At 37.9% G+C, this 54,357-nt stretch carries 73 protein-coding genes and 2 pseudogenes (1 of these 75 only partly in view); 52 read left to right on the plus strand and 23 right to left on the minus strand.

The features are described 5' to 3' along the window. Positions 1–196: 196 nt before the first annotated feature. On the minus strand, positions 197–1,195 hold the full coding sequence (locus ACTWQB_RS13210) for an ABC transporter substrate-binding protein (protein ID WP_443139668.1): 999 nt from the start codon (positions 1,193–1,195) through the stop codon (positions 197–199). Positions 1,196–1,402: 207 nt separating this feature from the next. On the opposite strand from ACTWQB_RS13210, the gene ACTWQB_RS13215 reads away from it, so the two are divergent. The 3 genes from ACTWQB_RS13215 to ACTWQB_RS13225 are packed head-to-tail and all read left to right on the plus strand — an operon-like array spanning position 1,403 to position 4,244. Next, the gene (locus ACTWQB_RS13215) at positions 1,403–2,401 is read left to right on the plus strand and encodes a FecCD family ABC transporter permease (RefSeq protein WP_443139669.1); all 999 of its coding nucleotides are present in this window, start codon (positions 1,403–1,405) and stop codon (positions 2,399–2,401) included. Next, complete coding sequence (locus ACTWQB_RS13220) at positions 2,394–3,443, plus strand: FecCD family ABC transporter permease (protein WP_443139670.1); 1,050 nt, start codon at positions 2,394–2,396, stop codon at positions 3,441–3,443. The genes ACTWQB_RS13215 and ACTWQB_RS13220 overlap by 8 nt, the downstream gene beginning before the upstream one ends. A 21-nt stretch (positions 3,444–3,464) precedes the next feature. Further along, entirely contained in the window at positions 3,465–4,244 is a 780-nt protein-coding gene (locus ACTWQB_RS13225) for a hypothetical protein (protein WP_443139671.1), read from the plus strand. 243 nt (positions 4,245–4,487) lie between these two features. Here ACTWQB_RS13225 and ACTWQB_RS13230 read toward each other — a convergent pair whose 3' ends face one another. Then, positions 4,488–5,483: a nuclease-related domain-containing protein gene (locus tag ACTWQB_RS13230; protein ID WP_443139672.1), complete on the minus strand. Its 996-nt coding sequence runs from the start codon at positions 5,481–5,483 to the stop codon at positions 4,488–4,490. Between the two features lie 152 nt (positions 5,484–5,635). Here ACTWQB_RS13230 and ACTWQB_RS13235 point away from each other — a divergent pair, with 152 nt between their 5' ends. Together ACTWQB_RS13235 and ACTWQB_RS13240 are read left to right on the plus strand one after the other, a co-directional pair. Continuing rightward, positions 5,636–6,904, plus strand: a complete 1,269-nt coding sequence (locus ACTWQB_RS13235; protein WP_443139673.1) for a S41 family peptidase — start codon at positions 5,636–5,638, stop codon at positions 6,902–6,904. A gap of 13 nt (positions 6,905–6,917) precedes the next feature. Beyond that, on the plus strand, positions 6,918–7,472 hold the full coding sequence (locus tag ACTWQB_RS13240) for a hypothetical protein (protein ID WP_443139674.1): 555 nt from the start codon (positions 6,918–6,920) through the stop codon (positions 7,470–7,472). Positions 7,473–7,736: 264 nt separating this feature from the next. Here ACTWQB_RS13240 and ACTWQB_RS13245 read toward each other — a convergent pair whose 3' ends face one another. Continuing rightward, on the minus strand, positions 7,737–8,861 hold the full coding sequence (locus tag ACTWQB_RS13245) for a conserved virulence factor C family protein (protein ID WP_443139675.1): 1,125 nt from the start codon (positions 8,859–8,861) through the stop codon (positions 7,737–7,739). Positions 8,862–8,977: 116 nt separating this feature from the next. On the opposite strand from ACTWQB_RS13245, the gene ACTWQB_RS13250 reads away from it, so the two are divergent. The 6 genes from ACTWQB_RS13250 to ACTWQB_RS13275 all read left to right on the plus strand — a co-directional run bounded on the left by ACTWQB_RS13250 (position 8,978) and on the right by ACTWQB_RS13275 (position 12,609). After that, positions 8,978–9,334: a hypothetical protein gene (locus ACTWQB_RS13250; RefSeq protein WP_443139676.1), complete on the plus strand. Its 357-nt coding sequence runs from the start codon at positions 8,978–8,980 to the stop codon at positions 9,332–9,334. A gap of 84 nt (positions 9,335–9,418) precedes the next feature. After that, positions 9,419–9,895, plus strand: a complete 477-nt coding sequence (locus ACTWQB_RS13255; protein ID WP_443139677.1) for a hypothetical protein — start codon at positions 9,419–9,421, stop codon at positions 9,893–9,895. Then, positions 9,892–10,401, plus strand: a complete 510-nt coding sequence (locus ACTWQB_RS13260) for a hypothetical protein (RefSeq protein ID WP_443139678.1) — start codon at positions 9,892–9,894, stop codon at positions 10,399–10,401. Before ACTWQB_RS13255 ends, ACTWQB_RS13260 begins: the two co-directional genes overlap by 4 nt. A gap of 79 nt (positions 10,402–10,480) precedes the next feature. Next, positions 10,481–11,143, plus strand: coding sequence for a phosphatase PAP2 family protein (locus ACTWQB_RS13265; RefSeq protein ID WP_443139679.1), 663 nt, complete (start codon positions 10,481–10,483; stop codon positions 11,141–11,143). Between the two features lie 134 nt (positions 11,144–11,277). Next, the gene (locus ACTWQB_RS13270; RefSeq protein ID WP_443139680.1) at positions 11,278–12,102 is read left to right on the plus strand and encodes a GNAT family N-acetyltransferase; all 825 of its coding nucleotides are present in this window, start codon (positions 11,278–11,280) and stop codon (positions 12,100–12,102) included. Between the two features lie 51 nt (positions 12,103–12,153). Continuing rightward, the gene (locus ACTWQB_RS13275; RefSeq protein ID WP_443139742.1) at positions 12,154–12,609 is read left to right on the plus strand and encodes an NUDIX hydrolase; all 456 of its coding nucleotides are present in this window, start codon (positions 12,154–12,156) and stop codon (positions 12,607–12,609) included. A 30-nt stretch (positions 12,610–12,639) separates the two neighbouring features. On the opposite strand, the gene ACTWQB_RS13280 is transcribed toward ACTWQB_RS13275, so the two are convergent. Beyond that, entirely contained in the window at positions 12,640–12,912 is a 273-nt protein-coding gene (locus tag ACTWQB_RS13280; RefSeq protein ID WP_443139681.1) for a hypothetical protein, read from the minus strand. Between the two features lie 105 nt (positions 12,913–13,017). Between ACTWQB_RS13280 and ACTWQB_RS13285 the strand changes: the two genes are divergently transcribed. Together ACTWQB_RS13285 and ACTWQB_RS13290 are read left to right on the plus strand one after the other, a co-directional pair. Beyond that, positions 13,018–13,431: a VOC family protein gene (locus ACTWQB_RS13285; RefSeq protein ID WP_443139743.1), complete on the plus strand. Its 414-nt coding sequence runs from the start codon at positions 13,018–13,020 to the stop codon at positions 13,429–13,431. Positions 13,432–13,622: 191 nt separating this feature from the next. Further along, positions 13,623–14,564: a coiled-coil domain-containing protein gene (locus tag ACTWQB_RS13290; RefSeq protein ID WP_443139682.1), complete on the plus strand. Its 942-nt coding sequence runs from the start codon at positions 13,623–13,625 to the stop codon at positions 14,562–14,564. Between the two features lie 68 nt (positions 14,565–14,632). On the opposite strand, the gene ACTWQB_RS13295 is transcribed toward ACTWQB_RS13290, so the two are convergent. Beyond that, positions 14,633–15,649, minus strand: a complete 1,017-nt coding sequence (locus tag ACTWQB_RS13295; protein ID WP_443139683.1) for a DUF2804 domain-containing protein — start codon at positions 15,647–15,649, stop codon at positions 14,633–14,635. A 117-nt stretch (positions 15,650–15,766) separates the two neighbouring features. Here ACTWQB_RS13295 and ACTWQB_RS13300 point away from each other — a divergent pair, with 117 nt between their 5' ends. Genes ACTWQB_RS13300 through ACTWQB_RS13330 form a run of 7 tightly spaced genes read left to right on the plus strand, consistent with a single transcriptional unit; the run spans position 15,767 to position 21,733 of the window. After that, complete coding sequence (locus tag ACTWQB_RS13300) at positions 15,767–16,672, plus strand: DoxX-like family protein (protein ID WP_443139684.1); 906 nt, start codon at positions 15,767–15,769, stop codon at positions 16,670–16,672. A gap of 11 nt (positions 16,673–16,683) precedes the next feature. After that, positions 16,684–17,286, plus strand: coding sequence for a DUF4166 domain-containing protein (locus ACTWQB_RS13305; RefSeq protein WP_443139685.1), 603 nt, complete (start codon positions 16,684–16,686; stop codon positions 17,284–17,286). Then, on the plus strand, positions 17,270–18,805 hold the full coding sequence (locus tag ACTWQB_RS13310) for a YndJ family protein (RefSeq protein WP_443139686.1): 1,536 nt from the start codon (positions 17,270–17,272) through the stop codon (positions 18,803–18,805). Before ACTWQB_RS13305 ends, ACTWQB_RS13310 begins: the two co-directional genes overlap by 17 nt. Positions 18,806–18,812: 7 nt before the next feature. Further along, complete coding sequence (locus tag ACTWQB_RS13315) at positions 18,813–19,664, plus strand: aminoglycoside 6-adenylyltransferase (protein WP_443139687.1); 852 nt, start codon at positions 18,813–18,815, stop codon at positions 19,662–19,664. 11 nt (positions 19,665–19,675) lie between these two features. Further along, on the plus strand, positions 19,676–20,068 hold the full coding sequence (locus ACTWQB_RS13320) for a DUF4181 domain-containing protein (RefSeq protein ID WP_443139688.1): 393 nt from the start codon (positions 19,676–19,678) through the stop codon (positions 20,066–20,068). Positions 20,069–20,086: 18 nt separating this feature from the next. Continuing rightward, entirely contained in the window at positions 20,087–20,299 is a 213-nt protein-coding gene (locus ACTWQB_RS13325) for a hypothetical protein (RefSeq protein WP_443139689.1), read from the plus strand. 36 nt (positions 20,300–20,335) lie between these two features. Next, positions 20,336–21,733 carry a M20 family metallopeptidase gene (locus ACTWQB_RS13330; RefSeq protein ID WP_443139690.1) on the plus strand — a complete coding sequence of 466 codons (1,398 nt, stop codon included), beginning with the start codon at positions 20,336–20,338 and terminating at the stop codon, positions 21,731–21,733. A gap of 192 nt (positions 21,734–21,925) precedes the next feature. Here ACTWQB_RS13330 and ACTWQB_RS13335 read toward each other — a convergent pair whose 3' ends face one another. From ACTWQB_RS13335 to ACTWQB_RS13345, 3 genes are read right to left on the minus strand one after another with little or no spacing between them, the layout of a single operon-like run. Then, entirely contained in the window at positions 21,926–23,944 is a 2,019-nt protein-coding gene (locus tag ACTWQB_RS13335) for a TRAP transporter permease (RefSeq protein ID WP_443139691.1), read from the minus strand. Then, positions 23,941–24,405, minus strand: a complete 465-nt coding sequence (locus ACTWQB_RS13340; protein ID WP_443139692.1) for a DUF1850 domain-containing protein — start codon at positions 24,403–24,405, stop codon at positions 23,941–23,943. The genes ACTWQB_RS13335 and ACTWQB_RS13340 overlap by 4 nt, the downstream gene beginning before the upstream one ends. Next, positions 24,395–25,375 carry a TAXI family TRAP transporter solute-binding subunit gene (locus tag ACTWQB_RS13345; RefSeq protein ID WP_443139693.1) on the minus strand — a complete coding sequence of 327 codons (981 nt, stop codon included), beginning with the start codon at positions 25,373–25,375 and terminating at the stop codon, positions 24,395–24,397. The genes ACTWQB_RS13340 and ACTWQB_RS13345 overlap by 11 nt, the downstream gene beginning before the upstream one ends. A gap of 240 nt (positions 25,376–25,615) precedes the next feature. On the opposite strand from ACTWQB_RS13345, the gene ACTWQB_RS13350 reads away from it, so the two are divergent. After that, positions 25,616–26,518 (plus strand): DMT family transporter, encoded by a 903-nt coding sequence (locus tag ACTWQB_RS13350; RefSeq protein WP_443139694.1) that lies wholly within the window; start codon positions 25,616–25,618, stop codon positions 26,516–26,518. Positions 26,519–26,562: 44 nt separating this feature from the next. Here ACTWQB_RS13350 and ACTWQB_RS13355 read toward each other — a convergent pair whose 3' ends face one another. Then, positions 26,563–27,162, minus strand: coding sequence for a hypothetical protein (locus ACTWQB_RS13355; RefSeq protein WP_443139695.1), 600 nt, complete (start codon positions 27,160–27,162; stop codon positions 26,563–26,565). 19 nt (positions 27,163–27,181) lie between these two features. Beyond that, positions 27,182–27,253 carry a universal stress protein gene (locus ACTWQB_RS13360; protein ID WP_443139744.1) on the minus strand — a complete coding sequence of 24 codons (72 nt, stop codon included), beginning with the start codon at positions 27,251–27,253 and terminating at the stop codon, positions 27,182–27,184. 269 nt (positions 27,254–27,522) lie between these two features. On the opposite strand from ACTWQB_RS13360, the gene ACTWQB_RS13365 reads away from it, so the two are divergent. From ACTWQB_RS13365 to ACTWQB_RS13400, 8 genes and pseudogenes are all read left to right on the plus strand, one after another. Continuing rightward, entirely contained in the window at positions 27,523–28,356 is an 834-nt protein-coding gene (locus ACTWQB_RS13365; protein ID WP_443139696.1) for a hypothetical protein, read from the plus strand. 88 nt (positions 28,357–28,444) lie between these two features. Further along, positions 28,445–28,870: pseudogene (locus ACTWQB_RS13370) on the plus strand (GNAT family N-acetyltransferase); the annotation flags it as partial. Between the two features lie 119 nt (positions 28,871–28,989). Beyond that, positions 28,990–29,148: a hypothetical protein gene (locus ACTWQB_RS13375; protein ID WP_443139697.1), complete on the plus strand. Its 159-nt coding sequence runs from the start codon at positions 28,990–28,992 to the stop codon at positions 29,146–29,148. Further along, positions 29,135–29,413: a GNAT family N-acetyltransferase gene (locus ACTWQB_RS13380; protein ID WP_443139698.1), complete on the plus strand. Its 279-nt coding sequence runs from the start codon at positions 29,135–29,137 to the stop codon at positions 29,411–29,413. The genes ACTWQB_RS13375 and ACTWQB_RS13380 overlap by 14 nt, the downstream gene beginning before the upstream one ends. A gap of 30 nt (positions 29,414–29,443) precedes the next feature. Next, positions 29,444–29,896 (plus strand): nucleoside deaminase, encoded by a 453-nt coding sequence (locus ACTWQB_RS13385; RefSeq protein WP_443139699.1) that lies wholly within the window; start codon positions 29,444–29,446, stop codon positions 29,894–29,896. A gap of 254 nt (positions 29,897–30,150) precedes the next feature. After that, entirely contained in the window at positions 30,151–31,098 is a 948-nt protein-coding gene (locus ACTWQB_RS13390; protein ID WP_443139700.1) for a ring-cleaving dioxygenase, read from the plus strand. A gap of 112 nt (positions 31,099–31,210) precedes the next feature. Then, on the plus strand, positions 31,211–32,383 hold the full coding sequence (locus tag ACTWQB_RS13395; RefSeq protein ID WP_443139701.1) for a hypothetical protein: 1,173 nt from the start codon (positions 31,211–31,213) through the stop codon (positions 32,381–32,383). Positions 32,384–32,760: 377 nt separating this feature from the next. Then, on the plus strand, positions 32,761–34,185 hold the full coding sequence (locus ACTWQB_RS13400) for a DHA2 family efflux MFS transporter permease subunit (protein WP_443139702.1): 1,425 nt from the start codon (positions 32,761–32,763) through the stop codon (positions 34,183–34,185). 477 nt (positions 34,186–34,662) lie between these two features. Here the strand turns inward: ACTWQB_RS13400 and ACTWQB_RS13405 are convergent, their stop codons facing one another. Together ACTWQB_RS13405 and ACTWQB_RS13410 are read right to left on the minus strand one after the other, a co-directional pair. Beyond that, positions 34,663–35,985: a YjiH family protein gene (locus ACTWQB_RS13405; protein WP_443139703.1), complete on the minus strand. Its 1,323-nt coding sequence runs from the start codon at positions 35,983–35,985 to the stop codon at positions 34,663–34,665. A 125-nt stretch (positions 35,986–36,110) separates the two neighbouring features. Further along, on the minus strand, positions 36,111–36,575 hold the full coding sequence (locus ACTWQB_RS13410) for a DUF2269 family protein (RefSeq protein WP_443139704.1): 465 nt from the start codon (positions 36,573–36,575) through the stop codon (positions 36,111–36,113). 207 nt (positions 36,576–36,782) lie between these two features. Here ACTWQB_RS13410 and ACTWQB_RS13415 point away from each other — a divergent pair, with 207 nt between their 5' ends. Next, a complete protein-coding gene (locus tag ACTWQB_RS13415) occupies positions 36,783–37,259 on the plus strand; it encodes a GNAT family N-acetyltransferase (RefSeq protein ID WP_443139705.1) in 477 nt (158 codons plus the stop codon). Here the strand turns inward: ACTWQB_RS13415 and ACTWQB_RS13420 are convergent. The 4 genes from ACTWQB_RS13420 to ACTWQB_RS13435 form a co-directional block, all read right to left on the minus strand. Then, positions 37,256–37,564 (minus strand): hypothetical protein, encoded by a 309-nt coding sequence (locus tag ACTWQB_RS13420; protein ID WP_443139706.1) that lies wholly within the window; start codon positions 37,562–37,564, stop codon positions 37,256–37,258. The two genes, ACTWQB_RS13415 and ACTWQB_RS13420, sit on opposite strands and share 4 nt — an antisense overlap. A gap of 12 nt (positions 37,565–37,576) precedes the next feature. After that, positions 37,577–38,311, minus strand: a complete 735-nt coding sequence (locus tag ACTWQB_RS13425) for an alpha/beta hydrolase (protein ID WP_443139707.1) — start codon at positions 38,309–38,311, stop codon at positions 37,577–37,579. A gap of 6 nt (positions 38,312–38,317) precedes the next feature. Next, the gene (locus tag ACTWQB_RS13430; RefSeq protein WP_443139708.1) at positions 38,318–38,881 is read right to left on the minus strand and encodes a flavin reductase family protein; all 564 of its coding nucleotides are present in this window, start codon (positions 38,879–38,881) and stop codon (positions 38,318–38,320) included. Positions 38,882–39,020: 139 nt separating this feature from the next. Further along, positions 39,021–39,737: an EcsC family protein gene (locus tag ACTWQB_RS13435; protein ID WP_443139709.1), complete on the minus strand. Its 717-nt coding sequence runs from the start codon at positions 39,735–39,737 to the stop codon at positions 39,021–39,023. A 77-nt stretch (positions 39,738–39,814) separates the two neighbouring features. Here ACTWQB_RS13435 and ACTWQB_RS13440 point away from each other — a divergent pair, with 77 nt between their 5' ends. The 4 genes from ACTWQB_RS13440 to ACTWQB_RS13455 are packed head-to-tail and all read left to right on the plus strand — an operon-like array spanning position 39,815 to position 41,276. Continuing rightward, positions 39,815–40,204 (plus strand): VOC family protein, encoded by a 390-nt coding sequence (locus tag ACTWQB_RS13440; protein ID WP_443139710.1) that lies wholly within the window; start codon positions 39,815–39,817, stop codon positions 40,202–40,204. After that, a complete protein-coding gene (locus ACTWQB_RS13445; protein WP_443139711.1) occupies positions 40,204–40,521 on the plus strand; it encodes a hypothetical protein in 318 nt (105 codons plus the stop codon). Before ACTWQB_RS13440 ends, ACTWQB_RS13445 begins: the two co-directional genes overlap by 1 nt. A 13-nt stretch (positions 40,522–40,534) precedes the next feature. Then, positions 40,535–41,029, plus strand: a complete 495-nt coding sequence (locus ACTWQB_RS13450) for a hypothetical protein (RefSeq protein WP_443139712.1) — start codon at positions 40,535–40,537, stop codon at positions 41,027–41,029. A gap of 37 nt (positions 41,030–41,066) precedes the next feature. Then, positions 41,067–41,276 (plus strand): hypothetical protein, encoded by a 210-nt coding sequence (locus ACTWQB_RS13455; RefSeq protein WP_443139713.1) that lies wholly within the window; start codon positions 41,067–41,069, stop codon positions 41,274–41,276. On the opposite strand, the gene ACTWQB_RS13460 is transcribed toward ACTWQB_RS13455, so the two are convergent. Continuing rightward, positions 41,269–41,667, minus strand: a complete 399-nt coding sequence (locus tag ACTWQB_RS13460; protein ID WP_443139745.1) for a PH domain-containing protein — start codon at positions 41,665–41,667, stop codon at positions 41,269–41,271. The genes ACTWQB_RS13455 and ACTWQB_RS13460 overlap by 8 nt on opposite strands. Further along, the gene (locus ACTWQB_RS13465; protein ID WP_443139714.1) at positions 41,667–41,963 is read right to left on the minus strand and encodes a TIGR04104 family putative zinc finger protein; all 297 of its coding nucleotides are present in this window, start codon (positions 41,961–41,963) and stop codon (positions 41,667–41,669) included. Before ACTWQB_RS13465 ends, ACTWQB_RS13460 begins: the two co-directional genes overlap by 1 nt. Before the next feature lie 132 nt (positions 41,964–42,095). Here ACTWQB_RS13465 and ACTWQB_RS13470 point away from each other — a divergent pair, with 132 nt between their 5' ends. The 4 genes from ACTWQB_RS13470 to ACTWQB_RS13485 all read left to right on the plus strand — a co-directional run bounded on the left by ACTWQB_RS13470 (position 42,096) and on the right by ACTWQB_RS13485 (position 44,099). Further along, positions 42,096–42,731, plus strand: a complete 636-nt coding sequence (locus ACTWQB_RS13470; protein ID WP_443139715.1) for a YczE/YyaS/YitT family protein — start codon at positions 42,096–42,098, stop codon at positions 42,729–42,731. 118 nt (positions 42,732–42,849) lie between these two features. After that, positions 42,850–43,362, plus strand: coding sequence for a GNAT family N-acetyltransferase (locus ACTWQB_RS13475; protein ID WP_443139716.1), 513 nt, complete (start codon positions 42,850–42,852; stop codon positions 43,360–43,362). A 57-nt stretch (positions 43,363–43,419) separates the two neighbouring features. Continuing rightward, positions 43,420–43,602, plus strand: coding sequence for a hypothetical protein (locus ACTWQB_RS13480; protein ID WP_443139717.1), 183 nt, complete (start codon positions 43,420–43,422; stop codon positions 43,600–43,602). 290 nt (positions 43,603–43,892) lie between these two features. Next, the gene (locus ACTWQB_RS13485) at positions 43,893–44,099 is read left to right on the plus strand and encodes a hypothetical protein (RefSeq protein WP_443139718.1); all 207 of its coding nucleotides are present in this window, start codon (positions 43,893–43,895) and stop codon (positions 44,097–44,099) included. A gap of 25 nt (positions 44,100–44,124) precedes the next feature. Here ACTWQB_RS13485 and ACTWQB_RS13490 read toward each other — a convergent pair whose 3' ends face one another. Both ACTWQB_RS13490 and ACTWQB_RS13495 read right to left on the minus strand, forming a co-directional pair. Beyond that, complete coding sequence (locus tag ACTWQB_RS13490) at positions 44,125–44,667, minus strand: hypothetical protein (protein ID WP_443139719.1); 543 nt, start codon at positions 44,665–44,667, stop codon at positions 44,125–44,127. A gap of 65 nt (positions 44,668–44,732) precedes the next feature. Beyond that, a complete protein-coding gene (locus ACTWQB_RS13495; RefSeq protein WP_443139720.1) occupies positions 44,733–44,957 on the minus strand; it encodes a hypothetical protein in 225 nt (74 codons plus the stop codon). Positions 44,958–45,153: 196 nt separating this feature from the next. Between ACTWQB_RS13495 and ACTWQB_RS13500 the strand changes: the two genes are divergently transcribed. Beyond that, a complete protein-coding gene (locus tag ACTWQB_RS13500; RefSeq protein WP_443139721.1) occupies positions 45,154–46,071 on the plus strand; it encodes a thermonuclease family protein in 918 nt (305 codons plus the stop codon). A gap of 29 nt (positions 46,072–46,100) precedes the next feature. Here ACTWQB_RS13500 and ACTWQB_RS13505 read toward each other — a convergent pair whose 3' ends face one another. Next, positions 46,101–46,613 carry a GNAT family N-acetyltransferase gene (locus ACTWQB_RS13505; protein ID WP_443139722.1) on the minus strand — a complete coding sequence of 171 codons (513 nt, stop codon included), beginning with the start codon at positions 46,611–46,613 and terminating at the stop codon, positions 46,101–46,103. Positions 46,614–46,750: 137 nt separating this feature from the next. Between ACTWQB_RS13505 and ACTWQB_RS13510 the strand changes: the two genes are divergently transcribed. The 5 genes from ACTWQB_RS13510 to ACTWQB_RS13530 all read left to right on the plus strand — a co-directional run bounded on the left by ACTWQB_RS13510 (position 46,751) and on the right by ACTWQB_RS13530 (position 49,468). Then, entirely contained in the window at positions 46,751–47,056 is a 306-nt protein-coding gene (locus ACTWQB_RS13510) for a hypothetical protein (protein WP_443139723.1), read from the plus strand. Positions 47,057–47,070: 14 nt separating this feature from the next. Next, complete coding sequence (locus ACTWQB_RS13515) at positions 47,071–47,322, plus strand: hypothetical protein (protein ID WP_443139724.1); 252 nt, start codon at positions 47,071–47,073, stop codon at positions 47,320–47,322. A 113-nt stretch (positions 47,323–47,435) separates the two neighbouring features. Next, positions 47,436–47,786, plus strand: coding sequence for a hypothetical protein (locus ACTWQB_RS13520; protein WP_443139725.1), 351 nt, complete (start codon positions 47,436–47,438; stop codon positions 47,784–47,786). Beyond that, complete coding sequence (locus ACTWQB_RS13525; protein WP_443139726.1) at positions 47,771–49,168, plus strand: DEAD/DEAH box helicase; 1,398 nt, start codon at positions 47,771–47,773, stop codon at positions 49,166–49,168. Before ACTWQB_RS13520 ends, ACTWQB_RS13525 begins: the two co-directional genes overlap by 16 nt. Next, entirely contained in the window at positions 49,169–49,468 is a 300-nt protein-coding gene (locus ACTWQB_RS13530) for a hypothetical protein (protein ID WP_443139727.1), read from the plus strand. A gap of 27 nt (positions 49,469–49,495) precedes the next feature. On the opposite strand, the pseudogene ACTWQB_RS13535 reads toward ACTWQB_RS13530, so the two are convergent. Beyond that, positions 49,496–49,645, minus strand: a pseudogene (locus ACTWQB_RS13535) (acetyltransferase); the annotation flags it as partial. 173 nt (positions 49,646–49,818) lie between these two features. On the opposite strand from ACTWQB_RS13535, the gene ACTWQB_RS13540 reads away from it, so the two are divergent. After that, positions 49,819–50,265 carry a hypothetical protein gene (locus ACTWQB_RS13540; protein ID WP_443139728.1) on the plus strand — a complete coding sequence of 149 codons (447 nt, stop codon included), beginning with the start codon at positions 49,819–49,821 and terminating at the stop codon, positions 50,263–50,265. Here the strand turns inward: ACTWQB_RS13540 and ACTWQB_RS13545 are convergent, their stop codons facing one another. After that, positions 50,266–50,631: a DUF4181 domain-containing protein gene (locus ACTWQB_RS13545; RefSeq protein WP_443139729.1), complete on the minus strand. Its 366-nt coding sequence runs from the start codon at positions 50,629–50,631 to the stop codon at positions 50,266–50,268. A gap of 193 nt (positions 50,632–50,824) precedes the next feature. Here ACTWQB_RS13545 and ACTWQB_RS13550 point away from each other — a divergent pair, with 193 nt between their 5' ends. From ACTWQB_RS13550 to ACTWQB_RS13580, 7 genes are all read left to right on the plus strand, one after another. Then, positions 50,825–51,031 (plus strand): hypothetical protein, encoded by a 207-nt coding sequence (locus ACTWQB_RS13550; protein WP_443139730.1) that lies wholly within the window; start codon positions 50,825–50,827, stop codon positions 51,029–51,031. Beyond that, positions 51,028–51,537 carry a GNAT family N-acetyltransferase gene (locus tag ACTWQB_RS13555; RefSeq protein WP_443139731.1) on the plus strand — a complete coding sequence of 170 codons (510 nt, stop codon included), beginning with the start codon at positions 51,028–51,030 and terminating at the stop codon, positions 51,535–51,537. Before ACTWQB_RS13550 ends, ACTWQB_RS13555 begins: the two co-directional genes overlap by 4 nt. Then, entirely contained in the window at positions 51,524–52,000 is a 477-nt protein-coding gene (locus ACTWQB_RS13560) for a hypothetical protein (protein ID WP_443139732.1), read from the plus strand. The genes ACTWQB_RS13555 and ACTWQB_RS13560 overlap by 14 nt, the downstream gene beginning before the upstream one ends. Before the next feature lie 118 nt (positions 52,001–52,118). After that, positions 52,119–52,211 carry a YjcZ family sporulation protein gene (locus ACTWQB_RS13565; protein WP_279401330.1) on the plus strand — a complete coding sequence of 31 codons (93 nt, stop codon included), beginning with the start codon at positions 52,119–52,121 and terminating at the stop codon, positions 52,209–52,211. 144 nt (positions 52,212–52,355) lie between these two features. Then, positions 52,356–52,886: a sigma-70 family RNA polymerase sigma factor gene (locus ACTWQB_RS13570; RefSeq protein WP_443139733.1), complete on the plus strand. Its 531-nt coding sequence runs from the start codon at positions 52,356–52,358 to the stop codon at positions 52,884–52,886. Beyond that, the gene (locus ACTWQB_RS13575; RefSeq protein WP_443139734.1) at positions 52,870–53,871 is read left to right on the plus strand and encodes an anti-sigma factor; all 1,002 of its coding nucleotides are present in this window, start codon (positions 52,870–52,872) and stop codon (positions 53,869–53,871) included. The genes ACTWQB_RS13570 and ACTWQB_RS13575 overlap by 17 nt, the downstream gene beginning before the upstream one ends. Before the next feature lie 76 nt (positions 53,872–53,947). Continuing rightward, on the plus strand, positions 53,948–54,357 hold the 5' portion of the coding sequence (locus ACTWQB_RS13580) for an HAD family hydrolase (protein WP_443139735.1). Its footprint extends 259 nt past the window's final position; 410 of the gene's 669 nt are visible here — the first part of the coding sequence; its start codon is at positions 53,948–53,950; its stop codon lies beyond the right edge, outside the window.

The following is a 54,357-nucleotide window of genomic DNA, read 5'->3' on the forward strand; positions in this document are numbered from 1 at the left end:
TTAGTGGAGTTCGAGGAGGCTCGCGGATCGCCCGCGGAAAGGGAAGGCCTAACCTGGAAGGTTCCCCTTAAAACACATAGTGAATTATCAGAAAATAACCTTTACCCCAACAAATATTATAGAGCCATAAAAGCTCGCGTGCCAATTACACGCGAGCTTTTCAATCTATAACGAGGGGGTTAAAACGTATAGACAATTATTCAGATAATAGTTTTTCTTCTAAGTCATCTAACATTAAATTTGCAGCGCGAACACCGCCAGCTGTATTCCAAATGGTGTCGCTCACTTCATAAGCGTTACCAGCTTGAACAGCTTCTAAGTTGTTCCATAATGGATCATTTACCCATTCGCTTTCAACTGCTTCACCATCTTCACCTTCTGGATGATATGTGAAGTAGAAAATCACGTCGCCATCCATTTCGTCGATGCGTTCTTTTGTCACACCTTTAGCGGCGAAGTCATCAACGTCTTGTGACTCAGGGCGTGCTAACCCAATTTCATCAAGGATAATTCCAGAGAATGAATCTTTATGATAAATACGAACGTCCGATGGCATGAATCGAACCATTGACACTTCTGTATCTAGTTTATCAGCTTCTTCTAAATTTGAACGTAGATCATCAACACGTTGTTGATAGTCATCAAGTACCTGTTGACCTTCTTCTTCCATATTAACTGCTTCTGCAATTAGTTCGAAGTTAATTTTCCAGTCACCACGTAATGTTTCTTCAAATACTGTTGGTGCAATGGCACTTAACTTTTCATAATGTTCTTCTTGACGCATTTTGTTTGCAAGGATTAAGTCAGGTTGAAGTTCTGCAATCTTTTCTAAATTAATGCCGCTTTCAGTACCAACCACTTCGACGCCTTCCATATCTTCTGAAATATGATCATACCAAGGGTCACCTGTCCATGATTGAACAGCACCTACTGGTTTAATACCTAATGATAATAGGGCTTCTGTACCGTGGTTTGTTAGAACGACAATACGCTCAGGTTTCCCTTCGATTGTCGCTTCGCCCATCGCATGTTCTACTGTGTAGGATTCAGCTTCCTCGTCATTGGATTCTTCCTGATTTTCATCCGTTTGATCGCCTGCGTTCTCATCTGTATCATCAGAGCCTCCACAAGCAGCTAAAGCAAACACAAGTGTAATTAAAAGCAATGCTAATTTCCAAGAGTTTGGTTTAAACATTGTGTTTTCCTCCTGTATGTAAGATATTTTATTTTTATTGATTGAGAATGATTTTCAATCACAATACAAATGATAATGGTTATCAATTATAAAGTCAATACTTTTTCAGTAATTAATTGAAAACGATTCTCAAGTTCATTGACAATGATTATCAATTAGATTAGACTAAAGTCAGCGACATATAGGGAATGAAAGGTATTTCAGACTATGCTGACGAAAACGTCGACTCGAAGTATTGGAATTATAATTGGAATGATTTCCGTACTTGCCTTAATCTGGGCGAGTGTTATTTTCGGATTAACTAAAATAAATACTCAGATGGTCATCGATTCTTTTACGAATTATGATCAATCAAATGAACATATCATTATACAAACAGCTCGTATCCCACGAGCTTTGATTGCTGCTGCTGTTGGCTCTAGTTTGGCTATTGCCGGTGCTATTATGCAAGGTTTAACGAAAAATCCATTAGCCTCACCGAGTATATTTGGGGTTAACGCTGGTGCTAGTTTCTTCGTTGTACTAGGTGTGAGTTTCTTTGGCGTATCTAGTATTACAGGCTTTACGTGGTTAGCATTTTTGGGTGCTGCGATTGCTGCTGTAGTAGTTTATTTGCTCGGCTCTGTTGGGACTGACGGATTAACGCCCGTTAAACTCACACTTGCTGGTGCTGCGATTGCAGCATTGTTCTCATCTATGACACAAGGTATTTTAACAATGGATGAAAGAGCGCTTGATCAAGTCTTGTTCTGGCTGGCAGGTGCTGTTCAAGGGCGAGATTTAGAGTTATTAGTAGGAGTTTTACCTTATTTAATCGTTGGATGGGTGACATCCCTTTTTATAGGAAAAAAGATGAACGTCTTAACTATGGGGGAAGATGTAGCTGTTGGTTTAGGACAGAAAACGTGGCTCGTAAAAGTAGTAGGCGCCATGGTGATTGTCCTTCTTGCGGGTAGTGCTGTTGCCATCGCTGGCCCAATTGGTTTTGTTGGATTGATTATCCCTCACGTTGCCCGTTGGTTAGTTGGTTATGATTATCGCTGGTTAATACCTTATAGTGGGTTACTCGGCGCGATCTTATTGTTAGCTGCAGATATCGGAGCGCGTTACATTATCATGCCAGCTGAAGTGCCAATCGGTGTTATGACAGCGTTCATCGGTGCTCCTTTCTTCATTTACATCGCGAGGAGGGGCATAAATGAGTAAGTATTGGAATTTTAAATTAGGAAGTAATCGCTTTTTAATAAATAAAAAATCATTTTTCATCATAATAACGTTATGTCTAACGGTATTAGCAGCGATTGTCTTGAGTCTAGGAATAGGCCAGATGTTTATTGGACCTATTGATGTCATTAAGGCGATATTTGGTTACGGCGAAGATATGCATGACTTAGTTGTTAATGATTTTCGTATGCCGAGAATTTTACTAGCTGTTTTGGCAGGAGCTGGTTTGGCTATGTCAGGTGCAATATTGCAAGGGATTATCCGAAATCCATTAGCTTCACCTGACATTATCGGGATCACAGCAGGTGCTGCGTTATCGACAGTTGGTTTTCTTGTTATTTTTAGTGACAGAAGCAACGCGCTAACTGTTAGCATTCAATGGTTGCCGTTAGCATCATTAATTGGTGCTGTATTAATGGGTTTTTTAGTGTATCTGTTAGCAACGAACAGAAATGGTGTACAGCCGATAAAATTAGTTTTAATTGGTGTCGGTCTATCTGCAGCAGTTGAAGCTGTGACGACGATGATCATGACATTTGGCCCGATTTATACAGCAGCCCGCGCAAACATCTGGTTAACCGGAAGTGTGAATGGCGCTACTTGGGGTCAGGTATCCACAATCTTACCTTGGGTGGTCGGACTTGGGATTGTACTCATGTTCTACACGACCCAGTTGAACATGCAAGGACTTGGAGACGATGTAGCGACAAACGCAGGGGCACGAGTACAGCGCGATCGCTTAGTGTTGTTAGTGCTTGCTACAGCATTAGCAGGAGGTTCCGTCGCATTTGCTGGTGGCATCGGATTCGTTGGATTAATGGCACCGCACATTGCAAGGCGCCTAGTCGGGTCCGTCTTTAGTTCATTGATTCCCGTTTCGGCTTTAATAGGTGGCTTAATCGTACTGGTGGCAGATTTAATTGCCAGAACAGCGTTTGCACCACTAGAAATACCAGCTGGTGTTTTCACATCACTAATCGGTGCACCATATTTTATTTACTTGTTATTTAAAACACGCAAATAACCAATAACAGAGGTGTTTCTTATGGAACAACTTAAGAAAACAGAAAAAATTTATCTTAAAGACAATTTCAGAATGGTCGATTATGCTGATCATGTGACGGTCACTCTTGATCAATTATTAGATGAGGAATTTTTGCTTGATTATTTGAAAAAAATAAAGAGCGAATTTAACACGGAGAGTATTTTTGTCGCTGGATCACAGCTGATGAAGCGTTTAGGTTTTAATATTGTGTTACCTCAACTTTATCTTATGACCGTTCATAATATGAAGCTTGATGTGGCGTTTGACCGAGCTGGCATTGTTCCGAATACGGTTGGTGACAAATGGCTTCCGAACCTGCATATGGACGAGTTGAGAGTTGAGGTTCTGGGTGAAGCAACACGTGAAGAAGAACGTCGCGCAATGACTGAAAATCTTTTTGCGAAAATGGATCAGTTAGTAAATGTGTTCAGTAAAGTATCACGTGTACCGAAGCCAAACCTGTGGGAAAACATCTCGATTTACGTTTATTGGTTATATGAGAAAAAATTAAAAGAAGAACAATTCGAGGATGTGGCTGAACGTGTTGAAGCGGATTACAAATACTTGATCTTTGGATTATCATCGGAGGCATTCTCTGATGACTGTAACCAGCTAACGAACTTCTACTGGGGTCGCCGTATCGAAGACGACGGTACACGCGTCCGTCGCACGTGCTGCTTCTACTACGGAGCTAACTCGGACCGCACGTGCTGCAAAACATGCCCGAAATCTCAGGAAGACTTATCCAAACCACTCCCATTTGAAACCGTGAAAAACTAAGACAACCCCTGCGCAGGCCGCAGGGGTTCCTAATATGAAGCTTTTGCGCAGAGGCGCAAAAGCTTTATCTATAATAGGTTAGTGGTGTTTCGGTTGTTTATTATCTAATTTTCCGATTTATTATCTAAAATCGTGACTTTATTATCTAAATTACGAGTTTATTATCTAAAATTACGGGTTTATTATCTAAATTTCAAATTTATTATCTAAAATCGTGATTTTATTATCTAATTTTTTGTTTTATTATCTAATTTTCACTAAGTGATTATAATCTTTTTGAAAATCATAGTTTAAGTGATACACTCTTCCTTTCCTTGAACCTGTGGCTTGAAATTCCGCACTTTTTAGTAGTTTGCTAACTACCTGAATATCATCAACCTGCAGCAACCACCTAGCCTCGCGGTTTGTGATGGTATCTTTATATAATAGTTGAAAGTCTTTGAATGCAAGGTGGTGAGCATCTTTACCCACCCATTGACAACTTGGGCAAGACCACCTTCCATGCAACCGAACAGCCGGCAAATAATAACATTCCGGACAGGGTGCGCCGGGTCTTATGTCCTTGGCAGTTAGGTGGTATTTTTTAAGAACATCAAGTCGCAAAGGTCGGTGATGCTTTTTCAAGAAGCGAGAAAGGTTAATAAGTTGCTGGTCGCTTAAGACTCTAGTCGTAAATTTTTGCTTCAGTTCTTGGTACTTCTCGATAAACTTCCCTGGTCGGATGATCCTCGGGTCGACGGCGTGAGAATCTGCTCTTGATAGGTGGACGTTATTGCTTACAAAGATAACAAGGGCGACAATGGGAATTGCTGAATAACCGTGTTGCATGAGCCAGTTCTGTAAATGAAAAATTTGAGTGTCAACTTGGTTGATTGGGTCTTTAAAGGAACGCGTTCGGCCGTTTGAGTGCTGGGTCATTTGCCCGAACTCGTGATCAAATTCGATCGTTCCTGAGAAGTTTTTCACTTCTGCTAAAGTGAAAAAGTAAGGGTTCAAAATAAGATTGTCCATCTGAAATGGGTTGGAACCGACAACACGTAAGCCATTTAAAATAGCGGTTTCCTCATCATCAATGGCCCTTAGATAATAATCAAAGGCCAACTCACCACGATATCCAGATTGGTGAATGGTATGGTCATCGGCAATAACAGGAAATTGAGGGTGTGTAGTCTCAACTCGCTTTTTTAAACCAGCGAGCTGGAGCAATGGAATCGGAATTTCGTGTGTTTTAACGATCAATTAATGGCACCTCTTTTTTACCTATAATTAAACTGATTTTCTACTAAACTGTCAAAAAGGAAAAAAGTCACGAAAACTCAATTTTCTTGCTAGATTTACAAAAATCATGATGGTTTATGGTAAGATATTTGGTAAATGAAGGGAGAGTTATGATGTTTGATAAAATTTTTGAAGAGATTATAGACATCATACACCACGATTATGCAGGATGTGATGATAAGCGAGGATGGGACGACCCTGATCATTACCGAAAAAAGATTACGAACCAACAACTTACCCATCATGAATTTGTAGAACTAGTTGAGGATTATTTAGCTGACCTGAAGGACCCACATATGTTTTTCAATATGGTGGGTGACGAGAGAGGGAAAGATGTCGGATTCCGAGTGAGACGACATAAGGATGCTCTATACGTCACTGAGCTCATGGGCGAAGACCGTCTTGAGCTTGGAGACAGGATTGTGGCATTAGATGATATTAACATCCCTGAGCTTTGTGAGATTCATAAAAACTATTTGTATGATGAACCAGCTGAACGTGAAAATTGGCGATCAGTTCTTAAGAAATACAAGATTGCGACAGTTGTTCACACTGATGGACATGAAGAAACTTTAGACATTCAACGTTATGAAAAACCTGAATATACCCCAGAGTACTCATTTAAACAGTTACAGCCAAACACTGCTTATATAAAAATGACAGATTTTATGAACCCTGATGCCATCAACCAACTTGTAGCTGAGCGTAAGGATGAACTTGATCACTCTGATTACTTAATTATTGATGTTCGAAAAAATAGAGGTGGGTCTGATTCATCTTTCCAAGCTTTAATACCTTATATATTTCCTGAGGGTAAAACAACAATAGACTTATCAAAAGACTATGTTCAAGTTTATAATGTCACGAATCGAAGTGCGGATTTAACTATTACCTCCATTCAAAAGTTTTTGGATAACGTTGATGATCAACAAATTATTTGTAATGCTCAAACATACATTGACTTATGGGATAAGAATAGAGGAAAAGGGTTGATGACGTTTGATAATGACCTTAATCCAGAACCGTATCCGATTGAAGGCAAAGCAACCCCTAAACATGTTGTTGTATTAGGTGATGTGTATTGCGGAAGTGCAGGAGATATTTTTGTTGAGTTGTCTAAGCTATCTGAAAAAGTCACTGTTTTAGGTCGAGGGACAGCTGGTGTAAATGATTATTCTAACTTGGTACCGATGACCTGGGACAATCAATTTGAACTAATGTACCCAACATCAAAACTTAAACGAATTGATGAAGGTAAAGGGATGACGGGAATAGGGATCTTACCTGATGTACATATTCCCTGGACCCCAGAACATTTAGAGCGAGATATTGACCTTGAGGAAGCGCTGTCCCTGTTGAATCAAAAAGAGTTTACAAAATAAAGGAGATACAGCCATGCAGCACATTCGCGAGCAGTTAGAGAAACTGAATGAGCATATCTATTTCGATGAACAGCACTTTTTGCGTGAAAAGACTGAGCGTCTTGATTTAGTAGATGACCTCATCACGCAGGTTCGCCGCGAATTGATGAAAACAGATGATCGTGACAATCGGTGCTTTTTATATGGAACGTTAGGCAATTTATATCGATTGAAAAATGAGCCGAAAGCAGCGATTGAATGTCTTGAAGAGGCTATTAATCTATCAGATCCTCATTCATTGCGTGAGATGATTATGCATATTCGTCTAGGTGAGGCTCACAAATATAATGCAGATCACGAAAAAGCTTTAGAATGCTTTGATTATGCTATGTTACTGGGGTATGAGTATGAGCCTCAGTATTTAGACTTTGTTTTTCAACATAAAGGTAAATGCTTGATGGAATTAGGGTTATACAAAGAGGCGTTGCAGGCTTTTCAGGACGCCCATGCGATTCGAAAAGGAAAGAAAGATGAAAAGCTTTTACAGTCAACTGAACAAGCGATGGAATTTTTAAATACATTAAAATAAGCAGCTGGAGATCCCAGCTGCTTTACTTAAGATTTTTATTCTACGTTTTGAAAGATTATTTTTGTTTAGCACTAGCTAGCGCAATGCGCCCAACCACTGGGTGACTTCCCAACTAAACCTACGATAAGTCAACATCGACTCGCAATGCTCACCGTGTTTCCTTTATCTCAGTTTAGTCGGTCAGCGACGAACTGGACGTTGGCCGCAGGACGCGGCCGAAGTTAGTCGGCGCACTGCGTGGTTAAACGGGCTTTTGCGCTTTTCTTACTTCTTCTGACTCATTTCCATCATCTGTTTCCAAATCGATCCTTTTGCTTCTTCTCCACCCTGAATACGTGATAAGGCCATTTTAGCTTGCATTCGAACTTCAAACTCAGGATCATCTAAGGCGTCTTCTAAGGCAGGAAGGGCAGTTTCATCCCCGTATTCATATAAAAACATCGCTGCTCGCCATCGAACGATACGGCTTGAATCTTTTAAAGCTTCTGTCATTTTTGAAATTGCATCTGTAAAGCCTAAATCGGATAAACAATCCCCAGCTGTTCTACGCACTGTTACCGTTTTGTCTTGAAGAGCTTTATAAATATATGGTAACACGGCTTTGTCATCAATCTCACCCAAGTAAGCTGTAGCTAGACGGCGAACAGACATTTTAGGATCTTCCAATGCTTTACCTAACACAGGCAAGTCATCAACGGTTGGGTCAGGCATGCGGTCCAATGCTGCGTAACGTTTCTTCCAATCGTCAGCCTCAAGCTTTTCGAACGTTAATGTCTCTTCAATACGTGCTTGTTCATTCGTGCGTCCTGCTTGTGCTAAATCCACTAATGTATTTAAACGCTTTTGATCGTAGGTGGCTTCGATTTCAGCAACCACATCGTTACCAATTTCATCTGCATCGCCATAACGAGGGCTCTGTTCAACCCACTCACGTTCAGCCAACAAATCGGCATCCTTAGACGCTTCCATGACAGCTTCCATAAATCGATTGTCCAATCCAAAGCGCTTTTCCTCATCATTTTCTTCCACCTTAACTTGCATAGGAATCTGGCGGAACTTCTGAATAAATACTTTAATCTCTCCAAAACCTTCTTCAGACTGTGCTTCACCACGATCCGAGTCTTCATCATCAGATCCGAAAACTTCCTTAACTTGAGGTAGAATGTTCTCCCAAGGAACTTTTGGATGACGTTCTAATGCGATAAAATCAATGACACGATAAAGTTCCTTAACGCCTTCAATAGCAAAAAGGTCTTGAACATATGTTGGAGCATCACTTAAATCTTGACCTTGTTTATATTCTTGAGTCTCTCCGTCAGGTAAGCTTTCATTCACATTTATCTTCATTGAATAAGGACTTGGAGTTGGCTCAATTGATACAATCCTCATGATATACCTCCTATACGATTCTATAATAAAGTTTAACAAATCTATCATGATGGGGCTATTTTTACATAAAATAGGGTATTAATAGAATAAGTGCATATTTTTTTGGAGGTCATAACATGAGTGAGATTAGTGTAAGGTTTAAAGGATATTGGGAACAATTAAAGGATTTTACCGTAGAAAAAACAGCGCAAATTAAAGAGGTCCCTCGTAATGTTTGGCTTAAGAATTCACCAACAATTTTATTTTTAATCACATTTATTTCTTATCTCATCTTTGCCTCAAAAGGCAGCTCAATTACATGGGCCATTGTTTTTCTGGTTGGTCTAGCTTACTCGATTTTCCTTCTCCATTATTGGAAAAAAGATCGGGAATTTAACGTGTATTTAACACTTGCGGTACTTATGATCAGTCTGCCGTTTGCCAGCTTCGAAGTTTTTACTTACCTACTTACAAAAATATTTAATATCGCTTAAACGTCCGAAGTTGTATTCGGGCGTTATTTTATGCATGAATCTAATACATATTCAGCATAATAAGGTAAAAACGGGAGGAACAGCATGACTGCTTTAGTCGTCTTTTTTACAATCTCTTGGTTTGTCGTTGCTTTATATTTTGTTATGGATAAAAAAATAAATATTTTAGATGGCACGTTTGTTTATTTAATTACTTTAATTATAGCCATTAACTTCTCGTGGATTGTCATAGAGGAGTTAAAGCTTATTACTTTAACTGAAAAAGGTCAGCCGTACATGGCTTATATTTTTAAGCGTAGCATTATAACACCTACTGTAGCACTTATTTGTCTTGCGCTAGTATTACGCACAAGAAATACTTTTTTTCAAGTCAGTTCGATCATTCTGTCAGTAGCGTTTTTAACCTTTACGAACTATTTATTAGTTCCGCTAAATGTTGCAACTTATAATAATTGGAATATAGCTTACGACGTATTGTATTTTATTGGCATTATTGGTTTGTCATTGATGTCCTACTACTTGTTCCATAAGATTACAAAGAATGCGGTGTTAACGAAATGATTCTATGGGAAACTTTTGATAAAAACGAACTATACGTGATTGCGTTTTTGGTCATTGTTTACGCGCTCGTTTTTTACTTACCGAAAATCTTACCTTCCGCTATAGTTGTACTGTTCCTAGTGTGGGGATTCGCAGTATCCACATTGTTTGATTTCACGATAGGTGGAGGGTTAATCAATTTTTATAGAGTAAATGATAGTAATCAATATGAGCTAACTGACCTCTTGACGTACTTCTCTTTTGCGACTATTAGTTACTTTTTCGTTTACTTTTATGAAAAGTTTAAGATTAATAAGAAAACGTTTATTCCTTACATGTTAGTATGGACGGTTATAGGAGTAATCATGGAGTGGTTAACAACGGTTATGGGTGTTATTAACTACCAGGATGATTATAGTTGGGGATATTCAATAATCGTTTTTTTGGTTGTATTAACAGGTACTGCTATGTTTTATGAATTAGTAAGGCTAAGACTTAAAACTAAATTTAACAGTTCACTCGACTAAGGTGATTAGTCGAGTTTCTTTTTGTGAAAATAAGTTTCGAATAATTTATTGGTGAAATGATATAAGGAGAGGTGGTTAAATGGGGCTTAATGATATTCCACGAAGGACCTACATTTATTTAATACTTACATTCTCACTAATTGTCAGTGGTATGTGGGTTTTTGCGGAACTGGCAGATAATGTATTGGAAGAGGAAAAGTTTCTCATTGATCAAAAGGTTCAACAATTTGTCCAATTGATTCGAACTCCAACTGGAGAGCAAATCTTCTCATTTATCACAGATTTAGGTTCTGTGACATTCATTACTATTAGTTCAATTGTTTTAGCTATTGTGATGTTTTTTATTTATCAAAGAAGAAAGTGGCGTATTTTATATTTTGCCGTTGCCATTATTGGGATTGGGTTATTAACACGTGTTTTAAAAAATGTTTTTGGCAGAGAGCGACCGAATATATTTGAAGAATACGATGGAACAGGGTTTAGTTTCCCAAGTGGACATTCAACTGGACCAATGGTGTTCTACGGATTTTTAATTTACTTAGTGATTCGAAGTCAATGGGATAAAGCGATTAAATGGTTATTAGGAATAGTGCTTTTCCTGTTAATTTTTAGTATTGGGTTTAGCCGTATTTATCTTGGTGTCCATTATGCGACGGATGTTTTTGCTGGTCATATGTTAGGTCTCGCGTGGCTTATTTCGTGTATATTAGTTTTAGAATACACTTTATGGAGGAAAAAATAGAATTATTTTGTTAAAATAATAAAATACTGTACTGAATATTTGTTCATTTTAATTAAATTAAAATTATTGACTTCATCTTTAAGAATAGATATTCTACACGGGTAAGATATTATCTCCAGTTAGGGGGAACGCGTTTGTTAACTGAAGGACAATTAAAAGATATTGAGAAGCTTCAAATGATTGTGGAGCAACATGATCGCATCGAATTAAAATTAAATTGGTATTTCCTTCGCTCGCGAATGACGGAGAATAACGACTTTTTCTATTATGAGGGTGACCAGCTGCTTGGCTATGCTGCATTATATTATGTGGGTGGAGCCTATGAAATGTGTGCAATGGTTCATCCAGATCATCGTAAAAAAGGTATATTCACCAAACTGTTTCAGGAAATCTTGGATTCATTAAAGACGAGGAAAACACAAAAATTATATATTAACGCCCCACCAGAATCTGAATGTGCTAAGAAAACCCTTAAGAAATTAGGTGCAACCTATGCTTACTCAGATTACCAAATGCGATGGGCGAATAAAGAAGTGCCTGATTCAGAAGTTGATATTAAGTTGCGTACGGCAACAGCGGATGATCTTGAGAAAATTATTAATCTAGATGTAAAAGGATTTGACTTAACTAAAGAGGAATCTGAAATACTAGTTAATGTTCTTAAGAAAGATGCTGGCCACAGAACGTATATGATCGAAAAAGATGGAAAAACAGTCGGAAAGCTTCGTCTTAAAGCAGAGGGAATTGAAACGTATATATTTGGATTTACAGTTGAACCAGAGTATCGCCGTCAAGGTATTGGAAAAGCGGCACTTATTGAAGTGGTTAAACAGGAATCAGAAGCAGGCCATGTCATTTTTGTAGAGGTAGGAATTGAAGACGAACGTGGCTTACACTTATATGAAGCAGTTGGTTTTGAAACTTACCAACAACAAGATTATTACAAATATAATTGGTAAATGATCCAGCTCAATTTTGGGCTGGATTTTTTGTGAAAGGAGGGGTTCATAATCGGCTATGTAGAAGATCTACGCAAGCTTGTTGGTCATCGACCTCTAATTTTGATGGGGACAGTTGTTGTAATTGTAGATGGTTCTGGACGTGTTTTACTCCAGCAACGGAAGTTTCCTGAAGGTGTCTGGGGATTACCAGGTGGTTTAATGGAATTGGGTGAATCGACTGAAAATGTTGGTAGGCGTGAAGTGTTAGAAGAAACGGGGTTAATAGTAGGGAGCATGCACCTCATCAACGTTTACTCAGGTAAGGATTATTTTATTCGGGCACAAAATGGGGATGAATTTTACTCAGTGACAGCTGCATATTGGAGCAATGACTACTCAGGCAAGTTACACTGTGATCCAGAAGAGTCTATGGATTTAAAGTTTTTTAATTTAAGCGACTTACCTAATAAAATGATCGGAAGTCATGTTGAGGTGATAGAGGATTATAAGAAGAAATTCAAGTGATAGGTTGTCCATTAAGTGGGGGCAACCTAATTAGAAACGGCCGCCTAACACTTGGGCAACTCCAAATCCACAACCGAACCCAACCGCGCCATACAAAAACATAAACTTACCTACATCAAGAAACAAGCCTCGATTAACATCAATGAGACCAAGAAGTAAGAAAAGTATTCCAAAGGCTACTAAAGGTCCAAAAACAAACAGATAGATATCGACTCGAATCATTAATCGTATTTGTATGAACCTAAGAATTAAGGCAATCACGGCGATTACGAAGAAAATAACTAAATGGTGTGAGAATCCCAAACGCCATCAACTCCCGAATATAAGTTATTATATTATACGTTACAACTTGTATAACATGATTGGAAAAAACACTTGTTGACTATACTATATTCTGAGGTGATTAAAATGATAATTGGGATGAATCCATATTTTATGTTTAATGGTAATGGAATTGAAGCCATGCGTTTCTATGAGGAAACGTTTAATGCAGAAGTAATTGAATTTAAAACATATGCTGAACTTCCTAATGCACAAGAGGGTGATGAGCAACTACTGTTACATGCCAACTTAAAAATTGGTGGAAATGACATTATGTTGTCGGATACTGACCCAGATCATCCGATTGAAGCGGGGACACATATCTCGGTTGCGCTCGTAACAGATGATGCTGATCAAACGAGTGACATTTATCGCAAGATACGTGAACACGACGGGGAAGAAGTCATGCCTCTTCAAGAAACTTTCTTCATCCCAGCTTATGGTAAAGTTAAAGATAAGTACGGAATCGAATGGCAGTTGATGACAACAAAAGAGGATTAAGGGTGAAAAACGTGCTACTTAGATAGCACGTTTTTTCTTTGGAACAAAAACTGTTACTGAAATCAGAGGGAATGCACGTGAAACCGAGTGAAGTGTACTTGAAAAGGGGGAGTCGAGTACGTAAAAATCAGGTGATTGTTATTATGAAGTGCTTTAGATATCATATACAATAAGGTAAAGGGGGAGATGTTGTGCTACAAAATTTAAATGAACAAATCGTGCAAGTTAAAGGAGATTTAGCTCAAAAACGTAAGCTTTGTAAACAATTAGATGATTATCAGGCTGAACTATCTGAAGTTCAAGCCACAGTCGATCGGTTACAAGACCAATTAAAAGAGGAACAAAAGGATGTTAAGAAACTGGAGGGTATTAGCCTAACTAACTTTTTCTCAACTATTTCTGGAACTAAATACGAAAAGCTTGTAAAGGAAAACGAAGAAGTGTTAGCTGTACAATTACAATTGGAGGAGGCTGAACATACGAGAAATGAGATTCAAGAATCCGTTAATGAATTACTAAAAGAGCTTGGACGATACAAAGAAATTGAAAAAACATATGAACAGCTGTTAGCACAAAAAGAGCAACTAATTAAAGAAACTGATTCGTTCTATGCAGAAGAACTATACAAATTGAGTGAGCAAGAAGGAGATGCAAAAGCATACATAAAGGAAATCAATGAAGCGATTTACGCTGGAACGAATGCCCAATCAGCACTTCAGCAAGCCGGTGAATCCTTAAACTCAGCATCCAATTGGGGTACGCTTGATATGTTAGGCGGTGGATTACTCACAAGCGCGGTCAAACATAGTAAGATGGATGATGCATCAGGCCATATTCACCTTGCTCAGTCTAGTATGCGTAAATTCCAGAAAGAGCTTTTGGATATCAATGAGATGGTTGAAGTGGATATGAATATGTCAGGATTACTGAAGTTCGCTGATTTCTTCTTTGATGGATTAATTGTCGATTGGATGGTACAAGGAAAAATTAACGAATCCAGAGATCAAGTCCAAGACCAGCTATATAAAGTAGATGACATTATGATGAAGTTAAATAGCGAGTTAACGAACCTTGAGAATAAACTTGTAGAAATTGAGCAGAAAAGAAGAACATTGATTGAACGAACCCTATAATAATACGAACTGCCTAATATAAAATGTTAGGCAGTTTTTATAACCGTATCTGAAACATTGGCTTAACATCACCAACGAGCTTCATGATCTTCAGCCCAGCCAAAGATTCGTTCAAGCTGAAGGTTTTGACTCCCTTCTGTCTCGATTGTGCCACTATAATACCCAAACACTTGATGGACACTAGATTTCACAACTCCAATATTTGTCTTAGTAACACGTTCAAAAATAGGTTCGAACATCAATTTTACTTGCTTATTTTCAAGTGTGTGGATCACCCACGGTTTCATATAATCATGCGGGTCATAGATCCACTCAAGTTCACCATGAATTTTATGTAGTTTATAATCTAAGATGATTCCATTCTCATTTTGGCCAGTCCCAACTGTCCATTGACCACCAAAGTTCAACCCAACACGATATCCGTCAGAGTAACCAGATGCGGCTCCCCAGTTCCATTTTGACTGATAAGGCCATTTGCCTCGTCCGAAATCAAGAGTCGCAAATGATTGCTGGCCTGTAAAGTGGTAGAGTCCTTTTGACCAACTAACTTCACCTTTAGAAGGAAGTGCTACTTGTTTAGAAGTGAATTGAAACCGAGATTTTCTCCAAGGAATGGTGACGTTCAAAGATTCCTGTTCAGTTACCTTGTTAATCGTAAAATTAGCATCAAGTGCTTGGCCTTCATTGAAGTTTGGCCAATGAACATATAGTCGCGTGGTGTCTTTAACATCTTTAATGTGAATCCGAATTCCTTTATAGTCAAAATGAATCGGTTCTGCCACGTTATCTGGAATTTGTACTTTTTTGCCGAGAGGTAAGAGTATAGATTGTTCCTCATAGGTCTTTTCGTTAAGATCAACTATATATGCAAAAATGACAGCTGCATAGTCCAAATGAGAAACTGTTATAGAGAAGACTGCTTCACGACTAGTCATACACCAGTAGTTCCACTTTTTCTTCCTTAAAAAACTTCCTCGGACATTACAGTACACCATTGGTTGTCTTGCCCAGCCGATGCTTTCTTCATTAAGTTTACCTTTTTGATCACAAAGTTTAACGGCTCTAGTAATTTCTCGGCTTCTCATTATGTGCGCCCCCTTCTTATTATTAATATACTAGGTTTTTAGGCTAAATCCTTTTATTAAAAATTCAACCAGCTCGTTTAGAGTGATAGAATAGAAGTAGATGATAGGGGGATATAGATGAAGAAGAAACCTATTTACGTAGAGATTCCGATTCAATCTGATATGGATTCATTATGGCACGTGACACAATCGCCTGAAGAACATGAGAAATGGGACCTACGCTTTTCATCAATTACTTATTTATCAAAAAAAGAAAACGAGCCTCAGTTATTTACATATAAAACAAATATAGGCTTTGGTCTTTCAATTGAAGGTTGGGGGAAAAGTGTTGGAACTCACGATGCACTAAATGGTTCTAAGACTTCGTCACTTCAATTTGGAACAAATCAGAAGATGTCTTTAATTAAAGAAGGACGTGGCTATTGGAAGTATAATCCGCAATCTGATGGGACAATCCAGTTTTTAACGCGGTATGATTATAAAACTAATTGGGGTAAGATAGGTGAATTAGTAGATTTGATTTTCCGCCCTTTGATGGGCTGGGCGACGGCGTTAAGTTTTGATGTCGTACGTCGTTGGTTAGAAAAAGGCGACCCACCACAATCTCAGTACATGCGATTCTACAGTACATGGTTCATCGCGTTACTGTTCTTTGTCGTTTGGACATACCATGGACTTGTTCCAAAACTATTATTTATGCATCCAACGGAAATTTCAATGACGACAGGAGCACTTCCGATGACGGAGCCTCAAGCTGTCTGGTTGAATTACGTAGTGGGGACAGGAGAGGTCCTATTTGGACTGGCTTGGCTGGTTTATCGAAAAAAAGAGCACCTATTTAAGTTACAATTAATAGTCTTCCCGTTATTAGCTTTATCAGCTGTTATTGCGGACCCTGTAAACCTAACACATCCATTTAATCCCTTAACATTTAATTTAGCATTAGTGACGCTGTCGGCAGTAGGATTAATGGTTTGTAGAGAAATTCCTACAGCTAGATATTGTCGTAGAACACCGAAATAAGGAAGGGTTTTATGTCGATCTATAAAAGAGCACTTGGTCAAGAGTTTCAACAATTACATTCCATGTTACAAAAACGGTATAATCTTATGGCGGAGCAACCTATTTTTGGAGAAGGTGTGATGACTCGCATAGAAGGTGGGCCATGGTTTTTATGGCCAATCTTAAAGCTTGGGATTAAGCGAAAACTCCTTTTTCCAGAACGTGGAGAGAACATCCCGTTTACGATTAAAAATGCGCCTTATGACGATGGGCGCCAAATCCATTGGGAGCGAAAGTTCTTTTTTCAAAACTCTACTAGATTTTTCGATGCTTTGATGAGTTTAGATGAGAAGCGGGGAATCATTGAAGACTATTTAGGGGAACCAGCGTTAATGTATTCCGACTTAGTGTTTGAAGTTCAAAATGGGGCACTAAACATTCGTTCAGCCCGTCAGCGTGTTGTGTTAGGGCGGTTTGAAATTCCGCTCCCAAAGTGGTTTCAAGGTATAGCTGAGGTGAATGAGTCTTATAACGACCAAACAGAAAAATTTGAAATTGATGTCACTGTTCGCAATCCATTAATCGGGCAGGTTTTTCACTATAAAGGGGAATTTACGAGTGAAGATCTTACATAAATTAGGTTTAATTAATTTAGTCGTGTTAGGTATTATAGCGATTTTATCACCACATGAATGGCACTTTTTAATTTTAACTGCCGCTCAATTAGTATTTGTTCCAATCGTATTGAATGCCGTACATGAATCACGACGCCTAGTTTGGTTTGCAATCCCAGCGTTTTTAGCGGTCATATTAATTCAACTCACACCAAGCTCAGTGTGGCACTCTTTGTTGGCGGGTGTATATTTAGTTTATACCATCACAGTAGCTTTAATGGGTGTAAGACGATTTTTACATCGAGGGTTTACTCATTTAGAGGAATTTTTGATCGACTTAGCGATGGTTTCATTAGCTGTGGGTGGCATGTGGTTTTTTGCTTATGAAGCAGGCATAAACACTGGATTTAGCCCAGTGATTACATGGTTAACGGCAATTCATTTTCACTATGCGGGATTCTTACTCCCTGTTTTTGTTGGGTTGTTAGGAAGGGTTGGAAAACCGAAGTTATATTATTGGCTCGCACCTGCTACGATGATTGCTCTTGCTTTAGTTGCCTTAGGGATCACGTTTTCAACAACGTTAGAGTTATTATCCGTTTTAGTTTATATCTTTGCTATTTATGGACTTATTGGAATTAGCTTTTACATAAAATATTTATCAAACTCTCAAAAGTGGTTGTTTCGATTAACGTTTATGGCACTGGGCGTGTCGATTATGTTCTCATTACTTTACGCATATGGAAATTGGTCTGGTAATTATACTATTACCATTGAGTTTATGATTAAATTCCACGGTTTAACGAACGCGTTACTATTTGCAGGAGCAGGTACGCTAGTTGCTATATTACAAAAACCGAGACCTTCATTTCCTGTGAGTAAGTTAAGAAGCGGTATGACTGTGGGGGAACAATTCTTACACGGAAAAACGGTGACTAACTCAACCGTTTCGGGCCTTGTAGATGACATGGGAGTTTACAAACTTAACATCGCCCCAACAATCCAAGACTTTTACGAAAACACGACGGATTATCGACTGTGGTCGAGTGTGAAGTGGAAGCCATGGTTTAAACCGTTTGCGGCTCTGTACAAAATCATTAGTCGTAAGACCCAACAAATTAACTTGCCTTTATCAAGTCATAAGGTTGAAATGAATGGAGATGTATCTCTGTTGAATCCTGAGTTAGATTCAAGGGAGCGAGTGCGAGCTTGGACACGGAAGATTGAAGGTGACACGACATTTGTAGCGCTGTATTCTGAACACACCGATGGGGGCAAAACATACATGAATATTGCGCTCCCTCTGCCAGGATCTACAATGATCGGAGTCCTTAACCTTACACAACGTGAGGAACGCTTGATTTTATCAAGTCAGAAAGTAGGAATTTATCTAGCATTCAAAGAATATGTTATGAAACTACCATTACAAGAACAGTTCGAGGTGTGGGAAACAAAGCCTGGGCACCTTCAAGCTGAGCATCGTATGTGGATTTTCGGACTACCATTTTTAGATATTCACTATAATATTGAAAGGCGGTAAAAGACTTATGCGGTCAGAGCGAGAAATGATGGATTTAATATTAGGTACAGCAGAAGAAGATAATCGAATTCGCGCTGTATGGATGAATGGCTCTCGTGCGAATCCAAAAGCGAAGCGGGATAAACTACAAGACTACGATATTGTATACGCTGTGACGGATGTTGATAGCTTTAGAGCTAATCGGAATTGGATTGATCGGTTCGGTAAAAGAGTCATCATGCAAGTCCCAAACCCTTCGCCATGGCAGATTGAAAACAATGCAGTTACATATTTAATGCAATTTGAAGATGTGAACCGAATTGATCTTAATTTAGTGCCAGTTGAACGAATTCCTGAAATCATGGAAACTACTGAGAGTTTAACCGAAGTTTTGCTAGATAAGGATGAGCGTTTGCCTGAGTTACCGCCCTCTTCAGATAGAGACTATTTAGTTACAAGGCCAACTGAAGAGGAGTTCCTGGCTACGTGTAATGAGTTCTGGTGGGTCACGCCTTATGTTGCAAAAGGTTTATGGAGAGAAGAGGTTTTATATGCAAAAGGGGTGCTCGAAGGACCTTTACGAAATGCTTTAATGCAATTACTAGATTGGTCTGTTGCTATAGAACATGATTTTAATATTACGACGGGAAAATTTAGTAAAGACTTAAGTAATCTATTAGACAGAGAAACGTGGAACAGATTGAAAGACACCTTTCCAACAGCAAACATAGATTCAATTTGGCAAGCACTTGAGAGCATGGGCGACCTGTTTCATGATGTGGCACAATCGTGTGCACAACAGCTAGGTTTCCATTATAATGAGGATGAAGAAAAAAGAGTACGTCATTACATAACCCGTATTAAAAATAACGAGATTTAGGAGTTGTACAAATGCATTTTATCGATATTTTATTAATATTTGCGGCATTATTTATATCAGCATTTTTAGTTGAAATCATTCTCACAAAGATGTTTAATATTGAGATTCGTAAAGAACGTTTTATAAATGATATTCATAAAAAGCGATATAAACAATTTTTAATAACATACTTAATCGTTCTATTTATATTGTTTGGTTTATACATAATAGGGTTCTTAATTGTGTTTATTCCAATTACGTTAATCGTCTTTTACCCAATATTTAGTTCATCAGTCGATATGTTGATGGAATGGAAATATGCTCGAGAATCTAAACGATTCATTGTATCAGTTTCAAATATAGCTGTTTATGTTGCATTTATTGTCTTATTATTTGTCACAGATTTCTTCGGGATTTATTCTTAAGAAGGAGGCTCACAGAGAGTGCCGTTTTTAAAGGCTCTGATTAATATTAATGCATGGTCACATATAGGGCTTGTTATTTACGGATTAATTTTTGATTTACCTTATGAAACCTACTTTAGTATTTCTAGTAAAATAGTTGTTGGGTCGATATTTGTCTATTTACTTATCGGTATCTTTGTCGATATGAAGGGTATTAGGAGAATGAAGGGATGGCTGTCTAATAAAGGTTAGACAGCTTTTTATTAACTAACAAAAAGGAGTGGTTGGATGTCTCATACTCAAACTGTGGACCATTTAATTGAATCCAAGAAAGAGTTATTTACTAATATGAGTGATCGTATTTGGGGATTTGCGGAGACAGCATTTTTGGAGAAACAATCAGCAGATTATATTATCTCAAAATTAGAAGAGCAAGGGTTCAATGTCGAGCGAGGCGTCGCAGGTATTGATACGGCTTTCGTCGGAACATATGGTAGTGGTAAACCAGTTGTTGGATTTCTTGGTGAATATGATGCGTTACCAGGTCTTAGTCAAGAGAGAGGCGTGGCTTCTCACTTACCTGTGGTGAAAGGCGGCAATGGTCATGGATGTGGTCACAATTTACTTGGCACAGGGTCTTTTGCAGCGGCAGTTGCGGTTAAAGATTATATGGAACAAAACGGAATAGAAGGGACCGTTAAGTATTTTGGTTGTCCAGCTGAGGAGTTTGGTGATGGTAAAGCATTTATGGCTAAAGCGGGTGTGTTTGATGATTTAGACTTTGCATTATGTTGGCATCCAGCTCCAATTAATTCAGTTTTTAAAATGAATGTATTAGCCGTGAATCAAGTGTATTTCCGCTTTAAAGGTCGTTCGGCTCATGCAGCGGCAAGCCCACATTTAGGACGTAGTGCTCTTGATGCAGTTGAGTTGATGAACATTGGTGTCAATTATTTGAGAGAACACATTATACCTGAAGCGCGAGTCCATTATGCGGTGACGAATACAGGTGGAGATGCTCCTAATGTTGTTCAATCTGATGCTGAGGTTTTATATTTAATACGAGCACCAAAAGTCTCACAAGTGCAAAGCATTTATGAGCGTGTTTGTAAAATCGCAGAGGGGGCCGCGTTAATGACTGAAACTGAGGTAGAAGTCGTGTTTGATAGTGGATCATCTGATATGGTTGAGAATCACACCTTAGATGCCGTTATGGAGAGAAATTTTCATGAATTAAATCCGCCTCAATTTTCTAAAGATGAAGAAGCGTTTGCCGAGGCTATTCGTGGTACATTATCAGATGATGAGAAAAACGATTTATGGGCTAAGGGAATAGACGGGCTAGCACTAACTCAATCAGTCATTAGTAGAGAAAATCAAGACTCATCAACAGGGTCTACAGATGTCGCTGATGTCAGTTGGATTGCCCCAACAACACAGGCTCTCACAACATGCTTTGCAAACGGCACCGCATTACATTCATGGCAAGCAGTCTCACAAGTAGGCACATCGATAGGTCACAAAGGCATGCTTTACGCAGGGAAGGTTATGGCCGCCACAGCTTTAGATGTGATGCAAGATGAAGAACTGCTTCAGAAGGCAAAAGAAGAACATAGTCAAGTTGCGGGCAAAGAGCGATATGTTAGTCCTATTCCAGACGGTGTGATGCCGGGTTTAACGGAATAAGGTTAGTTTATGTAACTTGCCGATAAATTAAGAAAACATGACGATAAATTAGAAAAACCTGTTGATAAATCAGAAAAACCTGCCGATAAATCAGAAAAACTTGCCGATAAAATCACGAAACTTACCGATAAACTAAAAAAACTTGCCGATAAAAAAGCTCGGAAGTTAGTTTTACTTAACTTCCGAGTTTCTTTATGCTACTTGAGTATGTTGTTTTCGATTTTTAAAGTAGTTGATTGCTAAAATCACAACAACAACCGATAAGCCTATGGCATCTGTCATTAAACCAGGTACAACGGATAATATAGCACCACCTAATAACAGTACGCGCAAGATTGGGTTAATGAACGTTTTAAAGAAACCTTCTAAGCCTGCACTTAATGCGACAATACCTACAATGGCAGTAGACGTATTAAGCAAGATATCCGTTATAGGAGGGAGGCCAAACTCAGTTTCATTCGTTGCGATTCCAACTGTATCAATCATTAATAAGGCAGGATCATACACGAATAGATACGGAATAATGAAGCCTGCTAAAGATAATTTCAATGCTTGGAAACCTGTGTTCATCGGGTTACCGCCTGATACACCTGCACCAGCAAAGGCTGCTAAGGCAACAGGTGGTGTCACGTTAGCGAAAATACCGAAGTAGAACACAAACATGTGAGCCACTAATACAGGAATTCCGAATTCAGCTAAAGCAGGTGCTGCCATAGTAGCTGTGATGATATAAGCAGGGATTGATGGAAGTCCCATACCTAATAACATCGAAGCTAGCATCGTAAAGAATAATGTTAAGAATAATGAGCCAGCACCTAAGCTTTGGATTGATGATGTCATAACAGTACCAAAACTTGTTAAGCTAACAACACCAATGATAATCCCTACAACCGCACAGGCGATCATAACAGCTAATGATTGGCGAGCCCCTAATACCAATGCATCTAATATATCTCGTGGCGTCATGCGTGTCGTTTTTCTAAACGATGCAACAACAATTGTAAGAACAATTGTCCAGAACGCAGCACGACCCACTGGCATGTTTTGAAATAACATTACAATTAAGCCGACAATTGGAATTAATAAGTGTCCACGTTCCTTCATTACTTCTTTAACGCGTGGTAAATCTGCTTTAGGTATTCCTCTTAAGCCACGTTTACCTGCGCGATAGTGTACCTGCATGATGACGGCGAGGTAGTATAAGACTGCTGGAATCAAGGCAGCTAGTGCAATGGTTCCATAATTAATCCCCGTAGTCTCAGCCATGATGAACGCACTGGCACCCATGATAGGAGGGAGTACTTGCCCACCGACTGAGGCACTTGCTTCAACGGCACCTGAGAAGTTTTTGTTATATCCGATCTTTTTCATAAGTGGAATGGTAAATGAACCAGTACTTACAACGTTTGCAACGGCTGCTCCATTAATACTTCCCATAAAACCACTCGATACAACGGCAACTTTGGCAGGACCACCTTGGCGATGACCAGCTAATGCCATTGCAATGTCGTTAAAGAATTGTCCTAATCCAGATTTAGTTAAAAATGCACCAAATAAAATGAACAGGAAGATAAAGTTAACAGAAGCCCCAATTGCAGTCGAATAGAGCCCCTCAGTTTTTAGAAATAATTGACCAAAAATATCTCCTAAATCAAAGTCGCGTGTCATGAGTCGCATTGGTAAAAAGTCCATGTGACTGAAGAACGGATAAGCTAGGAATACTAGTGCTACAATAGGTAAAATAATACCTGTTACACGCCTTGCTGCTTCTAGCACTAGTAAGACAGTCATAATTCCAACAATGATATCCATTGTGTTTGGAATACCACCACGTTCTGTCACAATTTCAGTATACTCGGTTAAAATATAAATAGATGAGTAAAAACTTAACCCAAATAAGATCCAATCATAAAACGGAACTTTGGTTCGTTTTTGCTTTGAATATGTTGGATAGATTAAGAATATCAAAGCAAGTCCAATTGCAACGTGAATTGAACGCTGTTGGAGCGCTGGCATTGGGTTGAATTGTATCCAGAGATGATAAACTGAATACAGGGCAGCAACAATAAATAACGTCCAGAAGATAAATTTCCGGTTATCTAAATCTCTGACTTTTGATTGGCGGTCATATTTTTCAAGGATTTCCTGGCTTTGATCATTGCCTTTATTACCTTCAACGTCAATAGATCCGTTTACGTCCTCTTTCCTCATAGAAACTTCCCTCCCCATATGTTCCAAAGATAGACATTATATGCCTTGATTTCCACCTCGCTGTAAGGTTCGACTAATTCATAAAGTTGAATATCTTTGGTTTTTGTTTCGATGGTTGTTTGTACATTGTCGGAAACAATCAAATTGACCTGTTCCATAGTTCGCTTTACTTTCAAATGTACATACCCATCTTTAGATTCAATAATTTCACCATCAGATGGTACACCTGCACCAAAAGTTTTAAAATACGTTTCAGTTAATAATAATTTATTATTGTGACGTTCATACTTTTCATACCAAGGTTCATGCTCAACAGAATGGATCCAAGATAGAGTGAATGATTGACTGCGTAGATAGTAGGTTTGATCTTCTGTTTCAATTTGAATGACAGGAAAATGAAAAAAAATGAAAAAGAGGAGCACAACAAGCGCAGTACCCCTCTTCAACCATTTATTGTTCATCGTAATAGCGTTGTGCTCCTGGGTGAATAGGTGCAACCATACCTTCTTGTGCATCTTCTAAATTAATATCAGAAGCTGCTTGGTGTGAATTTTCTAGTTTGTCTAGGTTATTGAACAATGTTTCAGTTAATTTATAAACATCGTCTTCACTTAAATCAGAACGTACAACTAACGCGTTCATAATTGCAGCTGTTTCAATAGGGTCATCGTTTCCATAAGTGCCTTCTGGAATTTCTAAAGAAACAAAGTATTCTTTATCCTGTGCAATTTCTTCAACGCGGTCTTGTTCAATAGTAACAATTTTAAGGTCAACCGATTCAGATAACTCTAATACTGAAGAGTTTGGAAGACCACTTGTTAAGAATGCAGCGTCAATTTGTCCAGAACGTAAGCCATCAGCCGCTTCAGCATATCCTAAGTAGTCAACTTCAATATCGTCGTATGTGATGCCATGACCTTCTAATAATGTACGTGCGTTAACTTCAACTCCAGAGTTTTGATCCCCTACAGCAACACGTTTACCTTCAAGGTCATCTAATGTTTCGATGCCGCTGTCAGCAGTCGTTACAACTTGTACATAGTTAGGGTATAATGTAGCGATTTGCTGAACGTTTTCAACAGGTTCACCATCGAAGCTATTAACACCTTCAACAGCTTGGCTTAATACGTCACTCATAACAAAAGCCATTTCAACTTTTTCTTCTTTTAAAAGGTTCATGTTCTCAACAGATGCACCTGTTGTTTGAGTACGTGAGTTTACATTTAATTCTTCTGTGTAAGTTTCACTTAAGGTAGTTGCAATGATGTTATATGGTCCAGAAGAACCACCTGTTGCGATTGTCGCAATATTTGTGTCTAATCCTTCGCCATTACCTTCTTCACCACCATTACCATCTTCACCACCACAAGCGGCAAGAATTAAAGATAAAGTAAGTAGTAACGTGAAAGCGCTTAGAAATTTCTTGTTCATATGTTTGTCCTCCTATAATATTAAATTTTAACAAAGTGATTATAACATAATCATTGTAAAAAATACTATCTTTAACTCAATAACGCATTAATGAAATTTTTAGAAATTTAGTAACACAATATAATGGAAAACTTTGAGATTGCTTTATCTTATCAGGCGTTGTAAGATTAACTTGCCAGACAAAACTCTTAGTAGTTTAACCTGAACCTGATAGATAGAGAGAAAAGGGAGGGTTTTACGATGAGAATGAATCATTTTATTGCTTATGGCATGGTCGTATTAGGTGCATCGTTCTGGGGTTTAACTGGATTGTTTGTACAGAATCTGTACGCATTCGGTTTTTCACCTTGGCAAGTGGCGACCTTACGCCTTACCATGTCGAGTCTCATCTTATTCATTTTGTTATGGACCATGGCAAGAAGCTACTTAAAAATAAGGATAAGAGATTTGCCTTATTTTATTGGTTTAGGTGTCTTCAGCATTAGCTTTTTCAATTGGTTCTACTTTCAAGTGATGGAATTATCATCGCTCTCAGTCGCAGTCGTTTTTGTCTACACTTCACCAGTCTTCGCAGCCATCATTGCAAAAATCCTTTTCAACGAAGCTTTAACAATCGCAAAAACTGTCGCAATTCTATTAACCATTATCGGAAGCGCATTTGCCATTGAGTTTTTACCTATTGGTGATTTTTCATTAACTACGCAAACGATTATCTACGGATTACTAGCAGGTTTTTTCTGTTCGACTTATAGTTTATTAGGTAAAAATGTTAGCCGCTGGTATCATCCATTTACGATTACGTTTTATGCGATGTTATGTGGAAGTGTATTTTTAATTCCGACTAGCCAAATCTGGGAGCATCAAGAAGCCTTTATGAACGTTGGGGTATGGATTAATATGCTTGGAATTGTGATTATTTCAACTGTACTAGCTTATTTAATCTATACGATCGGATTAACCTATATTGAATCGAGTAAGGCTACGATTTTGTCATCTATTGAAATAGTCGTAGCGGTCTTAGTAGGAGTCCTGATTTTCAATGAGGTCTTAACTGGATGGCAATTACTCGGCTTTGGGTTAGTATTTATATCTTTATTTATAACGGTATTTTCATATAAAAGAAAATATCATTTAAAAAGGTGACATGACCTTATGCTGTCAGGAATTTTCCTGGTAGCATTTTTTTATTACCTAAAATGATCTTTGATTTCCCAATCATACTTTTCTGATTGTTGTTTAATAGCATCCTGAGCTGCAAGTGTCTCATGATCTTGAGGGTCGTAAGGAATGGCGATGGTCTCTCTTCCATCAGAAATTGTATAAGTATATACACGATATGTTTCGTTGTCGACACTTCTTGTGACTTCTTCAATATCTTCCCAAGCAATCGACACTTCTGATATCGTCTCAAATTTATTACTATGTATTCCCACGTCATCCACGTAATGATAATGATAGATTGAAAGTGTGAATGGAACGATGCTCATAATCAATAACACAGCATGTACGATGGTTAAGTTATATTTTAAGTCCTTTTTTTCATATATCCGCTTAGTTAGGAAAAATGAAAATAATACAATGGCAATCCATATCATCCCAAAGGAAAAACTACTATAAGCTTCCGATGGGCGGATAAAAGCGGTGTGATCATATGAAAAGAACAATAAATCTTGTACAAACATTACAACAGGGAAAGGAACTAGAAAAGATGACATGACTAATAGAATACAGGTAACTGCAATATATGGTGTTAGTGTATCGGAATCCACATTTCTAAGAAACTGCATGCAACTTCAACTCCATTTACTACTTAACAATCAAAACAGGACATTTCGCTCGTTTGGCTACTTTGTGACTAACACTTCCATAGATTCGTATGTGTAATTTATTTTATCATGCATTGAAATCTTCGTACACTTTCCTATAAACGGAAAAATTAAGTTGCAAGTGGGAAGGTTTTTTGAACAGACTATAAATCGACTTACTGAAAAAGGGTAGATCTATCATCACAAAGCGGTGGATAAAATCTCTAATTCTACGAGAATGTCCAACTCTCTGACTGCATGGCTACAAATAGTTAAATTATCAATCTATGACTTTTATTTCCATGTTATAATACGCATAACATTGATGGTGAGAGGGATTGGATGAAGAGGTACATATTTTTAATACTGCTAATTTGTATGGTTGGTTGTGGGGAAAATGAAGGGTCAGTGACATTTTCCGATAACACAGTCGTGTCTTCTTGGTTAGATGATTTGACGGTTAGGATGTATATTGAAAACAATACCGACCTTCCAATTATGTCTAGTTTTGAAGTTGATATTCACGATGATTGGCTAGTGAATCAGATTAATGGAGAGAGGACGGTTTACGAAAATTATGCATTAGAGGTTGAAGAGACCGACACATTTAGATTAGATCATCGCTCGGAAAACATTTATACCATATCTTATGCTCTAGAAAATAAGGTAGATAAGATTCAATTTATTGAAGCGATAGACCAAGGTGCTATTGAAGTGACACTTCGCTCTGAAGATGGGGAAGAGCTTGCTAGTAAAGTTATTACTAATGTGCATATATACGATTCCAATAATATAGGAAGTTCAGGTATGGGTATGCTGTTTATAGTAATAATTGCTTCTGTTTTAGGTGCAATTTTATTAGAAAAATTTATTAGAAAATGGACTGGGATTAGAAAGCCAGAACGTGAGGAGTTGCCGAAGCTTTATAAAACCTTGAATATGATATTACACATTATAACTGGTCTATATTTAACGTTTGCTCTTAGGTCAATAGGTCCAACCGAGCTATGGGAAACTATTATTTTATTTGTGCTTTTATATGGGGTGCTTCAAGTCGTTTTAGATTTTATATTAATAAAACATCAAAAAGAATACAGAGTGACACTCTTGTCATTTGCGGTTATTTTGACGGTCGTAGTGGTCATTGCTGAGCGGTATCCTTATATGTTCTTTTAAAGGCTTGTACTCTTGATGGTAGTATTTGAAACGAAAGGAGAATCGTTAAATGACAATCAACATTAGGTAAGAACACCCGAATGACTATATTGAAACACAGAATGTTGTAAAAAATGCCTTTGAAAATGTTGAGGTTAGTGAACATGATGAGCATGAATTAGTTGAGAGGTTACGTAAATCAGATGCTTTTGTACCTGAGTTGTCATTAGTGGCCGTCGATGAAGAGATTAACAAAATTGTTGGCCATATTATTTTAACTAAGATTACAATTAAAGGTGATCAAGATGTTGAATCACTAGCGCTTGCTCCAGTGTCCGTGCTACCTGATTACCAAGAGCAAGGGATTGGCGGTCAGTTATGCTTGGAAGCCTTAAGAAGAGCAAGAGCACATGGATTTGAATCTGTCATCGTATTAGGACACCCATCATACTACCCGAAGTTTGGATTTGAAAAGGCGTCGTTATATGATATTCACCCGCCTTTTGATGTACCTGATGAAGCCTTTATGGTACTTTAGTTACGGGAGGATGCGTTGTCCAACCTATCGGGTGTCGTTCAATATTCAAGCGCATTTGATGGATAAATTGGATTAACTTGTTAGAATAGTAGAAAAGAGCTGAAGGAGTATTAGGTATGAAATTTGACGGAAAGAAAATGGTGTTTCTTATCTTAGTCATAATTGCGATTATGGCAGTTGTTACTTATGCTATTTTTACATTTATGGATCGTAATCAGTATATTGAAGAGATGAGTTTGAATTTGATTCAAAGGAGTGGTTTTGTTGGACATTAAACGAGACGAAAAAGGTTTTTATGTAGGGGAAGCTAATCAGAAGGATGCCGAAATCACCTTTGTAGACCAAGGCAACTCAACAATTGACATTGACCATACGGAAGTATCAGAAAAATTACGTGGGGAAGGTGTTGCTGGAAAACTTGTAAAGAAAGTAGTGGACTACGCACGTGAGAATGATTTAAAAATCACAGCATCTTGCCCATATGCACAAAAGAAACTTGGACGAACAGATGAATATCGTGACGTTTATTTTGGTGAGTAATGAAACAACTGAAATAAGGACGGTGTCATTGTGTACGATGAGAAGTTTTTAAGACAAGCAATTGAATTAGCGCAAGAAAATGTGAGAAACGGAGGTCGTCCGTTCGGAGCTGTTCTTGTTAAGGACGGAGAAGTGATTGCAACGGGAGTTAATGAAACGAACGCCACGCATGATATTACAGCACATGCAGAGCTATTAGCCGTGCGGCGTGCTAACGAACAGCTTCAGACTCCTTTCTTAGAAGGAACTGAAATGTATGCGAGTGGTCAGCCATGTCCGATGTGTATGGCGGCGATGCATTCGGCGAAAGTAGGTAAGATTTATTTTGCTTACTCTTATGAACAAGGTCAGTCTTATGGTTTGTCTTCTACAGATGTATTAGATGAACTAAAGAAGCCCATTGGTGAGCAAGTGATTGACATTCAACACAAAACAATAGACGTAGAAGAGCATCCTTACGAACTTTGGGCTGATCAGAAGTAGTGGGAGGTGCTGTCATAGCGCCTCTTTTTTATTAAGAGTATATTTCCTCATAAAAATGAATTTTTCCTTATAAAAATCAAAAAATTCCTCATAAAATTGGATTTTTCCTTATAAAATTAAAATTTTCCTCATATATTTATTTTTTCCTTATATATGCGAATAAGTTTCCTGTCACCATGCAGGCTATTTGATATTAAGTTAGCGTCGGGTTATAATTATCTTGAATTCAAGATAAATTGGAGGGGGACATCCTCATGTCAGATAAACAAACAGCAGGGGTTCATCATATAACAGCAATTGCAGGTCCATCTCAAGAAAATATTGATTTTTATGTTGGTGTACTTGGGCTTAGACTCGTTAAAAAAACCGTAAACTTTGATGATCCAGGAACGTATCACTTTTATTTTGGTGATGAGAAAGGGTCTCCAGGAACGATTATGACTTTCTTTCCATGGAAAAACATCCCTAAAGGCCGAGTTGGAGCAGGTCAAGTTGGATATACGACTTTCGTTGTACCATCAGGTGCTCTTCAATTTTGGGAAAGGCGTTTAAATGACTTTCATATAGAAACAGAAAAAGAAACACATTTTGATGAGTATTATTTAAAATTTGAAGACCCACATGGCTTGAAGTTAGAGCTAGTGGAAAGAGAAGAAGGCCCCTTAAACACATTTGAGTTTAATGGTGTCACTCAAGATGTAGCGATTAAAGGTTTTGGAGGAGCCGTTCTTTACTCAGGCTCACCTCGAAAAACAGCGGACCTTCTAGAAAATGGATTAGGTTTTGAAAAAGTTGCAGAAGAAAATATGTATTTAAGATTCCGTTCACAAGGAGACATTGGGAATGTCATTGATGTGCCAGTAAAAGCTTTTCCGCGTGGAGAAATGGGCGCGGGTACAGTTCATCATATTGCTTGGCGCGCAGATGACCATGATGATCAACAAGATTGGAGACAGTATATATCAGGCAAAGGTCTTCAACCGACCGAAATCCTTGATCGTCAGTACTTTACGTCAATTTACTTTCGTGAATGGGGAGGCATTTTATTTGAAATTGCTACGGACACACCGGGCTTTGACACAGATGAACCAATTGACAAATTAGGAGAAGATCTTAAGTTACCTGAATGGTTAGAGCAGCATCGTAACCAAATTGAGAATATTGTTGACCCTGTTGAAGTAAGGGAAGTTAAACCTAAATAAGTCTCATCTCAACCTCACAAATAATTTTGTGAGGTTATTTTTATAAATTGTAGTTTAATTTTGTCAAATTGTGCAAAACAATAGTAAGTAAAATTGAATGAGGTGAGTAGCGTTGAGCAGTTCAGTTAATAAAGTCAAGTTAATTACAGCACCAGGCTTTGCAGATGATGTCGTAAACGAAATTAAAGGCGAACTGCCTTCATTACTTGAATATTATGTCGACGATCAAGTGAAATGGGACTTTGAACACGTTACAGATCCTCTTACAGGTTCAACTGGAGATGCACGTGAAATATTAGAGTCGATTCTAAAAAATGTGAAAGAAGATGAAAAAGATTTTTTAGTATGTTTAACAGATTTGCCCTTGTTTCATAAAAGTAAGGTGGTTGTAGCTGAGGCTTACGAGCAGGAAAATATTGCGTTATTAAGCATGCCAGGACTAGGTTCTACACCTATGGTAAAACGAATAAAAGCATCTATAATACAATTAGTTAATGAAATGTATTATGGGACATCTGAAGATGGAGCTACACGTCTTAGAGATAAAATTAAAGAAGCAGGCAAAGAAGGGCTTAAGGTCGTGGATGGCTATCTTGTCGGCAATAAAGGTTTTGAAAAATTTTCACCTGTCAGAAGAGAAACCCCTCAAAATGGTGAAAAAAATATAGATGTTCGATTTACGATTCCATCAAAATTTTGGGGCGGATTAAGAATTTTAACTGGAATGGTGCGTGCGAATCGACCGTGGAGAATGTTTCCGTCATTTGTAAAAGTATTAGTAGTTGCTTTTGCAACAGGTGCATACGCCTTGGTGTTCCCGTCACTTTGGCATTTAACTAATCAATATGAATTGTGGCGTATGATCTTGCTCAGTTTTATTTCGATTTCTGCAATGGTCAGTTGGATTATTGTAGCACATAAGCTATGGGAGTCTCCTCGAATGGAGACAAATAACCTTAAAAGAATGCTATATAATATCGCCACCGTCTGCACGTTGATTATTTCTGTAGCATTATTTTATTTGAATTTATATCTATTTTTTCTGATTGCTGTATTTTTGTTTATTCCAATAGGGCTTATTGAAGCTCAGATAGGTACAGAGGTTAGTTATCAGTATTATTTTCTAATAGCATGGGTTATTACTAGTTTTGCAACAATTATCGGTGCTTTAGGTACAGCACTAGAAAGTGAAGAGACTATTCTTTCAGCGACATACGGTTATCGTCAAAAACAACGTTATGAACAATTAAAGAAAAAAGAGGAAGAAGAGGAAGCGGAACATTGATAAGAAAGGGAGCTCGGCCAAAGCTGAGCTCTTTTTGCAAGGAATGAAAGTATAAAATTTTTAACTTAAGTTCTGTAAGATTATGTTGCATTGTACTGTCTAGAGCAATGCGCCCAACCACCCCAACTGAATTGGAACCTTCCCGTATAAACCTACGATAAGTCAACATCGATTCGCTACTCTCATCGTGTTTCCTTTACCTCAGTTTAGTCGGTCCACTCACTACGTGGTTAAGTGGTGCTTGCGCTTTTCTTGATGAAATGAAAGTTAAGAATTCCCTATTAAGTTATTTTACAATAATATTAAATCCTTCGACTTACGAAAGAATTTTTGTTATGATTAAATGTTGCGACTGAAAAATAGAAAGAAGGATTTTTATGGCAAAGAATCATGAACAACACGGAAAAGATATAAAACGTGGCCCTTTAATGCTCGTATTGATTTCGGGCGCATTTGTGGCCATTTTAAATCAAACTTTATTAGGAACTGCTTTACCTAAAATAGCAGAAGCACTGGAAATTAATTATGCAGCTGCACAGTGGTTGCAGTCTATTTTTATGTTAGTGAACGGGATTATGATCCCAATTACAGCTTTTTTAATAGGGAGGTTTACTTCAAGAGCTTTGTTCTTAACAGCGATGGGTTCATTCGCTGTAGGGACGTTAGTGTGTGCTATTGCACCCAATTTTGAAGTTTTAATTGCAGGACGTGTATTACAAGCTGCGGGTGCGGGTATTATGTTACCTCTCATGCAGACGATTATGTTCTTAGTGTATCCACTTGAAAAGCGTGGAGCAGCGATGGGGATGTTTGGTCTAGTTATAGCATTTGCACCAGCAATAGGACCTACATTATCAGGTTACTTAGTAGAACATTTCCCTTGGAGAAGCGTGTTCTACGTCGTTTTACCAATTGCAATACTCGATATTATTGTTGCATATTTTATCTTGAAAAATGTTACAGAACGTACCTTCCCTAAGATGGATATTCTATCGATTATCTTGTCTACTTTAGGGTTTGGTGGTTTATTATACGGATTTAGTATTGCAGGTAATCCCGAAACTGGTTTTGCAAGCCAAAACGTCATTATATCACTCATTATTGGGGCTTTAACCTTAACGTGGTTTATTTTAAGACAGCTTAAGTTAGACACGCCGATTCTTGAGTTTCGTATTTTTAAATACAGTGTCTTCACCTTGACGACAGCGATCGGTATGATTGCGTTTATGTCGATGATTGGCGGTGCTGTTATTTTACCAATTATGATGCAAGATATGTTAGGTTTCACCGCATTTGAGTCAGGCCTTATGCTCTTACCTGGTGCAGCCTTAATGGGCTTTATGAACCCAATTACAGGCCGTTTATTTGATAAGTTTGGAGCAAGATATCTATCGATTATAGGATTATTATTGGTCGTTGTGACAACCTTTATGTTTTCAAATTTAACACCTGAGACTAGCTTTTTATATTTAGCCATAGTAAACGCGGCTCGTATGCTTGGAATTGCGATGGTCATGATGCCAGTGACAACAGCAGGGCTTAACCAGCTTCCAGATAAATTGATGCCTCACGGGACAGCTATGAATAACACCATGCGCCAAATGTCTGGTGCAGTTGGAACGGCATTGTTGGTTTCGATTATGACAAGTCAGACCATCCCGAATGAAGGAGTAGAAGGAGCGTTACACGGTGTCAATGTTTCCTTTTTTGTCGCAGGGGTTTTGTCTATTGCAGGATGGGTCTTAGCATTCTTTATTAAAAAATCGAGTCCGAGAGAAGAAGCTGCGCAGGATTCGAGATAAGTAAAAAATGGGACACAAAATATTCTAACCTTAAAGAAGACAAATGTTAGGAATCAAATCACTCCTAACATTTGTCTTCATTTTTAGCTACGTCAAAATGCTTCGCAGGCACGGCTTCAACTTCCCCAAACTAACTCTCGTTCGGAGTTTAAGGATCTTCGGCTAAATACGCAACATCCATGTTGCAACGCCGAACTGACCCACATCCTGTGGCCCCTCAGCTCGTGCTGTCTGCGACGACCTGGACGGTCTAGTGTCGGCGTTGACACACAAATGCTACTTGTAATACTTCTTTGCTTAATTTGCGCCGAGTAATCGCAGGCGCAGGACGTGGCCGCTTTTAGCCGACCAGGAGTCTCAGCATTTTGACTACGTTAATAGCACTCAATGTTCGTTTTCTAAAAATCTATTTTTCTTTTGTACAGCCTCTTTTTGCATAAGTAAACCCGCTCGCGTAACAACAAGCGGGTTTAATCATTAAAAGATCATATGAGCAATTAAGATAATAATTGGTAATGTAATAAGTGTACGTAATAAGAAAATAACGACTAATCTCCAGAAGTTAACGGGTACTTTAGATGCTAGGAGTACGCCCCCAACTTCAGATAAATAAATTAACTGTGTTACACTTAACGCTGCGATAATGAAGCGAGTCATCTCTGATGTCACGTCTGCAATCATTAAAGCAGGTAAGAACATATCTGTAAAACCGACAAGAATGGTCTCTGCAGCTGCTTGCGCTTCAGGAACTTGTAATAACTCTAAGATTGGAACAAATGGTGCACCAATCCAAGTGAAGAACATTGTCTCTTCAGCAACGATTAGACCAAGTGTACCAATAGCCATTACTACTGGTAGGACACCAAACCACATGTCCATTGCGTTTTTAGTACCTTCTTTGAAAAAGCCAGCAACACCTGGTGACTTTTCAGCACGTTCTACTGCTTGCTTATAGCCCCATGAAAATGAGTTATAACTTTCTGGAATTGTTTCATCAAGGCCCTTGCTGTTTTCTGAGTAATACGTATCCGGAATCTTAGATAGAGGTGGGATACGTGGTAAGATGATCGCAGCCACAAGCCCTGCTGCTAAAATGGTTAAATATAATGGTAAAAACATGTGCATTAAGCCAACATAATCTACTACCACAATAGTAAATGTAATCGAAACAACTGAGAACGTGGTACCGATCACGGCAGCTTCACGCTTTGTGTAATAACCTTCTTCGTATTGACGACTAGTTAATAGGACACCGATTGTCCCATCACCTAACCAAGATGCAAGGTTATCAACAGTTGAACGACCAGGTAATGTGAATACTGGACGCATAATTTTCTTGAATAATGAACCTATAAACTCTAATAGTCCGTAATTTAATAATAATGGTAATAAGAACGATGCGATTAGGAATACTGCTACTAAGGATGGCATTAGTTCGACCAAGATCATTCCGCCCGTAGCTTCTGAATATACTTCCTCTAAACCAAATTGGTTATACGCGAAGATGATAAAAATCATACCTAGAACACGCACGATTAACCAAAACCATGATACGTTAAAAACAGAACCCAAAAACGAATCCTCTGGGAATTTGCTAGAGAATAGTTTCGCAACAATAGACATAATTGCTGAGACGGAAATGATGATGACTGCAACTAAAAAAATCGAATCTCCTAATAAGTTTTTAAATCCATCAGCTAAAATAGCAACTGGAATACTTGTCTCTCCGTTGTATTGAACTGGGATGATGAAGAAAAACAACCCAATAAATGATAATATGATAAACTTCAGCTGTGCCAAAAGTTTAACCTCCTTTTATTTAATTATTCATTTATAAATATACAATGTTTTGAATTAATAATACGACTTTACCACGAATACATAACGATTTGAAGAGCCTAAACAAAAGTACGAATAGTCAAACATTATAGCCCGGCAGGTTTTAAAATCATAAGGATGAAAATGGCAACACCCATAGTTGATACAAACCAGAACAACTTATTAGTTTTGTTAAAAACCTTTTGATAACCTTCTGGAAGCGCATCCAATTTCGCTCGATTAGGATCAGAAAGAAAAGCTCTTAATTTACCAGTATACCTAGCAATAAAGCCAATCATGATTACTTGGATGACAATGTATAAAACCAATGTTCCAAGCAACCATAGCTGTGTGAATGCTCCCCAATCAGCCATGAAATACAAGACTAAGCCAGTAATGACGGCTAATGTCCCACCTATTTTTGGAAAGAACTCTAGCTTTTTAAAAGTCTGTAGTGAATTGCTTAACTCCGCCACACTCTGATCTTTCTTAAATAACACATGTGCAAAGAAAGTTGGCCCTACCCCAATAATCGCAGACAACACGTGCACTAACACTAGTGTTTTGTACATTTTCGTCCTCCTTATAAAAGACAATCTACCCCACTTAAATATATTGCTGGAGAGAACGAAATATAACTCTTAAATGCATACAAAACACAAACGTTTTAAATCTACTATTTTAATTTACCATAACCATTCCAAAAATTTAATATTTATTAAGAAAATTTTGACGATTTACTGCTATAATTGTTTAATATTGAGTGTTAGTAGGTGACAGTGTTGAACATTGTAAGAAATAAGGAAATTTCACAACAATTAATAACTAATTTCTTTAAAGAACATTGGGGAAGTCCAAAAATGGTTATCTCTAGTGGAGTATATCAGTGCGATGAGATGGATGGTTTTACGGTATTAGAGGACCATACAATATTAGGTTTAATAACTTATACGATTACTGATCAAGAATGCGAAATTATATCAATAGATAGTTTAATAGAAGGTCGTGGAGTGGGTTCTGCTTTAATAGCACAAGTTGAGGCTGAGGCGAAGGAGGCGGGTTGTCAAACGGTCAAACTCATTACGACCAATGATAATTTGCATGCGGCACGTTTCTACCAGAAAAGAGGTTATCGGCTCTCGCTTGTGTATCCTGATGCTGTTGAGAAAGCTCGACAACTCAAACCAGGAATACCGTTACTAGCAGATAACGGCATTCCAATCAGGGATGAATGGCTATTTATAAAGGGAATTTAGTTTTTAGAAAAGCCCACGATCGCAACCATTAAGCAACCCATGCTCAATGCCCAGAAAATTCCCGCTTGCCCAATCTCTAGAGAAACTAATTCAGAAGACATAGGGTGATTAGGTTCAATTCTTGTGGCTTGAATGAGGAAATAAACAGCAATCGAAAACACACCTAAATGTAATAAGGTAAAAAAGTAACCAATATGTTTTGACTTAGTTCTATACCAAGCTGCGAGAGTGACCAAACACGTTATAGCGATGATTATAATAAATCCATTAACTAATAAACTTGGAACTTCTTGTTCAAGAGCCATTTCGTTTCCTCCTTATAATGATTTAATCATTTGTGAAATGTCTTCAAAAATCTGTTCACGTTCTGGGCCTGTTGTCATAATGTGACCAGAATTCTCATACCACTTTAATTGTTTATTATGAGTGTTAACCTTTTGATAGATTTTCTCAGCACTTTTTAAATATAGTGACTCATCTTTTAATCCTTGTAAGACATACGTCGGCACTTGGATGGAATCAAGTTTCCCGCTTACTTCTATAATGAATTGTTGTAAGTCAGTCAGGAAGGGCTTAGGTTTAAGTCTAAAATCATGAAGTTCTTCTTCAATTACTTCTATCGATTTACCTTCAACCTTTTTATAGTTTTCTGCATAGTTATAGATTCGTTTTGATAGATCTTCAATACTCTTCGCTTGCATGGGAGAGCTCATGGATACGACAGCCGCCACTGGAAGCTCAACAGCCATCTTTAAAGCGAACACGCCGCCCATCGATACTCCGGCAACAATAATGTTGTCGTAACCATTTGATTCAAGATAGCGATAACCCTCTACCGCATCTTGCCACCAGTTAACAGGACCAGTTTGAATTAATGCCTCTGGTCCAACGCCATGTCCTTGATAAAGAGGTGCGTGGACAGTATAACCTTTTTTATGTAAGTAGCGCCCAAGTTTTCGGACATCTGCCGTCGTCCCTGTAAACCCATGTAAAAGCAGAATAGCTTGCGAGCCAGCTTCATATGTAAACGGCTTAGGTGCAACAAATTTCAACTAGCTTCACTCCTTTGTAACGCGGTAAGACTCGAAGCGACTTGTATTTTCAACACTAGTATATAATGAGCGACCTAAATATAATGGAATGGATAGGTTCTCAAAATCAGGAAGACCATTATCCAAAAATTTATCTTGGTCGATATGAAACTGCACAATATCTCCGACAAACCAATCATGATCTCCATAGCTATTACAATCGATGGTCTTACACTCATAAACAACATACGCATCTTCTAGTATCGGTGCACCTGTTGCAGGCCCTGACGTGTATAACATACTTCCATTCTCAAATTTATCTAAGTCTGCGCCTGAATACGTCCCAGTTTCTTGAATGAATTGAGCTCTTTCAAGCGGTAAAAAATTAATTGCAAATGTACCTGCGTTTTTTACTAACTGATGCGTATGACGCTCAGGTCCAATCGCCACACCATAAATCGGTGGCGTAAATGATATGTATGAATGCCAGCCTGCTGCCATCACATTATTCTCTCCATTGTGAGAAACGGTGACGATTGCCACCATCCCTGGGTAGCAGTGCATGATTTTATGGTCTATAGCTTTTAACATTATAAATCCGTCCTTTGTTATAAATTTTGTTGTATACGACAAGGTTTTAAGGTTTATCGTCAACTTTTTTAAAATTTACGACAAGTTTTTATAGTTTATCGTCAAGTATTTTTTCATTTACGTCAAGTTCTGATATTCCTTAAGGTTTTTGTTCAAGAAACCTCATCCGATACGCATTCATCGCTGTTTCTCCTAAATGATCAAGTAAATTGTAATTGGCATAGGCACCAACAATAGCACCGAAACCTGGCACCAACTGCAACATTTTAACAAAGTCGATATAATCCCTATACTCCTGCTGGAAGACTTGCCAATCCATATCTGCTAAGCGTTCTTTGTGGTGATCCCAATTCTCTATGATATGAAACGTCTCTCGTCGTTTGTCATCATTGGAGAAGGCGAGTTGAAATACATGTAAAATAAACAAGCGTTCTTCATAACTACGTGTATCAAATCCATAAACTGAAGCAGCATCAAATAAGAATTTCATTTTCACTGACAACAATAATGGAAAGTCTGCTAAACCCAAAAGGATTCCTCCTGCACCGGTCCCGGCACCTTCAGCAGCGGCTGTTTTTCGATAGTTAGATAATTTTTCGTTCAGTAGCTGATCGCGTTCACGCAAAGTTAAATGTTGATACTGGTCTTTCTTAGTCGCAATGTTGGACCCGACTAGCGTCGCTTTTACCATGCCTTTAATACCTTCTGTGATCACTCTGTGGGCGCGATCAGGAATCATACTATTGACCTTGTTTTGTGCCTTTTTAGTCCACCCTTTAACGAAACCCGATTTCTTCAAGGTTTTCCGTCGCCATTTTTGAATATCCTCATATACATATTTTTCGTATTCATTCATTTTCATCACCTGATTATAGTTTACCATTATAGAGGAATTTTTTTGATGAAGTCGAATTTAGTTTTAGGAGGGGTTGGATGATTTTTGAAATGACGATGCAAGTTAGGGTGCCAGATTATGAAAAGGGGCTAGCCTTTTATGAAGTATTATTTGGTAGAAAACCAGATTTCATTCCTCATGAAGGGTTCGCCGAGTGGGAGGTTGTGCCTGGTAGTTGGATTCAAGTCGGAGAAGGTGAACCATTAGGGAGTGGCCCGATTAGATTTGGTGTGCCGAACATTGAAGAGGCTAAAGCGCGTATAACAAAAGAGTGTTCTATTGAAGAATTTGATATACATACACGAGAAGGAGTTCCAGCTAAGTGGGGGACATTCCAAGATCCGTGGGGGAACAAATTAGGTTTCTTTGAGTATCTAGACAAAGCAGAGGAAAAAGAAAGAATCGAAGAGTTATTAGGAGATTTATAATGAGTGAACTTGAATTAAACATATTAATTTCTATATCGTATTTACTATATTTTGGAGTTTTAATTGCTGGTGCTATAATTTGTTTTAAGAAACGATTTTATATGATTTTAACCTTCTTTATATTGATGATGCTTCACCCTATATTAGAAGAGTCCACTGGAAGGTTATTAAGATACTATATTGAAAATGAAGCAAATCTACCAATATCTTATGGCGATTATGCAATAATTCGACTAATGGCACTCAGATTATTTGAATTCGCAGCATTTTTAGTATTAGTATTAGGGTTATATCAACTGTGTAAACCTCAAACATAAAAAGGATGTTTTAATGAGAATAACTAAATGGTCAGTCTATCAAATTATTATTTTATTACTATTAGTTGTATTAGCTTTTTTAGCAGAGCGGTTTAATCAAGGGATTGCTATCCAGCCATCACAAAATGAACAATTTACCATTATATCGATGGTCATCATTGTCACTTTTACAATGACTGTCATATTTTTTAGCAGTAGCTTTTACTATTTTCAAGCAAAAAAGAGTAACACTTTTTTACGACACTCACTTTGGAATAAGATGCCACTCATCATCCCTGTTGTGTTTAGCGTGCTCATCATCGTTATGTTGGCTTTATATATGATGACCTCTCTTCAGGACCAACGTTGGTTTATGTATGTCATCATTTATTTCTCGCTTTTTGCAGCCAATCTGTTTGTGCTGTCTATCGTCAATAAAGTGAATGAAAGCTCGAGTTTGTTATTGAAAATTAAGTACTCCGGTGCAGCCACTGCATTGTTTATTCTTGTCGTTTTATTTGTAGTTTAGTTTCCAAAAAACTTTTTAGTATATGGAGTGTGGATCTATGTTAAATAGTATAAACTGGTACGACTGGATTACCCCAACAACTCCAACAGCAGCCGTTATTACGGGAATCACTTTCTCAATCCTAATCGCGTTTTTAGTTTGGTATGAATCGCGTGAATGGAAAGTGTTCTTTGGTTTCGCAGGCCTTGGAGTTGGAGTTTCTCTTATTGCCACAGGGATTCTAGATTTTGTAGGTTTCTTTAATTAACTTGAATGTTTGGATTTTGCTCTAAAAGTGCCTCAATGAATTGGTCTTGATTTCGAGGTGAGATGAGCGCGATTTTAAAGTCGCGGTCATATAAGATTTCTACACGGTCCAAAGACAACGCTGGTGCAGACCAAACGGATCGTGTCTTTTTAAGTTTACTTATTTTAGTAATGTCGATTTTTCGTTTGAAGGGCCCGTATTGTACATATAAAGTTTCGTTCTCAATTCGATAGCCTGTTGAAACCCATAACCACATGAATGCAGAGCCAATTATAAAAGCGACTATAAACAAATCAATAGTACCTGTTCTAAGACTTTCAATCAACATTAGAACAGGTATACTGAAGAATAATAACCCCATCCACCAATCTTTTTTCGATGGAAAATACATCACCACATGAGCTCCTGGTTATTAGACAATTTCATTAGAAACGGGATGACACTCAAGTGTGTAATGCTTGCTAGCAGTATTAACGAAATGGTTAAAAACCAAGAATCCGTTAAAATGACAACAGGTAGCATGAGTAATGGCGCCATACCTACTAAGCTAGTGCGTTTTTGTGAGTCGGATGTTTGATACTGCGTTTCCCCGCAATAAGGGCATATGAGTCCTTTTTTAAATTGAAATATCACTTTTTGAGAATCCTTCCAAGTCCATTCTGTGTGGCATTTCTGGCAAGTCGGCATACAATCACTCCTAATCATTCTACCTATATTATAACGCATTTCTTACAAAAAGTTTCAGTTAAAAAAGACTGTACCTATACATTGGCATATGTTAATATGAGCTGGTTGAAATCTATCGAAAAGGTGACGATCATGAAAGAACTATCATATTCTATCTTATTTTATATAATTGGTATGCTGATGTTATCATTTGGTGTCACGATGTTAATTAAATCAGGGTTAGGTACCGGAGCATGGGATGCTTTATTCTATGCATTGTACGATATTATTGGTCTGACTGTTGGCTCCTGGATTTTTATCGTTGGCGTGGTATTAATGGTATTGAATAGTTTTTTATTAAAAGCACGAATTGATTACGCAGCTGTGATAACGATTTTCTTAATTGGAGTATTTATAGACTTCTGGTTATTAATTGTATTTCCGGATTTTATTATAACAACGACATTAATGAGTTATGTTCTATTAACGATAGGCATTATGGCAATGGGTGGCGGTATTGGAATGTATCTTCAATTTGATTTTGCCAAAAACCCAATTGATAACCTTATGCTCGCTGTTCATAAACGAACTGGATGGAGTTTAGCAGTTTCTAAATCATCACTAGAAATCTTAGTTATGATTATTGCGTTCATCTTAGGCGGACCAATTGGAATTGGAACTATTATTATTGCGTTTGGAATTGGCCCATTTGTTCAGTTCTTCTTTAAACGTTTCCAGCAGTTAAAATCTCTATTAGTAAACGGTCGTTCGGTAACGCCTCAATCGTAAAGTTATGAGCCATGGAACCTAAAGTTCTGTGGCTTTTTTAGTACGTAAAAGAAGTCACAGGTATTTCATTATATGATAGAATTTGTAGAAAACAGTTTTTTGAAAGGATACATTCATCATGATTAGACATGCAACGTTGAGCGATCTTCAATCAATCTTAGAAATATATAATGAAGCAGTTGTGAACACGACTGCTGTATATGATTATGAACCTTTTACATATGAAAATCGTAAAGAATGGTACGAGGCAAAAGTGGAAACCGGTTACCCTGTAATTGTTTTTGAAGAGGATGGTCAAGTCGTTGGATTTGCCACATACGGACCATTCAGGCCACGCCCTGCTTACCAATACACGGTTGAGCATTCGGTTTATGTTGATGAGGAACACGGTGGAAAAGGTGTTGGATCAGCATTGTTAAAACGAATCATCGAATTGGCTGAGGATGCAGAATACAAAATGATGATCGGTGTAATTGATGCGGCTAATGAAGGAAGTATTAAGCTCCATACTAAAAATGGATTTGAGCATGCAGGTACTATTAAAAACGCAGGATATAAGTTTGGCAAATGGTTGGATTTGGCCTTTTATCAATTAGAGCTTAAAGGACCTAGTAACCCTGTAGAAAAATAAGTAACGGGTTATGAGTTGTATGATTTTTCATAAAATAGAATAATGTAGGTGAACTAAATGATCGAATTAACTAAAGCGACAACTGATGATGCAGCAGCTTTATTTGATATGCAAGTCAAAGCATTTACACCTTTACTGGCTAAATACCAGGACCACGACACGAATCCAGCTAATGAACCGATTGAACGCCTAACTGATCGCATTGAGAGAAAAATGGGATCTTCTATAAAATTTTGTTAGATGAGGTGTTGGTGGGTGGCATTTGTATCTATTGGACTGAAGAACATGATTACTGGATTAGTCCAATGTTCATCTTGCCTGAGTATTAAGGCAAGGGAATCGCTCAAAAATCTATTAAACTACTAGAATCTTACTATCACTCAGGCGCAAAAGTTTGGAAGTTAGCCACATTACTCGAGGAGAAAGGTAATTGTCACTTATATGAAAAACTAGGATACATAAGAACAGGAGTTAGTAAACCTATTAATCAATATGCAACTCTTATTTACTATGAAAAAAGGAGGGATTAGATGAGTTATTATGATGAGGATGAGGTGGTCTCCCTTGGTACATGGGTCATTCTTCTAATTGTCCTTGCTATTCCTATTATTAACTTTATTGTTTATCTTGTTTTGGCATTAGGTGATCATAATGAAAATCTTAAGAACTTTGCCAAAGCCTCGCTGCTATTAATGTTAATCGCTATATTCTTTTCAGGCTGTGCAGCCATGTTGTGAATGCATAAGAATTCGTCTTATGCATTCAATCTTTAAATTGATAGATTTGACAATAACACAAACTAATCAACATGAGTGTGCGGTCTGGATCATCTTGTACGTTTATGTAGAATCCTTCACCACCGGCATTCATCTCATCTCCATAAACAACTAACGAACGCTTGCGAATAGAGTACTTACTATCTTTTTCTAAATCTTCAACCTCAAAATCAATCCCACTTTGTAAACCTTTCATCTTTAAAATTGGTTCACCTTTAGGGCTATTAAAATTAATTCTTTTGTATGTCCAACCAGATTGAACGTCACCTAAATGTTCTCTATTTCCATTAAAAATATGAAAATCCTTTGGCTTTACGCCCGATGGTTTTCGGATATAGCCGATTATGTTTTCATCTTTATCCACAATCTCTAAATCTACCGCCACACCAGTAGGATAGTTTGCTAATTGATAGAATACGTTTTGTATGTAACGTGGACTTCCTTGACGCTTGCGAAATCTACCTACTTCTTGGTCGTTGGCTAAGATTTTATTTGAATAGACAAAGATTTCTTTATACTGTGATAACATATGAACACTCCCCCCAACCATATTCATATTATACCAAATGAAACACCACCCATCACAAGGTGGTGTCATTGGCAATGAATGAGGCATTCAAAATGGTCATACTCTTTCTCTAGACGTGTCATGGCATCTTCTGCATTTCGAAATCTGATCCAACCACCGTCGCGTTTAAGTTTTCCTACTCCTTTGAAAGGTGTTTCGCACATCCGACTTGTATAATTGCATTCCTTGTGTAACACATATCGCTTAGTTGGCAGGTCGATGTTCACCCAGACAGGTTGATTACCAAACAATAGCTCAACTCCTTTGTGAATTTAGTATTTATATTGTATGTATCGAAATTGGGTAAATATGCATTGTTTTACCAGTGACATCGCATGTTATACTAGTTTTTTATGAGGGTTGGGTTAATTTTTCAAACGGACTAATTCTGGATAATAAACGATCATTAAAGTTTAGAAAACTATATAAAACCTTGGGGGAAGTTATATGTTATTGATTGGAAAAAGGATAGGACTCGCAGTAACAGCCGTGTTAATGTTGTTGTCAGCATGCAGCTCTGATACAGCAGAACCAACACAAATGGAGCCTGAAACGAAGCAAGAAGAAGTTAAACAGAGTAAAGATAAAGAGACTCAGAGCACAAAAGAAGAAGAACAAAGTGACGAGGAACAGCCAGATGCTGAAGAGCAGTCAACTGATGAAGAACCGCAAACTGATGACTCACAGAAGGCAAACGGAGAAGCTGAGTCTAGTAAAAAAGGTGAGCTAGCTACTGTCACAAGAGTCGTTGACGGAGATACGTTGGAAATTCAAATGAACGGGGAGGAAGAACAAGTTAGATTACTACTCGTTGATACACCTGAAACAAAGCATCCATCTAAGCCAGTTGAACCATTTGGACCAGAAGCATCTGAATTCGTCAAAGAACAACTAAGTGGGGAAGAGGTCCGTATCGTTCCAGGTACTGAAAGATACGACAACTACGACAGGTTATTAGCTTATGTGTTTATAGATGGTGAGACGATTCAAGAGAAACTACTTAGAAATGGCTTAGCTAGAACAGCTTATTTATATAATGACTTGACAATGTTAGATGACTTCCATGAAGCTCAGCAGATTGCTCAAGATAAAGACATTGGCGTTTGGTCCATAGATGGCTATGCCCACGCCGACCATGACCATGGCTACCATTATGATGAAGAAGAAACATCTGGAGAAAAAGAAAAAGATTCATCTTCAAATGACTCAGGTCATGATCACTATTCTCACATGGAAGAAGATCATGATTGTGGCGATTTCAATTCAGCAGATGAGGCCACTGAGTTTATGAATAAATCAATTGAAGCGGGCTATGGTGATCATCGTTTAGATGGTGATGGTGACGGTGTGGCGTGTGAAGGGTAAGACCTCGTGAGGTGCGAGGTCTATTATTTTTACCTCATTTCATTATTCGTTGCCTTTTGAGCAATTTGCTTAACATCATTCTTTTCAAAAACTTTATAAGTCCTCATGCCGATTTTTTCTGCTACTTTTTGAGAGGGTATATTACTGAGTGTGGTGTATGAATATATTTCAGGATATTCTAAAACCTCAAAAGCATACTCCTTGCATGCTTGAGCAGCTTCAGTTGCATAACCTTTATTCCAATAATCTCTTATAATATGAAAACCTATTTCAGGTACTAGCTCCTGATCTATTTCTTGCATGGTAATTCCACAGTCACCAATAAATTCATTACTATCTTTTAAAATAACAGCCCATAACCCATGATGATTTTTTATATAAGAATCTCTATTCCATAGAATCCAGTCTCTCACTTTTTCCTGGCTAAATGGTCCATTGTAATGCTGCATGGCTACTGGGTCTGATAGAACCTTGGCTAAATCTTTTTGGTCTTCTATGGTTAATTCTCGTAGATGAAGCCTTTCTGTTTCAATAATATACATAAGAACACCGTCCATTTATTATAAGTAAAACAATATTAACATAAAACTGTTATGTGCTTTCTCTTTAGGATAAATAATGTTTAGGTTAAAATAATGATACTAGGGAAAAACTGGATGAAGTGTAGGCGAGTGATTGAATGAAAAAGTTAACTGAACAGGATATCTTAAATCGAATTCCAGAAAATGAACAACGCATCTATCAAACGATGACACAATTAAATCAAATAGATAAACACAAGCTTTGGGAACTAATCAAAGAGTCCAACAAGGAAAATATCACAATCTATACAGGGGATTTAAATAGAATTGGCGAATTACTTAATAGACAGTTGGTACATATAAATAAGGCTTATAAAACGAAAAATCGAAAAGAAGTGAGCCTCTTTGTTCTAAATCGCGCCCCCTACTTAATAAGATTATTAAAAAGAGAGTATTTGGACTAGTCAGGAGGTCGACAATGGAAAGTTTAATCCCGCTCGCACTCGGCTTCATCTTGAATTTAATCATCTATAAGATGGCAATCATCATCAATGAAAGACAAAAACGCTCGATGATCATTTCAATAATTTATGGGACAAGCACATTATTGATCGGAGTTCTGTTATCTTTGGTGACTTTATTTGAAATTGGTACAGGCATGTTAATTGCATCTGCGTTTTTGTTTGCATGGGTGTATGGAATGAAAAAAGCTAGAGAATCACGTAGTTAAGCACCTCGTATATACGGAGGTGTTTTGTTTTGCCTGAAACTATAAAAATAGATTTCCCTTTCTCGACCCTAGTGTTGTAAAATATAGTAAAAGCTATTGAAAGGTAGATTATTGTGTCGGTCTTTTTGACAAATGAAGAAGTCAATCGTGCGGTAGATTTAATTGTTCATACATATCAAGTACCGTCTTCGATGATTCATCAACTGTTAGGTAAAACGAATGTTAAACAACTGAATAAACATATAGAAGAAGTATCAGGTGAAGGTCTAGAACAAGAACAATTAGCAAGAGTTATTGTTATGACAAAGGGAGCAGAGTTGTTTAAAGGTAGTGACAAAGCTGTACGTGAATTAAGGCGCTATCTATTAAAACAACTACCTGATGATGAAGTGGTGCAACTCTATCAACGCAATCCAGATAATAGAAAAAAGTTATGTCTCCGTCATTTATGTACAAGCCACTAGCAGAGAAGCGATGGGTGGACGGTAAGGCATGGCCACGTGATTTTGTGCAGACATTAGGCTTTCCAATTGTGTTTTCTGGTATAAGAATTCCTAACCAAACTAAAACAACGGCTGTGATGGATGTTGAACCTCGTAAATCCGTTCCACCTTTAGTTGATTTCCAAAAGCATCTAAAAAACGAAATGTTAAAAGTTCTGCACCTGGAAGGCGATCAGACACGCTGTATCGTGACACTCCCGACTGGTGGAGGAAAAACACGTGTTGCCGTAGAGAGTTTTATCGAATGGATGCATGTTCGCTTTTCAGAGCAAAAATATATGATTTGGATCGCACAAAGCTCGGAACTTTGCGAACAGGCGATTCAATGCATATCTGACATGTGGCAGGATAAGGAGTATCCAGAGTCTCTAAGAATCTATCGCTATTTTAGCGGAAAAGAAGTGGAGTTAGGTGATCTAACTGGTGGTGCAGTAGTTGCGAACATTCAACAGATTATCGCTAGATTAAAAAAGGGAGACCCAGTCTTAAAAGAGATTCTCCAAAATTGTGGCGCGATGATTATCGATGAAGCCCATCACGCAGCAGCCCCTAGTTATAAACAATTAATCTCTTATGCGAAAGAATTGTGTGGGGATGAATTATTCCCAGTTTGCGGTTTAACAGCTACACCAGGACGTAGCCAAGGTCAGACTGAGAACTTGGTTGGTGAGTTTGAGGCTTATTTAATTAAACCCGAGTTGCCTGATTACCCTGAGTATGCGGAGAATCCTATTCGATATTTTAGAGATGAAGGTTATCTCGCAACACCTATTCACATCATTCATGAGTCTGGCCAGGATTATGAAGTCCGTGACGAAGATTTGGATGAGGGTAAAGACTTAAACAGACATTTTCTGAAAAAGTTAGCAGATGATCCAAGACGTAATCAAGAGATTATTAATCGATTATTAACCATTCCAGAAGGTAAACCAACTCTTGTTTACGCTTGTACAGTAGAACATGCTGAGTTTTTATCTGCCGTAATGAATTCCTTAGGTCGGAAATCGGCATCCATATCAGCTGATACTTCTAAGGGGCTCCGTCAAATTTACATTGATTCGTTTAAAAGAGGAGAAATTGATTTTCTATTTAACTATGGTGTGTTAACGACAGGATTTGATGCGCCTAACACGGACCACATTGTCATCACTCGACCAACCACAAGCGAAATTCTTTATGAACAGATTATCGGGCGTGGTTTGCGTGGCGAAAGATTCGGTGGGACTGAGACATGTACAGTGATCGATTTCTCAGATAATATTAAACGATTAGGAAAGCCACTTGCCTATACGAGGTTTGAAAGTTTTTGGGGCGGTCGACGAAGTGTTGAAGGAGGGTTTTAAATGAACACGGTTAATCTTATGAACGTGAAGTTTACGTCATATTTGAAGTTGATGATTTACATAGCTGGATCAACGGGGCTTTTCTTTGGTCTATTGTTATTCGTTTTAAGTCTACTCGGGGCTCCAGTTACAGCAGAGTTGGGGACAGCAGTCTACACAGGTGTCATCGCTGGTATTATTAGTATATTTATTTCACCACTTTTATTCTTATTTCTAGGATTGCTTTGGGGAATTATATCTTTCTTACCTTTTAAATTAGCTTTAAAGGTGTTTAAAGGCATGACCATTGAGATGAAATAGAGTCAAACAAACGTTTGATTGACTCTATTATTCTATCTCTTTGATTATGCTAGCAGTGTTTCCGCCTACTAATACGTTTTTCGGAACATCTTTAGTAACCACAGCTCCAGAAGCGACCACGGCATGGTTTCCAATCGTCACACCGGGGTTAATGACGGCTCGCCCATCTACCCTAACTGGCGGTCAGCAGGCTCGAATAATTCCCCATTTAACATTTTTTCTTTTTCACTCTTCATAGAAAACCCCTTTCTTATATTTAATTTATAACCTATTGGCACTAGTTCAAGCTCCATTATAAAAATGTGAATTTTATGATAATATGTTAAGTATTAGTGAAAGAAGGGGTAAAAATGGCTAGAATTTTCATTTTAGGATTTTTGATTTTATTAATCACTGGTTGTTCTTGGCTACAGGCTTCAATCGACCTAAGTGAGCAGGATTATGAAGCCATTGATCAATATTTACAACAAGAGTTGAAGCCGGATTTAGGAGAGGACGTTTTTACTGCGTTTGAAGTGTTAGCTTCGAGTGAAGAGGCTAGTGAAGTCTATGTATGGGCGTTGATTGAAGGGTATTCAGGATCACAAGTAGGAAGCGGGATGTCAATCCCCCTCGTATTAGAAGTGACCCATGATGATGACGTTATTACTGTGACGAACCATAAAGGGCCCCACGATGGTAGTTACTACACTAGCGACATTAAAGAGATGTTCCCAAAGAACACGCACAATAAAATTTTTGATTACCCTTCAAATCACATCCACAATTTAAAGCAAGAGATTGAACAAAAGAGATAACTAAGAAAGATAATCGATGTAGAAATATATATAAAATCCAACAGTTATCACTAAAGTAGTTAATGAATGCAGCCATTGCTTACGATCTCCTTCATAGATTAAAAGCACAACCGTTCTTAAGGCTGATGAGAAGACTAGGTATGCTAGAAAGACTGCAAATATGGAAAGAATGCTGCCAGAAAAATAAAAGATTAAGAGTACGAAGAATACAAAGACTGTCGTTTCGACAACCTTATGAAGTCTATTGACCGCATAAAATCCTGTGATTTCTTCAACGTTTAAATTTTTCTTAATTAATTGTGAAATTAATACTTTAATAATAAAAATAACCAATAACATCAGTAAAAGTTCATTTTCAAGATTCATACATAAATCTCCTTTTATTTATAAAATGAAACCAATCACTTATATGGTAGCATATTTGAAAAGGAGTGACTGGCTAGTTTTGGGTAAAAGCATAAAAGTTATAGTGATTTCTGGCTAATATAAAAAATAAACGGGAATCAAAGCATAAGGGAAATAGTTCTTGCTATAAAGACTTATTTTTAGGAGGTTATGTATGATTTTAGGAATTATAATATTTTTAGTCGGACTGCTATTCCTATACTTGATTATTGAAGCAGCTGTACGGAATGGAATAGATGGCTCTCTAATTGGTACATATCTTAAAGAAAAGCATGGAATTTCTAAAGAGGACATAAAGTCACCATTAGATTCACCACTTGATCAGCACGAAAGAATAAATAAAGGAAGTGACGATACATGATTGTAAGAGAAGCGGTTGCAAGTGACGCAAAAGGTATGGCCAAAGTTCATGTGGATAGTTGGCGAACGACTTACAAAGGAATTGTCCCGGATGAGTACTTGGATAATCTTTCGTATCAAAATCGTGAAAGTATATGGAATCAGGCTATTCCCCGTGGTGGTGTCTATGTAGCTGAAGTTGATGGGAAAGTTGTTGGCTTCGCGAACGGTGGTAAAGAACGCAGTGGGAACTATGCGGGTTATGATGGTGAACTTTACGCTATATACATACTTGAAGAGTACCAAGGTCAAGGGATTGGGAAAAAACTGATGACCGCTGTAGCTAATCATTTAGTTAATCAGGGATATTCAAACATGCTGGTAATCGTGCTTGAAGACAATCCGGCAAAGTATTTCTATGAATCAACAGGTGCTATATATGTTGCTACTGACGATTTAGAGATTAGTGGTAAAAAACTGAAAGAGCTTGTTTATGGGTGGGAGGACCTTGAACGTGTTGTTTCATAAAGGTCTGAGCGTCTATCTAGTGATGTCATGTATCATTTTGGTGCTGTCAGGGTGTGGGGTTAATGATTCTCAGGCATCAGACAATCAAGAACCAAAGGTTAACCCTGAAACGAATCTTGAACCACCTCAATTAACCGTTAAATTGGGCGGAGAATCGCTGAAGGCTAAGCGAGGCGTCTATAGTTGGAGTGAAGGTGGGGCTGGTATTGAAGCAAGTTCAGAAGACCCGATAAACATATTAAAAAGTAGCGATCCTCATCCAGTTAATCAAGAAACGGTAATTAAACTAGATTTTGAGAGTGAGCCCGATGACTATGAAGTTAAAATTTGGCATGATCCAGGGCTGATTGAGAGAGTGTTGGATTTTGATCTCTCATTACAGCAAGGTGAAGTTGTGTATGAGGTTCTGGCTCATTGGCCACAAGGGAAAGCGAGCTATGCATTTAAAGTTTTGGTTGAGTAATTTCCCTAAATAATTTAGACGAATATACAAAAAATTGTGTACCTTCCTATTCTTGCCCATACAAAAATTATTTTTAGACATAACATGAAATAGAAATCACTTAGGGAGGTGCCTTAGTATGAACAAAGGTTATGGTTACAATGACAGCTTTGTGCTAATTGTTGTATTGTTTATCCTTCTAATTATCGTTGGTGCATCTTTTTATTGCTAAGCTAGCATGACAACAACCCCATCTGAAGGGCTCGACATCGGGCTCTTCTTTTTTGTGGTGAACTGGACAAGTTGATGAGAATTTTTACTGTAACATTTTATTTAGAAAAACGTGTAAGTAAAGAAGAAGAAAAGAGGGGGCCTTATGCGACATAATCAGTTAGAAATATTATATGAGCGATATGCCAAGGCCCTCTACTTTTATTTGTTAAAAATGTGTGGTTCTGAACAACTTGCTGAGGACCTTACACAAGAAACATTTGTAAGAGCAACCATTCATTTGAATGAATACGAAGGCGAGGAGGCGCGTGCATGGCTGTTCAAAGTAGCACGTAATGCATACTTAGATGAATGGAGAAAACAGAAACGACGGAAGATAGTGCCCTTAGTATCATTTTTTACCGCAAAAGAAGAAATGATTAGTCCTTATGGAATTCCAGAAGAGTCAGTGATTTCTGATGAAACGAACCAACAAGTTCATGACTTGATAGGTTACCTTCCCGAACAGTATCGTACATTAATTTACTTAAGGGAATTTGAAGAGTTTACATATAAAGAAATCGTGGATACGTTGCAACTCTCTGAAGAACAAGTAAAAGTCTCACTTTATAGGGCGCGTAAGCGTTTAGCTAGTTTAGCGAAAAGGAAGGGGTGGACTTATGACGGATTGGAGTAAAGATTTTGAGAAACGGATCTTGAAAAAGTCAAAATTCACATTGGCTTTTCGGATTCTACGTATTTTGTTGTTGGTTTTTATGGTGTATGTCATTTATATGATATTAGTTCATTTGGTAGCAGATAAATTGAATATCAGTCACGAAAACGCCTATTATTCAAAATTAGCTATTGAATGGACACACCCTAATGTAAGAGGGGACCTTAATCTTCATTTGGATGGGGACGTATCAGCTTTTGGAACGAATCGTCTTAGATATAACTTACAAAAAAGAGTGGGTAGTGAAAATCTTGTTATTGGGGAAGCGCACGTTACAAAGAGACTGTTTAATGGATTCTCAAGTATTCAATTCACTCATCCAGGAAAAGAGACGTTGAATGATTTTTCTTTTTCTTTACCAGTAGACCCACGAACAGACCGTCAACTAACCGGTAATTCAGAACCAGACGTGTGGGAAACTTTAGATATGTTGCCTGAGGGTACAGTTGGAGAATTAGCATTTTCAACGACTGATTACATGGAAGCAAGCGAGTTAGTCAATGTGTTAAGTGAGTATGACATTCAAATTTTATGGATGCCGTTATATACTGGAGAGTTTAAAGAATATGAACCAATGAGTTGGGGCGGCAATGACAGAACGATTTCTGTTCATAACCTGATTGGACTTTCAGGTGGTATGAATCATGATGATGAATATAGGCCGTCGGTACAAATTAACGGCTTTCATGAAAGCACTGTTGAAGATAGTAAGAGGTTGATGCTCAAAAATATGGAAGGGCTTCTAGATAAGCGAAAAAGTTATTATGAGGATTTCCTAGGCCTTTATAAATTAGAAGAAAAATATCAATACCTTCAAGAAGAAGGATTCACCGTTTATGGAGCAGTTGTGACAGGGCCTGTGAAAGAGTTGTTGAAATTAGAAGAGAATGAAATCGTTCAAGGTGAACAACTTGGTGAGGTTGAGTTATGGAATTGGGATAGATAATGGTATATGAAATGCAATTTTCCCATTTTATGCTAAAATAGAAATCAAATCTAACGGAAGTAATTGAGGTGTTCATGTGAGAGTCATTACAGTTGATTTCGATGGCACGTTGTATCAGGGAAATTCGTTTAAAGTGATGTTTGATGTCGCAAAGAAGCAGTACGGTGCTAAGCAGTGGGCAGTTGTTGGTCTTGGAACTTTTAAGGCACTTGGTAAGTTGGTTACGAGTGGAAAAGATCCAGCAAAGCATATGTTTTTCCGTTCTTTCGTCAAATCATTTAAAGGAAAATCTAAAAAAGAGCTTGAGGAGTTTTTCCATGCATTAGCGTATGGTGACCTCGAGCGTGTCAATCGTCCATTGGTTGATAAGGTTAAACAGCATTTGCAAAATGGGGACAAGGTTGTCATCCTATCAGGTGCGTTAAATCCATTTTTAACTGCATTTAGAGAAGCTGTTGGCTTAGAGGAAGCGGATATTATAGGATC

Source organism: Piscibacillus sp. B03, from assembly GCF_052246295.1.
In the GTDB taxonomy this organism is placed as follows: domain Bacteria; phylum Bacillota; class Bacilli; order Bacillales; family Alkalibacillaceae; genus Piscibacillus.

Bases quoted from the DNA above. Each gene is read 5' to 3' on its own strand.
- ACTWQB_RS13420 (WP_443139706.1), bottom strand. From the start codon at position 37,564: ATGGCTCTTGAACAAGAAGTTCCAAGTTTATTAGTTAATGGATTTATT.
- ACTWQB_RS13500 (WP_443139721.1), top strand. From the start codon at position 45,154: ATGTTATTGATTGGAAAAAGGATAGGACTCGCAGTAACAGCCGTGTTA.
- ACTWQB_RS13490 (WP_443139719.1), bottom strand. From the start codon at position 44,667: ATGTTATCACAGTATAAAGAAATCTTTGTCTATTCAAATAAAATCTTA.
- ACTWQB_RS13245 (WP_443139675.1), bottom strand. From the start codon at position 8,861: ATGAGGATTGTATCAATTGAGCCAACTCCAAGTCCTTATTCAATGAAG.
- ACTWQB_RS13250 (WP_443139676.1), top strand. From the start codon at position 8,978: ATGAGTGAGATTAGTGTAAGGTTTAAAGGATATTGGGAACAATTAAAG.
- ACTWQB_RS13470 (WP_443139715.1), top strand. From the start codon at position 42,096: ATGAAAGAACTATCATATTCTATCTTATTTTATATAATTGGTATGCTG.
- ACTWQB_RS13505 (WP_443139722.1), bottom strand. From the start codon at position 46,613: ATGTATATTATTGAAACAGAAAGGCTTCATCTACGAGAATTAACCATA.
- ACTWQB_RS13225 (WP_443139671.1), top strand. From the start codon at position 3,465: ATGGAACAACTTAAGAAAACAGAAAAAATTTATCTTAAAGACAATTTC.
- ACTWQB_RS13315 (WP_443139687.1), top strand. From the start codon at position 18,813: ATGCGGTCAGAGCGAGAAATGATGGATTTAATATTAGGTACAGCAGAA.
- ACTWQB_RS13345 (WP_443139693.1), bottom strand. From the start codon at position 25,375: ATGAACAAGAAATTTCTAAGCGCTTTCACGTTACTACTTACTTTATCT.
- ACTWQB_RS13265 (WP_443139679.1), top strand. From the start codon at position 10,481: ATGGGGCTTAATGATATTCCACGAAGGACCTACATTTATTTAATACTT.
- ACTWQB_RS13460 (WP_443139745.1), bottom strand. From the start codon at position 41,667: ATGTATTTTCCATCGAAAAAAGATTGGTGGATGGGGTTATTATTCTTC.
- ACTWQB_RS13570 (WP_443139733.1), top strand. From the start codon at position 52,356: ATGCGACATAATCAGTTAGAAATATTATATGAGCGATATGCCAAGGCC.
- ACTWQB_RS13220 (WP_443139670.1), top strand. From the start codon at position 2,394: ATGAGTAAGTATTGGAATTTTAAATTAGGAAGTAATCGCTTTTTAATA.
- ACTWQB_RS13215 (WP_443139669.1), top strand. From the start codon at position 1,403: ATGCTGACGAAAACGTCGACTCGAAGTATTGGAATTATAATTGGAATG.
- ACTWQB_RS13430 (WP_443139708.1), bottom strand. From the start codon at position 38,881: ATGTTAAAAGCTATAGACCATAAAATCATGCACTGCTACCCAGGGATG.
- ACTWQB_RS13575 (WP_443139734.1), top strand. From the start codon at position 52,870: ATGACGGATTGGAGTAAAGATTTTGAGAAACGGATCTTGAAAAAGTCA.
- ACTWQB_RS13445 (WP_443139711.1), top strand. From the start codon at position 40,204: ATGAGTGAACTTGAATTAAACATATTAATTTCTATATCGTATTTACTA.
- ACTWQB_RS13320 (WP_443139688.1), top strand. From the start codon at position 19,676: ATGCATTTTATCGATATTTTATTAATATTTGCGGCATTATTTATATCA.
- ACTWQB_RS13390 (WP_443139700.1), top strand. From the start codon at position 30,151: ATGTCAGATAAACAAACAGCAGGGGTTCATCATATAACAGCAATTGCA.
- ACTWQB_RS13210 (WP_443139668.1), bottom strand. From the start codon at position 1,195: ATGTTTAAACCAAACTCTTGGAAATTAGCATTGCTTTTAATTACACTT.
- ACTWQB_RS13235 (WP_443139673.1), top strand. From the start codon at position 5,636: ATGTTTGATAAAATTTTTGAAGAGATTATAGACATCATACACCACGAT.
- ACTWQB_RS13260 (WP_443139678.1), top strand. From the start codon at position 9,892: ATGATTCTATGGGAAACTTTTGATAAAAACGAACTATACGTGATTGCG.
- ACTWQB_RS13565 (WP_279401330.1), top strand. From the start codon at position 52,119: ATGAACAAAGGTTATGGTTACAATGACAGCTTTGTGCTAATTGTTGTA.
- ACTWQB_RS13375 (WP_443139697.1), top strand. From the start codon at position 28,990: ATGAAATTTGACGGAAAGAAAATGGTGTTTCTTATCTTAGTCATAATT.
- ACTWQB_RS13510 (WP_443139723.1), top strand. From the start codon at position 46,751: ATGAAAAAGTTAACTGAACAGGATATCTTAAATCGAATTCCAGAAAAT.
- ACTWQB_RS13330 (WP_443139690.1), top strand. From the start codon at position 20,336: ATGTCTCATACTCAAACTGTGGACCATTTAATTGAATCCAAGAAAGAG.
- ACTWQB_RS13305 (WP_443139685.1), top strand. From the start codon at position 16,684: ATGTCGATCTATAAAAGAGCACTTGGTCAAGAGTTTCAACAATTACAT.
- ACTWQB_RS13465 (WP_443139714.1), bottom strand. From the start codon at position 41,963: ATGCCGACTTGCCAGAAATGCCACACAGAATGGACTTGGAAGGATTCT.
- ACTWQB_RS13530 (WP_443139727.1), top strand. From the start codon at position 49,169: ATGAACACGGTTAATCTTATGAACGTGAAGTTTACGTCATATTTGAAG.
- ACTWQB_RS13555 (WP_443139731.1), top strand. From the start codon at position 51,028: ATGATTGTAAGAGAAGCGGTTGCAAGTGACGCAAAAGGTATGGCCAAA.
- ACTWQB_RS13440 (WP_443139710.1), top strand. From the start codon at position 39,815: ATGATTTTTGAAATGACGATGCAAGTTAGGGTGCCAGATTATGAAAAG.
- ACTWQB_RS13295 (WP_443139683.1), bottom strand. From the start codon at position 15,649: ATGAGAAGCCGAGAAATTACTAGAGCCGTTAAACTTTGTGATCAAAAA.
- ACTWQB_RS13545 (WP_443139729.1), bottom strand. From the start codon at position 50,631: ATGAATCTTGAAAATGAACTTTTACTGATGTTATTGGTTATTTTTATT.
- ACTWQB_RS13340 (WP_443139692.1), bottom strand. From the start codon at position 24,405: ATGAACAATAAATGGTTGAAGAGGGGTACTGCGCTTGTTGTGCTCCTC.
- ACTWQB_RS13410 (WP_443139704.1), bottom strand. From the start codon at position 36,575: ATGTACAAAACACTAGTGTTAGTGCACGTGTTGTCTGCGATTATTGGG.
- ACTWQB_RS13540 (WP_443139728.1), top strand. From the start codon at position 49,819: ATGGCTAGAATTTTCATTTTAGGATTTTTGATTTTATTAATCACTGGT.
- ACTWQB_RS13240 (WP_443139674.1), top strand. From the start codon at position 6,918: ATGCAGCACATTCGCGAGCAGTTAGAGAAACTGAATGAGCATATCTAT.
- ACTWQB_RS13550 (WP_443139730.1), top strand. From the start codon at position 50,825: ATGATTTTAGGAATTATAATATTTTTAGTCGGACTGCTATTCCTATAC.
- ACTWQB_RS13355 (WP_443139695.1), bottom strand. From the start codon at position 27,162: ATGCAGTTTCTTAGAAATGTGGATTCCGATACACTAACACCATATATT.
- ACTWQB_RS13300 (WP_443139684.1), top strand. From the start codon at position 15,767: ATGAAGAAGAAACCTATTTACGTAGAGATTCCGATTCAATCTGATATG.
- ACTWQB_RS13455 (WP_443139713.1), top strand. From the start codon at position 41,067: ATGTTAAATAGTATAAACTGGTACGACTGGATTACCCCAACAACTCCA.
- ACTWQB_RS13335 (WP_443139691.1), bottom strand. From the start codon at position 23,944: ATGAGGAAAGAGGACGTAAACGGATCTATTGACGTTGAAGGTAATAAA.
- ACTWQB_RS13350 (WP_443139694.1), top strand. From the start codon at position 25,616: ATGAGAATGAATCATTTTATTGCTTATGGCATGGTCGTATTAGGTGCA.
- ACTWQB_RS13450 (WP_443139712.1), top strand. From the start codon at position 40,535: ATGAGAATAACTAAATGGTCAGTCTATCAAATTATTATTTTATTACTA.
- ACTWQB_RS13485 (WP_443139718.1), top strand. From the start codon at position 43,893: ATGAGTTATTATGATGAGGATGAGGTGGTCTCCCTTGGTACATGGGTC.
- ACTWQB_RS13480 (WP_443139717.1), top strand. From the start codon at position 43,420: ATGATCGAATTAACTAAAGCGACAACTGATGATGCAGCAGCTTTATTT.
- ACTWQB_RS13525 (WP_443139726.1), top strand. From the start codon at position 47,771: ATGTACAAGCCACTAGCAGAGAAGCGATGGGTGGACGGTAAGGCATGG.
- ACTWQB_RS13255 (WP_443139677.1), top strand. From the start codon at position 9,419: ATGACTGCTTTAGTCGTCTTTTTTACAATCTCTTGGTTTGTCGTTGCT.
- ACTWQB_RS13475 (WP_443139716.1), top strand. From the start codon at position 42,850: ATGATTAGACATGCAACGTTGAGCGATCTTCAATCAATCTTAGAAATA.
- ACTWQB_RS13515 (WP_443139724.1), top strand. From the start codon at position 47,071: ATGGAAAGTTTAATCCCGCTCGCACTCGGCTTCATCTTGAATTTAATC.
- ACTWQB_RS13365 (WP_443139696.1), top strand. From the start codon at position 27,523: ATGAAGAGGTACATATTTTTAATACTGCTAATTTGTATGGTTGGTTGT.
- ACTWQB_RS13285 (WP_443139743.1), top strand. From the start codon at position 13,018: ATGATAATTGGGATGAATCCATATTTTATGTTTAATGGTAATGGAATT.
- ACTWQB_RS13400 (WP_443139702.1), top strand. From the start codon at position 32,761: ATGGCAAAGAATCATGAACAACACGGAAAAGATATAAAACGTGGCCCT.
- ACTWQB_RS13435 (WP_443139709.1), bottom strand. From the start codon at position 39,737: ATGAATGAATACGAAAAATATGTATATGAGGATATTCAAAAATGGCGA.